At 66.7% G+C, this 57,671-nt stretch carries 48 protein-coding genes and 1 pseudogene (1 of these 49 running past the window's edge); 29 read left to right on the top strand and 20 right to left on the bottom strand.

Going from position 1 to position 57,671, the window contains the following annotated elements; all coding sequences use genetic code 11:
- Together FEI13_RS12875 and asd are read right to left on the bottom strand one after the other, a co-directional pair.
- Positions 1-1,684, bottom strand: the 5' portion of a protein-coding gene (locus tag FEI13_RS12875) for a FimV/HubP family polar landmark protein (protein ID WP_138181924.1). Its footprint begins 950 nt before the window's first position; the window shows 1,684 of its 2,634 coding nt (coding positions 1-1,684); it begins with the start codon at positions 1,682-1,684; its stop codon lies beyond the left edge, outside the window.
- A 268-nt stretch (positions 1,685-1,952) separates the two neighbouring features.
- The gene (gene asd / locus FEI13_RS12870) at positions 1,953-3,065 is read right to left on the bottom strand and encodes an aspartate-semialdehyde dehydrogenase (RefSeq protein ID WP_138181923.1); all 1,113 of its coding nucleotides are present in this window, start codon (positions 3,063-3,065) and stop codon (positions 1,953-1,955) included.
- A gap of 290 nt (positions 3,066-3,355) precedes the next feature.
- On the opposite strand from asd, the gene FEI13_RS12865 reads away from it, so the two are divergent.
- Positions 3,356-4,381, top strand: a complete 1,026-nt coding sequence (locus FEI13_RS12865) for a hypothetical protein (RefSeq protein ID WP_138181922.1) — start codon at positions 3,356-3,358, stop codon at positions 4,379-4,381.
- Position 4,382: 1 nt separating this feature from the next.
- On the opposite strand, the gene leuB is transcribed toward FEI13_RS12865, so the two are convergent.
- From leuB to leuC, 3 genes are all read right to left on the bottom strand, one after another.
- Positions 4,383-5,462: a 3-isopropylmalate dehydrogenase gene (gene leuB / locus FEI13_RS12860; RefSeq protein ID WP_138181921.1), complete on the bottom strand. Its 1,080-nt coding sequence runs from the start codon at positions 5,460-5,462 to the stop codon at positions 4,383-4,385.
- A gap of 191 nt (positions 5,463-5,653) precedes the next feature.
- Positions 5,654-6,295, bottom strand: a complete 642-nt coding sequence (gene leuD / locus FEI13_RS12855) for a 3-isopropylmalate dehydratase small subunit (protein ID WP_138181920.1) — start codon at positions 6,293-6,295, stop codon at positions 5,654-5,656.
- Between the two features lie 3 nt (positions 6,296-6,298).
- Positions 6,299-7,762: a 3-isopropylmalate dehydratase large subunit gene (gene leuC / locus FEI13_RS12850; RefSeq protein WP_138181919.1), complete on the bottom strand. Its 1,464-nt coding sequence runs from the start codon at positions 7,760-7,762 to the stop codon at positions 6,299-6,301.
- A 289-nt stretch (positions 7,763-8,051) separates the two neighbouring features.
- Here leuC and FEI13_RS12845 point away from each other — a divergent pair, with 289 nt between their 5' ends.
- From FEI13_RS12845 to FEI13_RS12800, 10 genes are all read left to right on the top strand, one after another.
- Positions 8,052-8,951, top strand: coding sequence for a LysR family transcriptional regulator (locus FEI13_RS12845; protein ID WP_138181918.1), 900 nt, complete (start codon positions 8,052-8,054; stop codon positions 8,949-8,951).
- A 194-nt stretch (positions 8,952-9,145) separates the two neighbouring features.
- Positions 9,146-10,303 (top strand): aromatic ring-hydroxylating oxygenase subunit alpha, encoded by a 1,158-nt coding sequence (locus FEI13_RS12840; protein WP_138181917.1) that lies wholly within the window; start codon positions 9,146-9,148, stop codon positions 10,301-10,303.
- Positions 10,300-11,067: an SDR family NAD(P)-dependent oxidoreductase gene (locus FEI13_RS12835; protein ID WP_138181916.1), complete on the top strand. Its 768-nt coding sequence runs from the start codon at positions 10,300-10,302 to the stop codon at positions 11,065-11,067. Before FEI13_RS12840 ends, FEI13_RS12835 begins: the two co-directional genes overlap by 4 nt.
- Positions 11,068-11,103: 36 nt before the next feature.
- Positions 11,104-12,045: an ABC transporter substrate-binding protein gene (locus FEI13_RS12830; RefSeq protein WP_138181915.1), complete on the top strand. Its 942-nt coding sequence runs from the start codon at positions 11,104-11,106 to the stop codon at positions 12,043-12,045.
- 191 nt (positions 12,046-12,236) lie between these two features.
- Complete coding sequence (locus tag FEI13_RS12825) at positions 12,237-13,901, top strand: choline dehydrogenase (protein WP_138181914.1); 1,665 nt, start codon at positions 12,237-12,239, stop codon at positions 13,899-13,901.
- A gap of 10 nt (positions 13,902-13,911) precedes the next feature.
- Positions 13,912-14,862 carry a PDR/VanB family oxidoreductase gene (locus FEI13_RS12820; protein ID WP_089850478.1) on the top strand — a complete coding sequence of 317 codons (951 nt, stop codon included), beginning with the start codon at positions 13,912-13,914 and terminating at the stop codon, positions 14,860-14,862.
- 30 nt (positions 14,863-14,892) lie between these two features.
- Positions 14,893-16,377, top strand: coding sequence for an aldehyde dehydrogenase family protein (locus FEI13_RS12815; RefSeq protein WP_138181913.1), 1,485 nt, complete (start codon positions 14,893-14,895; stop codon positions 16,375-16,377).
- 14 nt (positions 16,378-16,391) lie between these two features.
- Positions 16,392-17,126, top strand: a complete 735-nt coding sequence (locus FEI13_RS12810) for a class II aldolase/adducin family protein (protein ID WP_138181912.1) — start codon at positions 16,392-16,394, stop codon at positions 17,124-17,126.
- Positions 17,127-17,135: 9 nt separating this feature from the next.
- On the top strand, positions 17,136-18,146 hold the full coding sequence (locus FEI13_RS12805) for a GlxA family transcriptional regulator (protein WP_138181911.1): 1,011 nt from the start codon (positions 17,136-17,138) through the stop codon (positions 18,144-18,146).
- A gap of 162 nt (positions 18,147-18,308) precedes the next feature.
- A complete protein-coding gene (locus FEI13_RS12800; RefSeq protein ID WP_138181910.1) occupies positions 18,309-19,652 on the top strand; it encodes a hypothetical protein in 1,344 nt (447 codons plus the stop codon).
- Between the two features lie 121 nt (positions 19,653-19,773).
- Here the strand turns inward: FEI13_RS12800 and FEI13_RS12795 are convergent, their stop codons facing one another.
- The gene (locus FEI13_RS12795; protein WP_138181909.1) at positions 19,774-20,292 is read right to left on the bottom strand and encodes a zinc ribbon-containing protein; all 519 of its coding nucleotides are present in this window, start codon (positions 20,290-20,292) and stop codon (positions 19,774-19,776) included.
- A gap of 236 nt (positions 20,293-20,528) precedes the next feature.
- Here FEI13_RS12795 and leuS point away from each other — a divergent pair, with 236 nt between their 5' ends.
- From leuS to FEI13_RS12765, 6 genes are all read left to right on the top strand, one after another.
- Positions 20,529-23,123 carry a leucine--tRNA ligase gene (gene leuS, locus FEI13_RS12790; RefSeq protein WP_138181908.1) on the top strand — a complete coding sequence of 865 codons (2,595 nt, stop codon included), beginning with the start codon at positions 20,529-20,531 and terminating at the stop codon, positions 23,121-23,123.
- A 41-nt stretch (positions 23,124-23,164) separates the two neighbouring features.
- Positions 23,165-23,656: an LPS-assembly lipoprotein LptE gene (locus tag FEI13_RS12785; protein ID WP_138181907.1), complete on the top strand. Its 492-nt coding sequence runs from the start codon at positions 23,165-23,167 to the stop codon at positions 23,654-23,656.
- Positions 23,657-23,709: 53 nt separating this feature from the next.
- Positions 23,710-24,768 carry a DNA polymerase III subunit delta gene (gene holA / locus FEI13_RS12780; protein WP_138181906.1) on the top strand — a complete coding sequence of 353 codons (1,059 nt, stop codon included), beginning with the start codon at positions 23,710-23,712 and terminating at the stop codon, positions 24,766-24,768.
- A 303-nt stretch (positions 24,769-25,071) separates the two neighbouring features.
- Positions 25,072-25,467, top strand: coding sequence for a PA2779 family protein (locus FEI13_RS12775; protein WP_138181958.1), 396 nt, complete (start codon positions 25,072-25,074; stop codon positions 25,465-25,467).
- Between the two features lie 13 nt (positions 25,468-25,480).
- On the top strand, positions 25,481-26,461 hold the full coding sequence (locus tag FEI13_RS12770; RefSeq protein WP_240036516.1) for a PA2778 family cysteine peptidase: 981 nt from the start codon (positions 25,481-25,483) through the stop codon (positions 26,459-26,461).
- A gap of 41 nt (positions 26,462-26,502) precedes the next feature.
- Positions 26,503-26,937 carry a DUF488 domain-containing protein gene (locus tag FEI13_RS12765; protein WP_138181905.1) on the top strand — a complete coding sequence of 145 codons (435 nt, stop codon included), beginning with the start codon at positions 26,503-26,505 and terminating at the stop codon, positions 26,935-26,937.
- Here FEI13_RS12765 and FEI13_RS12760 read toward each other — a convergent pair.
- The 4 genes from FEI13_RS12760 to FEI13_RS12745 all read right to left on the bottom strand — a co-directional run bounded on the left by FEI13_RS12760 (position 26,928) and on the right by FEI13_RS12745 (position 29,745).
- The gene (locus FEI13_RS12760; RefSeq protein ID WP_138181904.1) at positions 26,928-27,113 is read right to left on the bottom strand and encodes a hypothetical protein; all 186 of its coding nucleotides are present in this window, start codon (positions 27,111-27,113) and stop codon (positions 26,928-26,930) included. The genes FEI13_RS12765 and FEI13_RS12760 overlap by 10 nt on opposite strands.
- Before the next feature lie 73 nt (positions 27,114-27,186).
- Entirely contained in the window at positions 27,187-28,452 is a 1,266-nt protein-coding gene (locus FEI13_RS12755; protein ID WP_138181903.1) for a type III PLP-dependent enzyme domain-containing protein, read from the bottom strand.
- Positions 28,453-28,617: 165 nt separating this feature from the next.
- Entirely contained in the window at positions 28,618-29,007 is a 390-nt protein-coding gene (locus tag FEI13_RS12750) for a GNAT family N-acetyltransferase (RefSeq protein ID WP_138181902.1), read from the bottom strand.
- A gap of 390 nt (positions 29,008-29,397) precedes the next feature.
- Positions 29,398-29,745, bottom strand: a complete 348-nt coding sequence (locus FEI13_RS12745) for a hypothetical protein (protein WP_138181901.1) — start codon at positions 29,743-29,745, stop codon at positions 29,398-29,400.
- A gap of 195 nt (positions 29,746-29,940) precedes the next feature.
- On the opposite strand from FEI13_RS12745, the gene FEI13_RS12740 reads away from it, so the two are divergent.
- From FEI13_RS12740 to FEI13_RS12725, 4 genes are read left to right on the top strand one after another with little or no spacing between them, the layout of a single operon-like run.
- Positions 29,941-30,591 (top strand): hypothetical protein, encoded by a 651-nt coding sequence (locus FEI13_RS12740; protein WP_138181900.1) that lies wholly within the window; start codon positions 29,941-29,943, stop codon positions 30,589-30,591.
- The gene (locus tag FEI13_RS12735) at positions 30,591-31,247 is read left to right on the top strand and encodes a YjbF family lipoprotein (RefSeq protein ID WP_138181899.1); all 657 of its coding nucleotides are present in this window, start codon (positions 30,591-30,593) and stop codon (positions 31,245-31,247) included. The genes FEI13_RS12740 and FEI13_RS12735 overlap by 1 nt, the downstream gene beginning before the upstream one ends.
- Positions 31,248-31,293: 46 nt before the next feature.
- Positions 31,294-32,085: a capsule biosynthesis GfcC family protein gene (locus FEI13_RS12730; protein WP_138181898.1), complete on the top strand. Its 792-nt coding sequence runs from the start codon at positions 31,294-31,296 to the stop codon at positions 32,083-32,085.
- A complete protein-coding gene (locus tag FEI13_RS12725) occupies positions 32,085-34,232 on the top strand; it encodes a YjbH domain-containing protein (RefSeq protein WP_138181956.1) in 2,148 nt (715 codons plus the stop codon). The genes FEI13_RS12730 and FEI13_RS12725 overlap by 1 nt, the downstream gene beginning before the upstream one ends.
- A 72-nt stretch (positions 34,233-34,304) precedes the next feature.
- On the opposite strand, the gene FEI13_RS12720 is transcribed toward FEI13_RS12725, so the two are convergent.
- The 5 genes from FEI13_RS12720 to FEI13_RS12700 all read right to left on the bottom strand — a co-directional run bounded on the left by FEI13_RS12720 (position 34,305) and on the right by FEI13_RS12700 (position 42,606).
- Positions 34,305-35,654: a UDP-glucose dehydrogenase family protein gene (locus FEI13_RS12720; RefSeq protein ID WP_138181897.1), complete on the bottom strand. Its 1,350-nt coding sequence runs from the start codon at positions 35,652-35,654 to the stop codon at positions 34,305-34,307.
- A 49-nt stretch (positions 35,655-35,703) separates the two neighbouring features.
- On the bottom strand, positions 35,704-37,062 hold the full coding sequence (locus FEI13_RS12715) for an O-antigen ligase family protein (RefSeq protein ID WP_158294545.1): 1,359 nt from the start codon (positions 37,060-37,062) through the stop codon (positions 35,704-35,706).
- A 25-nt stretch (positions 37,063-37,087) separates the two neighbouring features.
- Entirely contained in the window at positions 37,088-37,969 is an 882-nt protein-coding gene (locus FEI13_RS12710; RefSeq protein WP_138181895.1) for an ATP-grasp fold amidoligase family protein, read from the bottom strand.
- A gap of 58 nt (positions 37,970-38,027) precedes the next feature.
- Positions 38,028-39,614: a phosphohexomutase domain-containing protein gene (locus FEI13_RS12705; RefSeq protein WP_138181894.1), complete on the bottom strand. Its 1,587-nt coding sequence runs from the start codon at positions 39,612-39,614 to the stop codon at positions 38,028-38,030.
- Positions 39,615-39,981: 367 nt separating this feature from the next.
- On the bottom strand, positions 39,982-42,606 hold the full coding sequence (locus FEI13_RS12700) for an EAL domain-containing protein (RefSeq protein ID WP_240036515.1): 2,625 nt from the start codon (positions 42,604-42,606) through the stop codon (positions 39,982-39,984).
- Between the two features lie 297 nt (positions 42,607-42,903).
- Between FEI13_RS12700 and FEI13_RS12695 the strand changes: the two genes are divergently transcribed.
- Positions 42,904-44,901, top strand: a complete 1,998-nt coding sequence (locus tag FEI13_RS12695; RefSeq protein WP_138181893.1) for a sensor domain-containing diguanylate cyclase — start codon at positions 42,904-42,906, stop codon at positions 44,899-44,901.
- A 239-nt stretch (positions 44,902-45,140) separates the two neighbouring features.
- On the opposite strand, the gene FEI13_RS12690 is transcribed toward FEI13_RS12695, so the two are convergent.
- Positions 45,141-46,868, bottom strand: a complete 1,728-nt coding sequence (locus FEI13_RS12690; RefSeq protein WP_138181892.1) for an SLC13 family permease — start codon at positions 46,866-46,868, stop codon at positions 45,141-45,143.
- Between the two features lie 162 nt (positions 46,869-47,030).
- Between FEI13_RS12690 and FEI13_RS12685 the strand changes: the two genes are divergently transcribed.
- The 5 genes from FEI13_RS12685 to cysQ all read left to right on the top strand — a co-directional run bounded on the left by FEI13_RS12685 (position 47,031) and on the right by cysQ (position 52,403).
- A complete protein-coding gene (locus FEI13_RS12685) occupies positions 47,031-47,783 on the top strand; it encodes a helix-turn-helix domain-containing protein (RefSeq protein WP_138181891.1) in 753 nt (250 codons plus the stop codon).
- Between the two features lie 241 nt (positions 47,784-48,024).
- Positions 48,025-48,927 carry a sulfate adenylyltransferase subunit CysD gene (cysD, locus tag FEI13_RS12680; protein ID WP_138181890.1) on the top strand — a complete coding sequence of 301 codons (903 nt, stop codon included), beginning with the start codon at positions 48,025-48,027 and terminating at the stop codon, positions 48,925-48,927.
- Positions 48,928-49,100: 173 nt separating this feature from the next.
- Positions 49,101-49,445 (top strand): four helix bundle protein, encoded by a 345-nt coding sequence (locus FEI13_RS12675; RefSeq protein WP_138181889.1) that lies wholly within the window; start codon positions 49,101-49,103, stop codon positions 49,443-49,445.
- A gap of 72 nt (positions 49,446-49,517) precedes the next feature.
- Positions 49,518-51,422: a sulfate adenylyltransferase subunit CysN gene (gene cysN, locus FEI13_RS12670; RefSeq protein WP_138181888.1), complete on the top strand. Its 1,905-nt coding sequence runs from the start codon at positions 49,518-49,520 to the stop codon at positions 51,420-51,422.
- Positions 51,423-51,629: 207 nt separating this feature from the next.
- On the top strand, positions 51,630-52,403 hold the full coding sequence (gene cysQ, locus FEI13_RS12665; RefSeq protein ID WP_138181887.1) for a 3'(2'),5'-bisphosphate nucleotidase CysQ: 774 nt from the start codon (positions 51,630-51,632) through the stop codon (positions 52,401-52,403).
- A gap of 256 nt (positions 52,404-52,659) precedes the next feature.
- On the opposite strand, the gene FEI13_RS12660 is transcribed toward cysQ, so the two are convergent.
- The 4 genes and pseudogenes from FEI13_RS12660 to FEI13_RS12645 all read right to left on the bottom strand — a co-directional run bounded on the left by FEI13_RS12660 (position 52,660) and on the right by FEI13_RS12645 (position 56,724).
- Positions 52,660-53,424: an ElyC/SanA/YdcF family protein gene (locus FEI13_RS12660; RefSeq protein WP_138181886.1), complete on the bottom strand. Its 765-nt coding sequence runs from the start codon at positions 53,422-53,424 to the stop codon at positions 52,660-52,662.
- A 15-nt stretch (positions 53,425-53,439) separates the two neighbouring features.
- Positions 53,440-54,696 carry an AMP-binding protein gene (locus FEI13_RS19500; protein ID WP_138181885.1) on the bottom strand — a complete coding sequence of 419 codons (1,257 nt, stop codon included), beginning with the start codon at positions 54,694-54,696 and terminating at the stop codon, positions 53,440-53,442.
- 119 nt (positions 54,697-54,815) lie between these two features.
- Positions 54,816-55,425: pseudogene (locus tag FEI13_RS12650) on the bottom strand (NAD-dependent epimerase/dehydratase family protein); the annotation flags it as partial.
- Positions 55,426-55,503: 78 nt separating this feature from the next.
- Positions 55,504-56,724 (bottom strand): RNA-guided endonuclease InsQ/TnpB family protein, encoded by a 1,221-nt coding sequence (locus FEI13_RS12645; RefSeq protein WP_138181884.1) that lies wholly within the window; start codon positions 56,722-56,724, stop codon positions 55,504-55,506.
- A gap of 241 nt (positions 56,725-56,965) precedes the next feature.
- Here FEI13_RS12645 and FEI13_RS12640 point away from each other — a divergent pair, with 241 nt between their 5' ends.
- Positions 56,966-57,220 (top strand): AbrB/MazE/SpoVT family DNA-binding domain-containing protein, encoded by a 255-nt coding sequence (locus FEI13_RS12640; protein WP_138181883.1) that lies wholly within the window; start codon positions 56,966-56,968, stop codon positions 57,218-57,220.
- Entirely contained in the window at positions 57,220-57,552 is a 333-nt protein-coding gene (locus FEI13_RS12635) for a type II toxin-antitoxin system PemK/MazF family toxin (RefSeq protein WP_138181882.1), read from the top strand. The genes FEI13_RS12640 and FEI13_RS12635 overlap by 1 nt, the downstream gene beginning before the upstream one ends.
- Positions 57,553-57,671: the final 119 nt, after the last annotated feature.

Here is a 57,671-nt window from a genome sequence, read left to right as displayed (position 1 = left end):
CCTCGGCCTCGGGCATGGACGCACGTACCGGCGTCCTCGGCGTCTCGTCACGCCCCGGGGCTCGCGCCTCCTCGGCGGCCCTGTCGCCGGCGCCAGGCATCACCACGCCGCTGGCCGCGGGGTCCACCGGACGAGCCTCGTTGAAGACCGAGGCCGGCGCCTCCTGCTCACGACGCCGCCGGCGCACCAGCGCCCAGAGCGCCAGCAGGGCCGCCAGGCCGGCGCCGCCCAGCATCAAGGGGCGCTCCATGGCGCCCTGATAGAGGGCGCCCCACCAGGGCACCGGTTGGGTCGGCGACGACGCGCTTCCCGGGACCACCACGCCGCCCGCGCCGGCAGCATCGACGCCGCTTCCGCCGGCGGCGAGGCTCGCCAGCTGCTCGCGCATGGCCTCCACCTCCTCACGCAGATCGCCGAGCGCCGCCTGCAGCGCATCCCGCTCGCTGCGCACCGCCTCCAGGGACTCCTGGCTCTCTTGCCAGCGCGCCTCGAGACGCAGCAGGCGCTGGTCCTCGGTGAGCTCACCATCGCCCTGGATCATCGCCAGCACCCCGGGGTCTATGACACTCCCCTCCCCCGGAGCCGCCGGCGACAGCGCCAGAGAGGGTGTCGCGCCCGCCTCCTGCGCCGATGCGGCAGCGCTTGCCGCGTCGCCCACCTCGCCTTCGACGAGGCCCTCTGTCGTGAGCCCGCCCTCGGCGGCCATCTCGGCGTCGCTCAGCAGCGTCAGCCGCTGACCGCCCTCGCCGGCAGGCTCGTTGCCGTCGTCCGCAACGGCCGCTGTCGTATCGGCAACGGCGTCCTCCGGGCTTGCCGCCGCGGGGTCCTGAGTCGAGGCGCTGGCCACGGCCGACGCCGGCTCGGCGCCGCCGAGCGGCACCCGGGCCGGGGCACCGCTGCCGCGGTTGGCCCAGGCCTGGTTCATGGCCTGGACGAGCTCGCCGGCCTGAGCGGCGGAGCGGGCCGCGATGGCCTCGCGGGGCGGCACCACCAGGGTGAAGCCGGCACGCATGGCGTTGATGTTGCCGGAGGGAAAGACCTCGGGGTTGGCCTCGACCAGGGCGACCATCATCTGGCTCATGCTGATGCCACTGTCCGGGCGCAGCCGGCCCGCCACCGCCCACAGGGTATCGCCGGGGCGCACCCAGGCGGGGTTGCCCGCGCCGTCCGCGGCCGAGGTGCGGGCCACGGGTCGCGGCGCGGCGTCCGACGCGCTCGTCGGCGGGCGTGAAGGCGACGCGTCCTCCCGTGGCCGCGTCGAGGGGGCGGCGACCAGGGCCGGCAGCCGATCATAGTCCGGCGGGTCGAGCAGCAGGGTCACCTCACGCAGCTGCTGACCGCCGGGCCAGTCGAAGCGCAGCAACAGGTCGATCCAGGGTTCGCGTACGGCGCGCTCGGTGGTCAGGTCGACCATCAGGCGGCCCTGGCGCCGGGTCACCGCCATCTTCACGCTGGCCGCCAGCGGCGTGCGCGCAAGCCCCGCCGCCGAGAAGGCCCCCTCGTCGGCCACGGAGACGTTGAGCAGCCCGGGCTGCAGGCCGGCACTGTCGGTCAAGGGAATGCTGGCGCGCAGTGGTGCACTGAGCGTCGAATTGACCTCGGCCTCCCCCAGGCCGAGAGCCAGCGCCAGGGGGCTGGCGGCGGAGAGCGAAAGCAGCATGGCGAGTGTCAGCTTGCGTTTCATCGGGGTCCCTTGCGTCGTTGCTGCCGACGCCTCGAACCGGGCGACGGACTGGTCATATATTCTTAGTCGTCTTGATGTCTATGTAACACATTCCACTCAAGGGCGCGCCATCACGGGATATCAGCGGATCCCATACTCTTCAACATACGCCATGGGTCATGGACGCCGCGAACCTCCCCTACCAACGAAACGCGGGACGCCTCCCTCAGGAGGCGCCCCGCGCATCGACGGCGTGTCGGTCCAACGCCCGTCGCTTACCGCCCGTGCCTTACTGCTCGCGCAGGATCTTCAGCATGCGCTTGAGGGGTTCGGCGGCGCCCCACAGCAGCTGGTCGCCGACGCTGAAGGCGGAGAGGTACTCACCGCCCATGGCCAGCTTGCGCAGACGCCCGACGGGCACGGTCAAGGAGCCCGTCGCGGCCGCCGGGGTGAGGCCGTCGATGGTGGCGTCCTTGTCGTTGGCGATGACCTTGACCCACTCATTGTGACGCGCCAGGCGGTCCTCGATCTCATCGATCGGGACATCCTTCTTGAGCTTGATGGTGAAGGCCTGGCTGTGGGAGCGCATGGCGCCGATGCGCACGCAGAGCCCGTCGATGGGGATGGGGTTGTCCTGGAGGCCGAGGATCTTGTTGGTCTCCACGGAGCCCTTCCACTCCTCCTTGCTCTGGCCGTTGTCGCGCTTGACGTCGATCCAGGGCAACAGGCTGCCGGCCAGGGGGGCACCGAAGTTGTCGGTGGGGAAATCGCCGCTGCGCATGGCCGCCGTGACCTTGCGATCGATATCCAGGATGGCGCTGGCCGGATCGGCCAGCTCGGCGGCCGCACTGTCGCGCAGGCTGCCCATCTGGTTGAGCAGTTCGCGCATGTGCTTGGCGCCGGAGCCGGAGGCGGCCTGATAGGTCATGGAGGTCATCCACTCGATCAGGTCCGCCTCGAAGAGGCCGCCGAGGCCCATCAGCATCAGGCTGACGGTGCAGTTGCCGCCGACGAAGGTCTTGGCGCCCTTGGCCAACTGGGCGTCGATGACGCCGCGATTGACCGGGTCGAGGACGATGGTCGCCTCGTCGACCATGCGCAGGGTGCTGGCGGCGTCGATCCAGTAGCCCTTCCAGCCACCCTGGCGCAGGTCGGCGTAGACCTTCTCGGTGTACTCGCCGCCCTGGCAGGTCACGACCACGTCCAGCGCCTTGAGGGCCTCGAGGTCGAAGGCATCCTTGAGCGGAGGCACGTCGACGCCGACATCGGGGCCGGCCTGGCCGACCTGGGAGGTGGTGAAGAAGATCGGCTCGATGCCCTTGAAGTCGCCGTCATCGAGCATCCGTTGCATCAGCACGGAACCGACCATGCCACGCCAACCGACAAAACCGACTTTCAACATGTAAAGCCCTCCAGAAATCGAATGTGGGACACATTATACACGAGCCCCTCCCCCCTGGCAGGCGTCGATCGGCGCCGGCGAGTGCCGGTCAGGTGTAGCCGACACTCGACGCTGGCGACACCTGCCAGGGCGCGCGCAATGTAACAATTCTTGACAATATGGCGCCATTAAGTAAGCTTATGTAACCTGCATCGAATGTCCACGGCAAGAAGGTCCGCGGGTCCGACTCGGTATTCAGCACATCCAGTGGACCCATAAGGACACGGTCATGCCGAAGGGGGGCTCTAGACATGCGCCATGATATCGCCGTCCCTGCCACCTGGAACGCCCCGGGCACTGAGGAGAAACGCGGGTGCTCGAGAGCCGCCGTCCCGTGTTACCACTACAGAACCTATGGCCTCGTGCTCAGCTCGCAGTTCGAGCTCCCCGAACTTCGCGGGACCAAGCCCACGCCCAGTCCCGACATCGAAATACTGGCCGACTCAGTCCCTGAAGACCCGACGAATACTGGCGTTGGCGAAGTCGCCCTTCAGGGTTCCGCCGACAGCTCCCAGCTCATCTTCGAAGGGGTCGCCCGTTATCGAATCGAACAGGGAAAGCGTATCCTGATCGACCGGCGCATGTTGAAGACCCGCGGAACCGGCACGCCCGAAAGGGATCTGCGAGGCCATCTGCTGGGCAGCGCAATGGGTACCCTGCTACACCAGAAGCACTGGCTTCCCCTCCGCCTGAGTGCCCTGGAGACGCCGGACGGCGCCTGGGGATTCACCGGCGTTCCCGGCGCAGGCATATCGACGCTGGCCGCCTGGCTGCATTATCACCACGACTGGCCACTATTGACAGACGAGGTCGGCGTCATCAAGCCGGATGAGGCACTCCCTTACCTGCACCCGGGGCCACCCAGGCTCAAGCTCCGGAAGGAGGCCCTGGCGAGCCTGGAGTTCGATCATCACAGCCTCAGCAGGGATCTGACACGAGCCGGCAAGTATCACCTCAACCTACACCGAGAATTCCACACCTACGCCCAGCCGCTCAAGGCCCTCGTCTTGCTGGAGCGTGCCGAAAAGGGCACCGCTGCCAGCCTGGAACCTCTCGAAGGCCGGGAGGCCCTCGAGGTCGTCATGGCGGCCCTCTATCTACCGGAGTGGGGGCAGGCATTCAACGGCCCGGCGCGGCTGATGACCTACGCCTCCGAGCTGGCTCAGCGCATCCACGTCTATCGCTATCGCCGCCCCTGGTCGCTGGAAGACATGGGGCTGAACCTGGCGCCTCTGGTGCAGCGGATTCACGAGCGCGCAAGCCATATCACGGCTTGATTCACACCCGCTCGAAGGCGGCCAGCACGGCGTCGCCCATCTCGGCGGTCGAGACGGTGCGGGTGCCCTCGGCGGCGATGTCGGCGGTGCGCAGCCCTTCGTCCAGCACCTTGCCCACGGCCGTCTCGATGCGCTCGGCCAGCAGCGGCGCGTCGAGGGAGTAGCGCAGCATCATGGCCACCGAGAGGATGGTCGCCAGCGGGTTGGCGATGCCCTGGCCGGCGATGTCCGGCGCGCTGCCGTGGCAGGGCTCGTACATGCCTTGGCCGCCCTCATTGAGCGAGGCGGAGGGCAGCATGCCGATGGAGCCAGTGAGCATGGCGGCGGCGTCGGAGAGGATATCGCCGAACATGTTGCCGGTGACCACGACGTCGAACTGCTTGGGCGCCCGCACCAGCTGCATGGCGGCGTTGTCGACGTACATGTGGGAGAGCTCGACGTCCGGATACTCCGGCGCCAGGCGCTCCATCACCTCGCGCCATAGGATGGTGACCTCCAGCACATTGGCCTTGTCGACGGAGCAAAGCTTCTTGCCGCGCTTCTGGGCCATCTCGAAGGCCACCCGGCCGATGCGCTCGATCTCGCTCTCGCTGTAGACGTAGGTATTGAAGCCCACGCGCTCGCCGTTGCGCTCCTCGATGCCGCGGGGCTGACCGAAGTAGATGCCTCCGGTGAGCTCGCGCACGATCATGATATCGAGGCCGGCGACCAGCTCGGGCTTGAGGCTGGAGGCGGCGGCCAGCTGGGGATAGGTGATGGCCGGGCGCAGGTTGCCGAACAGCCCGAGCTGCTTGCGCACGCCGAGCAGGCCCTTCTCGGGGCGCTTGGCGAGGTCCTCGAGCTTGTCCCACTTGGGGCCGCCCACGGCGCCGAGCAGGATGGCGCGCGCCGCCTTCGCCTTCTCCAGGGTCTCGGCGGGCAGCGGCTCGCCGTGGGCGTCATAGGCGGCGCCGCCCAAGAGCCCCTCCTCCACCTCGACGTCGAGGCCGCAGGCCTGGCAGGCGGCCAGGATGCGGCTGGCCTGGGCGGTGATCTCGGGGCCGATGCCATCACCCGGGAGAATCAGAATCTTCTGCGTCATCTTTTCATCAATCCTTGTTGTAAGCCGTAAGCCGGAAGCTGGAAGCTGGAAGCTGGAAGCCGGAAGCTGGAAGCTGGAAGCTGGAAGCTGGAAGGCAACGTGAATCCACCAACTCTGGAATCCAGGGTTTTCTTCCAGCTTCTAGCTTCCAGGAGCGAAGCGACGCTCTTCCGGCTCCGGGCGCAGCCCGGTTAGGCGCGAAACAGCCAGGGCCGCGCGGCGCGATGCTTCTCCTCGAAGGTACGGATGGCGTCCTCGTCCTTCAGGGTGATGCCGATATCGTCCAGGCCTTCCAGCAGGCAGTGCTTGCGGAACGCGTCCACCTCGAACTCGATGATCTCGCCGGCGGGGGTGATCACCCGCTGGTTCTCGAGGTCAACGTCGAGCCGGTAGCCCTCGTTGGCCTCGACCTCGGCGAACAGGCGATCGACGATCTCCTCGGGCAGGGGCACCAGCAGCAGGCCGTTCTTGAAGGCGTTGTTGTAGAAGATGTCGGCGAAGCTCGGGGCGATGATCACCCGAAAGCCGAAGTCCTCCAGGGCCCAGGGCGCATGCTCGCGGGAGCTACCACAGCCGAAGTTGCGCCGCGTCAGCAGCACGCTGGCGCCCTGGTAGCGCGGCTGGTTGAGCACGAAATCCGGATTGATCGGGCGGTTGGCGACGTCCTGGCCCGGCTGGCCCTCGTCGAGATAGCGCAGCTCGTCGAAGAGGTTGACGCCGAAGCCGGTGCGCTTGATCGACTTCAGGAACTGCTTGGGGATGATCAGGTCGGTGTCGACGTTGGCCCGGTCGAGCGGTGCGACGAGGCCCTCGGTGCGTTCAAACTTGTTCATGGGTCAGGCCTCCTGTACCTGGTCATCGTCATTGGCGGCGTCGTCGCTGCCAAGCCCTCTCACATCCACGAAGTGGCCGGCGATGGCCGCCGCCGCCGCCATGGCCGGGCTGACGAGATGGGTGCGTCCGCCGAACCCCTGGCGACCCTCGAAGTTGCGGTTGGAGGTGGAGGCGCAGTGCTCACCGGCCCCCAGCTTGTCGGCGTTCATGGCCAGGCACATGGAGCAGCCGGGTTCGCGCCACTCGAAGCCCGCCTCGATGAAGATCTTGTCGAGGCCCTCCGCTTCTGCCTGGCGCTTCACCAGGCCGGAGCCCGGCACCACCATGGCCAGCATGATGGAGTCGGCCACCTTCTTGCCACGCGCGACCTTGGCGGCCTCGCGCAGATCCTCGATGCGTGAGTTGGTGCAGGAACCGATGAACACCTTGTCGAGGCGGATGTCGGTGATCTTCTGACGAGGCGCCAGCCCCATGTACTCCAGCGCCCGGGTGTAGCCGCGCTGCATGGTCTCGTCGGCGGCCTCGGCGGGATCGGGCACCTCGCCGGAGATGCCGGTCACCATCTCGGGGCTGGTGCCCCAGGAGACCTGTGGCTCGATCTCGGCGGCGTCCAGGGTCACCACCGTGTCGAAGCGGGCATCGGCGTCGGAGACAAGACCCCGCCAGTCGGCCACGGCGGCGTCCCACTGCTCGCCCGTCGGGGCGTAGTGGCGGTCACGCAGGTAGTCGATGGCGGTGTCGTCCACGGCGATCAGGCCGACCCGCGCGCCCGCCTCGATGGCCATGTTGCACACCGTCATGCGGCCTTCCATGGAAAGCTCGCGGATGGCGCTGCCGGCAAACTCGATGGCATAACCGGTACCGCCGGCGGTGCCGATCTTGCCGATGATGGCCAGCACGATGTCCTTGGCGGTGACGCCGGTACCCAGTTCACCCTCGACGCGCACCTGCATGTTCTTCATCTTCTGCGCCAGCAGGCACTGGGTGGCGAGCACGTGCTCCACCTCGGAGGTGCCGATGCCGTGAGCCAGGGCGGCGAAGGCGCCGTGGGTGGCGGTATGGGAATCACCGCAGACCACGGTCATGCCCGGCAGGGTCGCGCCCTGCTCCGGGCCCACCACGTGGACGATGCCCTGGCGCGGATCGTTGATCTTGAACTCCTCGATACCGAACTCGACGCAGTTGTCGTCGAGGGTCTGCACCTGGATCAGCGACACCGGATCCTTGATGCCGGCATTGCCTTCGGCCCGCTCCTTGAGGGTGGTGGGCACGTTGTGATCCGGGGTGGCCAGGTTGGCGTCGAGGCGCCACGGCCGGCGGCCCGCCAGGCGCAGCCCCTCGAAGGCCTGGGGCGAGGTCACTTCGTGGAGCAGCTGGCGGTCGATGTAGATCAGCGCGGTGCCGTCACCGCGCTCCTTGACGAGGTGCTGCGACCACAGCTTGTCGTAGAGTGTCTGGCCTGCCATATCGTTTCTCCCGGGCCCTGGGCCCTATCGTGTCCGGTCTCGGAATGCACCACCACCGCGGCTTTACCGGGGGCAGACCTCCAAGGAGGCGCTGTGAATACTTCCCTGTACGCTACCGATGCCATCCCTGGCATAGGACCTCCTTTCCGGTCTGTCCCCGGCGCCGCTTTTATGCTCGGCGGTCGACGCTATGAGAACAGTTTCCCGTCCCTCGCCCATAAAATCAATTCATGTTATTTATGGATTGGATTCCTTGAAGGAATCCGAAAACCTCGCCACGGAGCCGCCCATGGATACGCAGAGCCTGCAGGCCTTTCTCGCCGTGGCCGACAGCGGGAGTTTTTCCCGCGCCGCCGAGCAGCTGTACCTGACCCAGCCGGCGGTCAGTAAGCGTATCGCGGTGCTGGAGGGGCAGATCGACGCCCGGCTATTCGACCGCATCGGCCGCCGCGTGAGCCTCACCGAGGCCGGCCGGGTGCTGCTGCCTCGGGCCCGCCAGATCCTGGTGATGGTGGATGACAGCCGCCGGGCGCTGGGCAACCTGGACGACAGCGTAGCCGGCCGCCTGACGCTTGCCACCAGCCACCATATCGGCCTGCATCGGCTGCCGCCGCTGCTCAAGGCCTATACCCGGGCGCACACCGAGGTGCGCCTCGACCTGCACTTCCTCGATTCCGAGCAGGCCTACCAGGGGGTACTGGACGGCGAGCTGGAACTCGCCGTAGTGACCCTCGCCCCGCACCCGGATCCGCAGCTCGAGGTGGTGCCGGTGTGGATCGACCGGCTGTGCTTCGTCTGCGCCCCGGACCACCCCCTGGCCGGGCGTGGCCGGCTGGCACTGCACGAGCTCTGCGCCTTCGATGCGGTGCTGCCGGGGCCGCTGACCTTCACCCGCGGGCTGATCGAGTCGCGCTTCGCCTCGGCCGGGCTCGAGCTTCCGGTGGCGCTCTCCACCAACTACCTAGAGACCCTGAAGATGATGACCGCCATCGGCCTGGGCTGGAGCCTGCTGCCCGAACGCCTGGTGGCCGGCGAGCTGCACGAGCTCGAGGTGGATCACCCGCCGATCCATCGCCCGCTGGGCTACCTGGTTCACCGCAGCCGTACCCGCTCCAACGCCGCCCACGCCATGATTGCGCAGCTCGATGACGCCCGGGACGCCATGGCCTGCAACTGGACCGGCCAATGACGTAATTCATCAAGTCTGAATCGCCGCCCCTTCCCCAAAAAATCGCGCTTATACGATATAAAACGGCAAATATATGCCGCTTTATATCAAATACCGCCTCGTCACGGCGTCGCATAAGATCATGTGGCGTTGCGCCGCACCCCCTAGCCTGCTGCGGACCGCATAACGAAACCGTGACACAACGAGGTGACGCCATGAGCCAGTCCCCCCAGGCCTGGGCCGCCCAGCAGCCCGAAAACGCCCTGACCCTGCCGTCCCGCTACTTTTACGATCCAGCGCTGTTCGAGGCCGAGCGCGAGCGCGTCTTCATGGGCGCCTGGCATTTCGGCTGCCACGTCAACGAACTCGACCAGCCCGGCGCTTTCGTGGTGCGCGACATCTTCGATCAGAGCGTGATCCTGATGCGCGACCGGGATGGTGAGCTGCATGCCTTCCACAACGTCTGTCAGCACCGCGGCAACCGCCTGCTGAGCGAGACCCGCGGCGTGCAGAAGGGCGTGATCCGCTGCGCCTACCACTCCTGGTGCTATGGTGCCGACGGCCGCCTCAAGGCCGCCCCGCGCAGCGACCGCATCGAGGCCTTCAACGTCGACGACTACCGGATCCCACCGGTCCGCCTGCAGGTCTTCGCCGGCAGCGTCTACTTCAACCTCGATCCCGACGCCGCGGACATGCACGACCTCTTCCCCGGCGCCGAGGCGGCGATCCGCGACGCCATCCCCCATCTCGACGAGATGCGCCTGATCCAGGAGGACGACGTCATCGTCCCGGCCAATTGGAAGGTGATCATGGACAACTCCATCGAGGGCTATCACTTCCAGCTCTCGGGCCCCTGTCACGTGGATCTGGCGTCGCTGATCGACTTCTCCGGCTACAAGCTGCGCCACCACGACAACTGGTGGACCTACGGCGCCCCGCCCAACCGCGAGGCCACCGAGGCCTACGGCGAGCCCATCGGTCGCCCGGTGGAGGACGGCGACGGCTTCTTCAACATCGGCCTGTGGCCCCACAACACCTTCTACCAGTTCCCGTTCTCCCAGTGCATGGGCACCTTCATGATCATCCCGCTGGACGCCGAGCGCAGCATCCTGCGCTTCGGCTACTACAGCGCCCAGGACCCTGACGCCCTGCCCGAGGTGACCCGGGCCAGCATCCGCTGGATGAACGAGGACCTGGGACCGGAGGACATCGAGCTCAACGTCACCACCCAGAAGGGCCTGCGCTCCCTGGGCTACGACCAGGGCCGCTACATGATCGACGCCGAGCGCAGCAACGAGAGCGAGCACCTGGTGCTGAACTTCCACCGCCTGGTGCATCGGGCCCTGCACGGCGAGGACGGAGCCGGGTCATGAGCCCCCAGGGTGCCTTCACCGGCAAGCGGGTGCTGGTCACCGGCGGCGCCCGCGGGATCGGCGCCGCCACCGTGCGCCGCTTCCTCGAGGAGGGCGCGACGGTGGCCATCGGCGCCCGCCGCGTGGCCTCCGTCGACGCCCTGTGCCACGAGCTGGGCGACGGGGCCCGGGTGGTCGCCGCCCCGGGACCGCTGGAGGACCGCGCCTCCTGCGCCGCCGTGGTCGAGGCCGCGGTGGCCGGGCTCGGCGGGCTGGACGTGCTGGTCAACGCCGCCGGCGTCTTCGAGGAGCTGCCCTTCGAGGCCGTCACCCAGGCCCACTGGGACACCACCTTCGGCGTCAACGCGGCCGGCACCTTCTTCACCCTCCAGGCCGCCCTGCCCCATCTGGAGGCCGGCGGCGGCAACGCCGTGAACCTGGGCTCGGACGCCGGGCTGATCGGCTTCCCGCCGAGCAGCGTCTACTCCGGGGCCAAGGCCGCGGTGGTCAACCTGACCCGGGCGCTGGCGCTGGAGCTCGCCGGCCGCATCCGCGTCAACTGCGTCTGCCCGGGCAACGTCGCCACCGACATGATCGACGCCGCCGCCGAGGCCAGCGGTGATCGCGAGGCCTACCTGGCCGCCGCCCGTGCCCGCGCCCCGATGGGGCGCATGGCCCGGCCCGAGGAGGTCGCCGACGCCATCCTCCACCTGGCCTCGCCCCGGGCCGGCTTCACCCACGGCGCCATCCTCTCGGTGGATGGCGGCGGGGTCTGCGGCTTCTGAGCCGCCGCCAGACAACAACACACGAGGAGATTCCCCATGACGAAGCATCACGACACCCTGCGCACCGGCCTGCTGGCCGCCGCCCTCGGCGCCATCGCCCTGCCCGGCCTCGCCCAGGCCGAGGAGGTGCGCTTCGCCACCCCGCCCTGGCCCGGCGCCACCGTCAAGACCGAGGTCGCCAGCCAGCTGCTGGAGCGTCTCGGCTACGCGACCAGCGTCAAGGAGGCCAGCACCGCCATCATCCTGGAGGGCCTGGTCGGTGGCGACATCGACGTCGACATGGCCCTGTGGCGCCCCTCCCAGGGCGGCATGCTCGATCCGCGCCTGGAAAGCGGCGAGCTAGTCGAGGTCGTCCACAACATCCAGGGCGCGCGCTTCAAGCTCGCCGTGCCCGGCCACGTCTGGGACGCCGGCGTGCGCTCCATGGCCGACCTGGCCGAGCACGCCGACCGCTTCGACCACAGTCTCTACGGCATCGAGCCCGGCAACGTCGGCAACGAGATCATGCAGGACGCCATCGACGACGATGCCTACGGCCTGAGTGACTGGCGGGTGGTGGCCTCCAGCGTCACCGGCATGCTCTCCCAGCTCGAGGCCAACAACGACGGCGAGCGCTGGACCGCCTTCCTGGGCTGGGAGCCGCACTGGATGAACGTCGTCTATGACGTGCACTACCTGGAGGACCCCGAGGGCCTGTGGGGCGATGCCAGCAGCGTCTCCACCGTGGCCAGCGCCGCCTTCGTCGAGCGTGCGCCCAACGTCGCCGCCTTCCTCGAGCAGATGGTGGTGCCCATCGAGGTACAGAACGCCTGGGTCCACGCCTTCAGCCGCGAGGAGCGCCCCCTGGAAGCGGTGGCCGGCGACTGGCTCGACGCCAACCCCGAGCGGGTCGGCGAATGGCTGGAGGGCGTGAGTGCCGCCGACGGCGCCACGCCGGCCCTCGAGGCCTATATGGACGCCTACCTAGCCGACCGCTAAGCACGCATACCATCCCTCTGCCTACGAGATGGGCTGATCCGGCGACAAGCCCCGGTGAGCCGGACCTTCGCGAGGGCGCTGTAGTCCCTTCCCTGGGCGCTACATATGCCCTCCCTGGCAAATGCTCCGCCTTGCCACCGGCGCCCATCGTCCTGGGAGTTCGACACGAGCCCCCAGGCCCTGGAGTCATCATGAATCCGACCCCTGACTACGACTACATCATCGTCGGCGCCGGCTCGGCGGGCTGCGTGCTCGCCGACCGTCTGTCCGCCGACAGCCGCTACCGGGTGCTGCTGCTCGAGGCCGGCCCCAAGGACCACTCCTGGACCATCCATATGCCGGCGGCCATGGGCGCGGCCATCGACGGCCCGCGCTTCAACTGGCACTACTGGTCCGGCCCCGAGCCCCACCTGGACGACCGCTACGTCGCCACCCCCCGGGGCAAGACCCTGGGCGGCTCGTCCTCGATCAACGGCATGGTCTATATCCGCGGCCATGCCCGGGACTACGACGCCTGGGCCGAGGCCGGCTGCCAGGGCTGGGACTATGCCCAGGTGCTGCCCTACTTCAAGCGCGCCGAGGGCCATGCCCTGGGCGGCGACGACTACCACGGCGCCGACGGGCCGCTGCGGGTCAGCCCGGGCCGGCCCACCGACCCGCTGTCCCGAGCCTTCCTGGAGGCCGGCGAGCAGGCCGGCTATGGCGCCAGCGCCGACGTCAACGGCTACCGCCAGGAAGGCTTCGGCCGCATCGACCGCACCACCTGGAAGGGGCGGCGCTGGAGCACCGCCCGGGGCTACCTGGCCCGGGCCCGCACGCGTCCCAACCTCACGGTGATCACCGGCGCCCTGGCCGAGAAGGTGCTGATCGAGGACGGTCGCGCCCAGGGCGTGGCCTACCGTCGAGGCGACCGACGCGTCGAGGTGTCCGCCAGACGAGAAGTGTTGCTGGCCGGCGGCGCCATCAACAGCCCCCAGCTGCTGATGCTCTCCGGGATCGGCCCGCGGGACGAGCTGGAGCGCTGGGGCATCGACGCCACCCACTCCCTGGAAGGGGTCGGCCGTCGACTCAGCGATCACCCGGATACCGTGGTCGCCTACCGCTGCCCCCGGCCGGTCTCCCACGCCCCCTGGACCCGGGCGCCGCGCAAGTGGTGGCTGGGCATGCGCTGGTTCGCCGATCGCGGTGGCCTGGCCGGCACCAACCTGTTCGACGCCGGCGCCTTCATCCGCTCGCGGGCCGGGGTCGAGCACCCGGACCTCCAGTTGACCTTCATGTCACTGGCCGTCGAGCCCGGCACCGTGGAGGCCCTCAAGGATCACTCCTTCCAGGTGCACATCGACCTGATGCGCCCCACCAGCCTGGGGCGGGTGCGCCTGGCGGACAGCGACCCGGCGAAGGCCCCGGCGATCCTCTTCAATTACCTGGCCACCGAGCGCGACCGCGCCGACATGCGCGCCGCGGTGCGCCTGGTCCGCGAGCTGATCGAGCAACCGGCCTTCGACGGCCTGCGCGGCGAGGAGATCACTCCGGGGCCGGACTGCCAGAGCGACGAGGCCCTGGACGCCTGGGCCCGGGCCACCACCGAAACCGGCTATCACGCCGCCGGCACCTGCAAGATGGGCCCGGCGAGCGATCCCGAGGCGGTGGTCGACCCCGAGCTGCGCGTCCACGGCCTGGACGGGCTGCGCGTGGTGGACGCCTCCATCATGCCGACCATCGTCAGCGGCAACACCAACGCCCCGACCGTGATGATCGCCGAGAAGGCCAGCGACCTGATCCTCGGTCGCCCCGCATTGGCACCCAGCAAGGCGCCAGCGTGGATCCACCCCGACTGGCAGCACCAGCAACGCTGAGGAGGTTCCCATGTCCGATCGCCTGTCGCTGATCCTGACCCGTCACCGCCGCCTGACCCCGTCCGTCGTCGAGCTGACCCTCGAGGCCGCCGACGGCAAAGAACTACCGCCGGCCCCGGCCGGGGCGCACCTAGAGCTCGAGCTGCCGGGCGGGCTCGCCCGACACTACTCGCTGCTCGACGACGGTGCCGACGGCCGCTATCGCCTGGGCGTGCTGCGCGAGCCCGACTCCCGGGGCGGCTCGACCTTCCTGGCCGACGAGGCCCGGGAAGGGCTCGCGCTCGCCGCCTCGACGCCCCGGGACCGCTTCCCGCTGGACGAGACCGGCGGCCGCCAGCTGCTGGTCGGCGGCGGCATCGGCATCACCCCGCTGGTGGCCATGGCCCGGCGACTGTGCGCCCGAGGCGTGACGCCGGAGGTTCACTATCTGGTGCGCCGGGAGGCGGACGCCGCCTTCGCCGACGAACTCGCCGCCCTGCTGCCCGAGGGCGCGCTGCGCCTGCACGTCTCCGCCCGGGACGGCCGCGCCGAGGTGGCCGAGCTGGTCGGCGAGGTGGACGCCGACACCCGGATCCATGCCTGCGGCCCGGAGGGCCTGCTCGCCGCCCTGGAGGCGGAGGCCGACGCCTGGCCGGCGGGCTGCCTGCGCCTGGAGCGCTTCCGCGGCGCGGCGCCGGACACCACGCCCCGGGACGGCCAGTGCGAGGTCGTGCTGGCGCGTAGCGAGCGGACCCTCACCCTGGCCCCCGACGAACCGCTGATCGAGGGCCTCGCCCGCGCCGGCGTCGCCCCGCCCACCCTGTGCGGGGAAGGCGCCTGCGGCACCTGCGCCTGCGGCGTGATCGAGGGCGCCGTGGACCACCGCGACGTCCTCCAGGACGACACCGAGAAGGCCGCCAACGACACCCTCTATGCCTGCGTCTCCCGCCCCGCGGGAGCACGTCTCGTGCTCGACCTCTGAACCCCCGACCCAAGACAACGAGGAAACCCCATGCCCTTGACCCATAATGACTGGAAGCGCCGAGCCGCGGCCCTCGAGGTCGACGGCCACGCCTGGATCGACGGACGCCGCTGCCCCGCCGCAGGGGCCGCCACCCTGGACTCCATCAACCCCATGACCGGCACCCCGGCTGCCGTTATCGCCGCCTGCGACGCGGCCGACGTGGACCGCGCCGTGGCCGCCGCCCGGACGGCCTTTGTCGCCGGCGACTGGGCCCGGGCCGAGCCCGCCGAGCGGCGCCGGGTGATGCTGGCCATCGCCACCGAGATTCGCATCCACCGCGAGGAGCTGGCCCTGCTCGACAGCCTGGAGGCCGGCAAGTGCATCAGCGAAGCCCTGGATGACGCCGAGGAGGCCGCGGTGCTCTTCGACTGGTACGGCGAGCTGCAGGACAAAGTCTATGACCGGGTCGCGCCCTCGCCGGCCGGCGTCCAGGCCACCGTCACCCACGAGCCGCTCGGCGTGGTGGGTGCCGTGGTGCCCTGGAACTATCCGCTGCACAACGCCGCCGTCAAGCTCGCCCCGGCGCTGGCCGCGGGCAATAGCCTGGTGCTCAAGCCCGCCGAGGAATCCTCGCTCTCTGCTCTGCGCCTGGCCGAGCTGTGCGATATGGCCGGGCTTCCCACGGGAGTACTCAACGTGGTGCCGGGCCATGGCCACCTGGCCGGTGAGGCCTTGGGCCGCCACGGCGACGTGGATGCCCTGGGTTTCACCGGCTCCACCGAGATCGGCAAGCGCTTCCTGGTCTATGCCGGGGAGTCGAACATGAAGCCGGTGTGGCTGGAGTGCGGTGGCAAGAGTCCACTTGTGATCTTCGGGGACTGCCCCGACCTGGAAGCGGCGGTGGACGCCGCGGTGGCGGGGATCTTCACCCATGCCGGCCAGGTGTGCTCGGCCCACTCTCGCCTGCTGCTCCAGGACGGCATCCACGACGCCTTCCTCGCAGCCCTGGACGCGCGCCTGGTGGACCTGGTCCCCGGCGATCCCCTGGACCCGGCCACCCGGCTAGGCCCGCTGGTCAGCCGCGCCCAGTTCGACCGGGTCTGCGATTACCTGGCCATCGGCCGGCAAGAGGCTACCCTGCGCCATGGCGGCGAATCGCTGAAGACGGCCGGCGGCGAGCTCTTTATCGCCCCCACGGTGTTCACTGGGGTCATCCCCGAACACCGGCTATTCCGCGAGGAGATCTTCGGCCCGGTGCTGGCGGTGAGCCGCTTCAGTGACGAGGCCGAAGGCGTGGCACTCGCCAACGATAGCCGATACGGCCTGGCCGCCTCGCTATGGACCACCGACCTGAGCCGAGCCCATCGGCTCTGCGATGACTTGCAGGCGGGCACCGTGACGGTCAACGGCGTAGACGCCGTGAGCCCTCAGACGCCCTTCGGCGGCATGAAGCAGTCCGGCATCGGCCGCGACTACGAGCTGGCCGGCATGCACAAGTACATGGCCCTGAAGACCCGCTGGATCCACTACTGAGCAAGGAGCCCATCATGAGCGAAATCCCCGAGATCCCGGGCACGCCCCGGGAGCAGCTAGCCTGCGCCTTCCGCTGGTTAGCCCGCCTGGACCTACACGAGGCCACCGCCAACCATTGCAGCCTGGCCACCGCCGAGGGCGGCGAGCGCTTCTTGATCAACCCGGCGGGTCGCCACTTCGCCGAGCTGCGCGCCAGCGACCTGCTGGAGGTCGAGGCCCGGGGCGGCGAACGTCCCGCGGGGCTCGACCCCACCGCCTGGGCCATCCACGGCGCCATGCACCGCCAAGGCCGCGAGGTGGGCTGCATCCTGCACACCCACTCGCTGTACGCCACCGCCCTGGCGTGCCTGGAGGCTCCCGAGCTGCCGCCGGTGGAGCAGAATGCCATGCGCTTCTTCGAGCGCATGGTGGTCGACCACGGCTTCGACGGCATGGGCCTGGGTGACGAGGCGGAACGCCTCGGCCGTCTGGCCGGCGAGGCGCCGATCCTGCTGCTGGGCAACCACGGCGTGCTGGCCACCGGCGCCGATGTCGCCGAAGCCTTCGATAACCTCTATTATTTCGAGCGCGCCTGCCGCTCCTACCTGGTGGCCCGAGCCAGCGGCCTGCCGCTGGCGCCGGTGGCCCCCGAGGTCGCCCGCAAGACCGCCGCCCAGTGGGACGACTATGCTTGGGCGGGCGCCCCCCAGGCCCACTTCGCGGCGCTGATGCGCCTGCTCGACAAGGAGGGCGACGACTACCGGAACTGAGATCGCGCCATGCCCGACACCCCTGCCGCCTCGCCCCCCTATCGGCTCGGCATCCTGCTGCTGCCGCAGTTCTCCTTCGCCGGCCTGGGGGCGCTGCTGGATCCGCTGTTCATCGTCAACTGGCTGGCCCAGGAACCGCGCTTCGAGTGGCGGCTGCTGGGCGGCGAGCCGACGGTGCCCGCCTCCAACGGCGTGCCCCTGGGGGTGGCGGTCGACTGGCCGGCGCCCACCGAACTGGACGGGGTGCTGGTGTTGGCCAGCTTCGAGACCAAGGCGCTCACCGACGACCGCCCCCTGGCCATGTGGCTGCGCCACTGCGCCGCCGCCGGCGTCCAGCTGGGCGGTATCGAGATGGGCAGTGAGGTGCTGGCCGCGGCGGGGCTGCTCGATGGCGAGCGCGCCGCGGTGCACTGGGACAACCTGGAGGGCTTCCGCGAGCTCTATCCCCGGGTGGAGGCCGTGGGCGAACTCTACACCCTGGGCGGCGCCCGCCTGACCTGCGCCGGGGGCACGGCGGTGCTCGACATGATGCTGGCCTGGCTAGCCGACCGGGTGGAGGCGCCGCTGATGGAGGAGCTGCGCAACCACCTGCTGGAGCGTCGACAGCGCCCGGGGGGCACCGCCCAGCTGGCAGCCGCCCCGGAGCACCAGCCCCAGACCTCTGCCCAGATGCGCCGGATCATCCGGCTCATGCGCCGGGCGATCGAGGCGCCACTGTCCAGCGCCGAGCTGGCCGCCGAGGTGGGACTCTCGGTGCGCCAACTCGAGCGACGCTTCAAAGCCGAGCTGGGCGTCACGCCAAAGCGCTATTACCTCTGGCTGCGCATCAACCGCGCCCACCGCCTGCTGCAGCAGACCGATCTCAGCGTAGCCGAGGTAGCCGCCAGCGCCGGCTTCGGCTCCCTGGAGCACTTCTCCCGCGCCTATCGGCGTTTCTTCGGCTGCGCGCCAAGCCAAGACCGCCTCCAGTCCCGGGATGCGCCGGTGCTGCCGGTGCGCCACCTACCCCACCGCATCTAGGGAAACGCTGGTTGTTGCCAGGCTCGACGATCCAAAGGGAGGCAGGACGTGCATGGGTGCGTCAGCAACGAGCCTAGCTATTTCTGGGCCCTTCCCGCCTTCGTCTTGAGGTGGGTGGACATCTTGCTTAGCATGCAAGCCTTTTCGCCACTCGGTAAAACCATGTCGCCGCCCACCGCCTCTGAGTCGGCTTCCGGCGAGATCAGCCTCCGTCATGCCCTGGCCGGCGGCCTGATCCTCACCGGACTGTTGACGCAGATCCTGACGTTCACCGGACTCGTTACCTTGAATCATCTGGTGAGCTACTGCCTGTGGCTGGCGACGGCGCTGCTGTGGCGGGATATTCCACGCCGCACGAGGCGACAGGCGGGCCTGCTGGCCGTGATCGGCCTGACGCTGCTGGCACTGGCAGAGCTCTGGCAGGGCGCCGAGGTCGACTGGCCGGGCATCCTCGATGGCAATACCTTCGTGGTCGCGATGCTGGTGGGGGTCAGTTTCATCGGCCTGATCGGCAACCTGCGCGGCCGCTCGCGCCCGCCCGGCAAGGCCCTGACCGGCGCCCGAGGCGTGCTCGGCACCTGGCTGGGCGTGCACCTGCTCGGTTCGATCCTCAACCTCTCCACGGTCTTCATGGTCGGCGATCGCCTGGAGCGACGCGGCCCGCTGACCACGCCGCAGCTGCTCGGCCTCAATCGCGGCCTCTCCAGCGCCGCCCTCTGGTCGCCCTTCTTCGCCTCCATGGGGGTGGTGATGACCCTGGCCCCCGAGATGCACTACGCCACGATCCTGGCCTTCGGGCTGCCGCTGGCCATGGCCGCGGGGATACTGACGGTCGGCGAGCTCTCGCACCGCTTCGAGCTGGCCGACACCGCCGGCTTCTCGCTGTCACCGCGCAGCCTGCTGATGCCGGTGAGCATGGCGGCCATGGTGATGGTGTTCCACTATGGCCTGACGCCAGAGCTCTCCATCGTCAGCATCATCACCTTCCTGATGCCCGGGATGGCGCTGCTCGCCAACCTGCCCCGGGGCCTGCATTGGACACGCCAGCGCGTTCACCGGCACGCCATCACCCGACTGCCGGCGATGCGCGGCGAGATCTCGCTGTTCCTCTGTGCGGGGCTCTTGACCGTGGGGCTCTCGACCTTCATCGACGCCGCCACCGACAGCGACTGGACGCTGTTCACCGACTTCGGCCCGGCGCAGGCCATGGCCAGCTTCCTGGCCATCGTGGCGAGCGCCGTGGCCGGCCTGCACCCGATCATCGGCGTCTCGGTGCTGGCCTCGATGCTCGACCTCGATGCCCAGGACCAGACTCTGTTCGCCTTCGTGGCCCTCGCCTCCTGGGCCGTGGGCACCAGCGTCGGGCCACTGTCGGGCATCAACCTCTCCCTGCAGGGACGCTACGGGGTCAGCGCCACCGGGATGATGCGCCAGAACCTCGGCTACGCCGCGACCATGACCGGGCTGGTCCTGGTCGCGATCCTGCTCATGGAGCGCCTGCTGTAGGGCGATTGTAGGGCGATGGTGGTGGGGTTGTCCCGGGCGCCTGGCGGCGCCATCGCGATCTGAAGTCGGAGCGCCGAACCGTCGCTCCCACAAAATGTGCCCCCTGTGGGAGGCAACCTCCTCACGCCATCGGCGCGCGCACGAAGTAGCGGTGGCCACACTGGTGGCAGGGCTCGATCCGGGTGACGCCCTCGAGCTCGACGATGGCATCGCAGTGCACGCAGGCCATGCGCCCGGGGGCGGCCATTTCGCCGGCCACATAGTCGGCGCGTGATGCCTCCAGGTCGTCTTCGAGCTGCGCGCGCTCGGTCACGCTGCGATCGGCGATGGAGAACAGCGAGTCGACCACCTTGCGCGACAGCATGGAGAGGTCGATGCCCAGCCAGGTGGCCACACTCTCGCCGCCGGCATTGAGGTAGCGACGCATCTCCTTGAGGTCGCGCTCCACCCAGGCGCGCAGCAGCGAGAGCTCGTCCTTGGTGAACTCCTCGAGCTCGGCCTCGAACTCCACCGCCTCGTCCAGATCTTTCTGCAGGTTCTCCCAGGTCAGTTCATCGGCGCCCTCGCGCAGCCGCTCGAGCATGCGCTCGTAGCCCTCGCGAAGGCGGTGTTCCTGATGCGGCTCCTTGTGCTCACTCATGTTGCTCTCCTCGTTTCGCGACAGGGCTTGCGGGCCCGGCGGTGCTGCCCCATAGCCGCCGGACGCCGTGCTGGGGTATCCTAGCGCACAGCCAGTTATTCCATTTAGACGACATCCCGCCGGAAATTCAATGGTTTCGCGCCGCCACGGCGCCAGACCTTGATGCCGGACAAGGGCCGCTGACATGCGCAGCACCAGGCCGCTGCGCTCGACTTTCAAGGTACCCGAAGAGAGCGATGGACGCACAGTACAAGCCCCACGAGACCGAACGCGACGCCCAGCAGTTCTGGGACAAGAACCAGTGCTTCAAGGCGGTGGAAGACGCCAGCCGCGAGAAGTTCTACTGCCTGTCGATGTTCCCCTACCCCAGCGGCAAGCTGCACATGGGGCATGTGCGCAACTACACCATCGGCGATGTGGTCTCCCGCTACCAGCGCATGCAGGGCAAGAACGTCATGCAGCCCATGGGCTGGGACGCCTTCGGCATGCCGGCGGAGAACGCCGCCATCCAGAACCGGGTACCGCCGGGCCAGTGGACCTACGACAACATCGACTACATGCGCCGCCAGCTGAAGGCACTCGGCTTCGCCTACGACTGGAGCCGCGAGTTCGCCACCTGCGACGTCGACTACTACCGCTGGGAGCAGTGGTTCTTCACCAAGCTGGTGGAGAAGGGGCTGGTCTACAAGAAGATGTCCACGGTCAACTGGGACCCGGTGGACAAGACGGTGCTCGCCAACGAACAGGTCATCGAGGGACGCGGCTGGCGCTCCGGTGCGCCGGTAGAGCGCAAGGAGATCCCGCTGTGGTTCCTCAAGATCACCGACTACGCCGAGGAGCTGCTGGCCGACCTGGACAAGATCGACTGGCCCGAGCAGGTCAAGACCATGCAGCGCAACTGGATCGGCAAGTCGCGCGGTGTGGAGCTGACGTTCGAAATCCAGTCCGCCGAGGGCGCCGCCGCCGAGCCACTGTCGGTCTATACCACTCGCCCCGACACCCTGCTGGGCGTGACCTACGTCGCCGTGGCCGCCGGCCACCCGTTGGCGAAGCAGGCCGCCGAGACCGACCCTGAGCTCGCCGCCTTCGTCGAGGAGTGCGCCCACGGCGGCACCTCCGAGGCCGAGCTCGCCACCATGGAGAAGAAGGGCATGCCGACCGGCCACCGGGCCGTGCATCCCCTCACCGGCCGCGAGGTACCGGTCTTTGTCGCCAACTTCGTGCTGATGGAGTACGGCACCGGGGCGGTGATGGCCGTGCCCGGCCACGACCAGCGCGACTGGGAATTCGCCACCAAGTACGGCCTGCCCATCGAGGCGGTGATCGCCGACGCCAGCGGCGAGGCCCCGGACCTCTCCGCGGGCGCCCACGACGACACCGGCACCCTGATCCACTCCGGCGAGTTCGACGGCCTGGACTTCGACGCCGCCTTCGAGGCCATCGCCGCCAAGCTCGCCGAGCTCGATCGCGGCGAGGTGAAGACCAACTTCCGCCTGCGCGACTGGGGCGTGGCCCGCCAGCGCTACTGGGGCGCGCCGATCCCGGTCAAGTACGGCCCCGAGGGCCAGACCGTGCCGCTCTCCGACGAGGAGCTGCCGGTCGCCCTGCCCATGGAGGTCACCGTCGACGCCACCGGCTCGCCGCTCAAGCGCATGCCGGAGTTCTCCGACCTGGGAGACGGCTGGACGCGTGAGACCGACACCTTCGACACCTTCATGGAGTCGTCCTGGTACTTCGCGCGCTTCTGCTGTGCCGATAACCAGGAGGCGATGCTCGATGAGCGGGCCAACTACTGGCTGCCGGTGGATCTCTACATCGGCGGCATCGAACACGCCATCCTGCACCTCCTCTATGCGCGCTTCTTCAACAAGCTGATGCGCGATTTCGGCATGGTGGAGACCGACGAGCCCTTCCAGCGCCTGCTCACCCAGGGCATGGTCATCGCCGAGACCTTCTATCGCCCCACCGAGAACGGCGGCAAGGCGTGGTTCAACCCGGCCGACGTCGAGGTCAAGCGCGACGACAAGGGCCGCCCGGTCAGCGCCGTGCTGGCCAGTGACGGGGAGCCGGTGGAGATGGGCGGCATCGAGAAGATGTCCAAGTCCAAGAACAACGGCGTCGACCCGCAATCCATGATCGACCGCTTCGGTGCCGATACCGTGCGCCTGTTCATGATGTTCGCCGCTCCCCCGGAGCAGTCCCTGGAGTGGTCCGACTCCGGCGTCGAGGGGGCCAGCCGCTTCCTCAAGCGCCTGTGGCGCCTGGTCAGCGAGCACCTCGCGGCCGGCACGCCCGCCACTCTCGACGCCCAGACGCTCCACGAGGGCCTGAGCGACGACCAGCGCGACCTGCGCCGCAAGACCCATGAGACCATCAAGAAGGCCGGCGACGATATCGGCCGCCGCACGACCTTCAACACCGCCATCGCCGCGGTGATGGAGCTGACCAACGCCCTCTCGAAGTTCGACGACACCTCCCCCCAGGGGCTCGCCGTGGCGCGCGAGGCGGTCGAGGCCTGCGTGCTGCTGCTCGCCCCGATCACGCCCCACGCCTGCCACGCCCTGTGGGCGGAGCTCGGCCACGACGAGCCGGCGATCGACGCCGCCTGGCCGCGGGTCGATGAGGCGGCCCTGGCGCGTGACAGCATCGAGCTGGTGGTGCAGGTGAACGGCAAGCTGCGCGCGCGCATCGACGTCGAGGCCGCCGCGGACAAGGCCGCCATCGAGGCCCAGGCCCTCGCCGCCGAGAACGTCCAGCGCCACCTCGAAGGCAAGAGCGTGCGCAAGGTGATCGTCGTGCCGGGCAAGCTCGTCAATATCGTGGTGGGCTGATCGCCACGCCCCCTTCATCGCGTCAGACGGGAGACTGACCCATGCAGCGCCGACACCTCCTGCGCCTCGGCCTCGCCGCCGGCGCCACCCTGGCGCTCGCCGGCTGCGGCTTTCGCCTGCGCGGCTACGACCAGCCGCTGGTGGGCCTCGATGCCCTGGCCCTAGCGGGGCCGGAGACCGCGCTTCGCCGCCTGGTCACTCGGCGGCTCGAGGGCGCCGGCACCCGGGTGCACGACGACGCCGCAAGGGTGCTCACCCTGGGCAACGAGGCCTTCAGCGAGCGGCGCCTGGGCGGGCTCGACAGCGGGCCACGCGAACTGGAACTGACGCTCGGGGTGCCGTTCTCGGTCCAGCGGCGCGCCGACGGCGCCTACCTCCTCGACCAGCAGCGCCTGGAAGTCAGCGAACGCCTGACGATCAACGACGACGAGCTGCTGGCCCAGGACGCCGAGCGTGAGACGGTCCGCGAGCGGCTGCGCGGCGAGGCGGCGCGGCAGCTGCTGGACCGCCTGCGCGCCTTGAGCGAGTCATGAGGGCACAGGCATTGAAGGTGCTGTCGTGAAGGGACTGTCTTGAAGGTACTAACGTGAAGATCTTTGCCGACAAGCTAGAGGATGCGCTGGCCAAGAAGCTGCCCCCGGTGGTGATCGTCGCCGGCGAGGAGCCGCTGCAGCACATGGAGGCCTGCGACGCCGTGCGCCGTGCGGCGCGCCAGGGAGGCGTCGAGGAGCGCGAGATCCTGCACGTCGAGGCCAACTTCGCCTGGGGCCGCCTGACCGAGGCGGCCGCCAGCCTGTCGCTGTTCGCCACGCGCCGCCTCATCGAGGTACGCCTGGGCAGCAGCAAGCCGGGCCAGGAGGGGGGCAAGGCGCTGCGCGAGTACGCCGAGACCCTGCAGAACGGCGAGGATGTCCTGCTGCTCTCCACCGGCAAGCTCGACTATCGCGAGCAGAAGAGCGCCTGGTTCAAGGCCCTCGACAAGGTCGGGCTGTTCGTGCCGGTCTGGCCGGTGGACGCCTCGCGCCTGGGCTACTGGCTGCGCGACCGGGCCGGTCGTCATGGCCTCTCGCTGGACCTCGACGCCGCCCGCCTGCTCGGCGAGCGCACCGAGGGCAACCTGCTGGCCGCCGACCAGGAACTGCAGAAGCTGGCCCTGATGCTGCCCGCGGGCGCCCGGGTCGGCCCTCACGAGGTCGCCGGCGGCGTGGAGGATAGCGCCCGCTACGACGTCTTCACGCTGATGGACGCCTGCCTCAAGGGCGAGCGCGCCCGCGTCGCCCGCATCATGGCCGGCCTGCGCGGCGAGGGGGTCGAGGCCCCCATCGTGCTATGGGCCCTGGCCCGGGAGCTGCGCATCCTGCTCTCCCTGCACCAGCACCTGGATCAGGGCCAGAGCCTCGAGCATGCCTGCAAGGCCCAGAAGCCGCCGATCTTCGAGAAGCGCCGCCCCGCCTACCAGCAGGCCATCGCCCGGCTGCCGCTGAAGCGGCTGCACAAACTGCTGCTCTTCGCCCAGCGTCTGGACCTGGCCATCAAGGGCGGCAGCAGAGTGCCCCTCTGGGACGGCCTGCACGACCTGGCGCTGACGCTGGCCGGAGGACGCGGTCTGCTCGCCGAACTGCCCTCCTCGTACCGGGTCGGATAACGCCCTCCTGTGGGAGCGATGCTTTCTGTGGGAGCGACGGATCGGCGCTCCGACTTCAGATCGCGATGGCGCCGCCAGGCGCCCAGAACAACCCCACCGCCGCTACGCGCCGGATCGCGACGCAAGCGATCGCTCCCACAAGGGCAACACGCCATCAGCAAGCCCCCATCACAAGGGCATGAAATTTCACATCATTTCATCCTATACTGAGCAGGCATCGCATCGTTTCGGCGGACTGCAAGGAAGCAGGTACGTCGAAGCCTGGAGCCGGAAGCCCAACCAAGAAGAAGGAACACCGACATGATGAAGAAGATCTGCCGTTACCTGAGCCCGCTGCTGATCGCCGCCCTGGTGCTGGGCAGCCTGCCGGTGGCCGCGGCCCCAGTGAGCCCGGGCAGCGACCTGATCACCACCCAGGATGTCCTGAAGGCCGAACGGTCCCAGGGCGATCGTGAGCGCATCCACGCCGTCCTCGCCCGTGACGATGTCCAGGAGCAGCTGGTGGCCCAGGGGGTCGATCCCGCCGAAGTGGAAGCTCGGGTCGCGGCCCTCTCCGATGCAGAAGCCGCCCAGATGGCCGATCAGCTCGAGCAGCTGCCCGCCGGGGCCAGCGTGGTCGGTGCCCTGTTCGCCGTCTTCGTGATCCTGCTGGTCACCGATATCCTCGGCCTGACCAACGTCTTCCCCTTCACGCGCTGAGGGACAACCCTGCATGATGGCATGCCTTGAAAGGCATCGTATCAGTGCCGCCCTCCAGAACGCCCGCCTCGCGGGCGTTCTCGCATTGGCACTGATGATGCTCGTGATGGCCGGCTGCGCCAGTACGCCTCGGCTGGCCGAGTCTACCCAGCGCCACCTGCCCCAGCAGACCCTCCTCGAGGATGTGCCCTTCCACGGGCAACGCGACTACCAGTGCGGCCCCGCCTCACTGGCCATGGTGCTCAACGCCTCCGGCGTGCCGGTGACGGTCGACACCCTGATTCCCCAGGTCTTCCTGCCCGGGCGAGACGGCAGCGTCCAGCCCGAGATGCTGGGCACCGTGCGCCGCCAGGGCCGCATCCCCTTCCGGATCGACGGCACACTGGATGCCCTGCTGACCGAGATCGATGCCGGCCACCCGGTGGTGGTGATGCAGAACCTCTCGCTGCCGGCCTGGCCGGTCTGGCATTACGCCGTGGCCATCGGCTTCGATCGTGACGAGAAGACACTGACCCTGCACAGCGGCATGGAGCCGGCGCGTCTCGAGTCCTTCAAGCGCTTCGATGCCACCTGGGCCCGCAGCGACCGCTGGGCCTTCATCGCCTTGCCGCCAGGCGAGCTGCCGGCCACCGGCGATGGTCAGGACGCCCTGGACACCATCGCCGACTTCGAGCGCGCCCAGGGCGCCCAGGCCTCCCTGCCCGCCTGGGAGGCGCTGGTGGAGCGCCATCCAAGGCTTGCCATGGGCCATTTCGCCCTGGGCAACGCCCGCCATGCGGTCGGCGACGCCGACGGCGCCCTGAACGCCTTCGCGGACGCCGTGCAGGCGGCCCCCGATCTCGCCGTTGCCTGGCTCAATCTGGGGCTCTTGCACCGTGAACGTGGAGACACCGGCGAGGCCCGAGTGGCCTTCGAGCGGGCCGCTGCCCTGCCCGGCCCCTGGCAGGACCGGGCGCAAGAGGCCCTCGCGGACCTGATAAGACAGATCGGTTGACACAGATGGAATAACGCGGACCTGATCAAGAGAGGCTTGCCATGACCTACGACATCACGCTCAAGCGCATCTATCAGCCGATCGACGACGAGGACGGCACCCGGGTGCTGGTCGACCGCCTCTGGCCGCGCGGCAAGGCCCGCGAAAACCTGGCGCTCACCGACTGGTACCGGGATGCCAGCCCTTCGCCGGCCCTGCGCCGTCAGTATCATCTCGGCGAAATCAGCGAAGCGGTATTTGCCGCCCGCTACCGCGGAGAGCTGCGAGACGCGCCGGAGAGCCTCGCGCCGCTGATGCGCCACGCCCGCCAGGGGCGGCTGACCCTGCTCTCGGCGGCGCGGAACCTGGAGGGCTCCCACCTGCCGCTCCTGCGCGAGGCGATCCTGCAGGCCCTACACGACGAAGATGTGGCAGACCTGGAGCCTGCCTCACCGCCCTGCTTCGCCCACCAACTGCACGATCAGAATCAGTGGTGAGCCATGAGGGGCGCCTCGTCCATCAGTGCCGGTATGGCGCGACTGCCGCAGTAACGATCCACGATACGCTGTATCAGTATCCCGTCGCCTGGAAAGCCGCCCTGGTGAAGCCCGAAACGACCGAGCTTTTTCATCAACAGCCGCCAGACCAATTCCAGCGTTTCGTTATCATCCACTCTCTCGCCCCCAATGAGGCCGCTCCCCAACTAGCTTGACAGCGGGGGCTCCCTGAAGTAAGCAACAAGATAGTTACGTCTTCCCGCACAAGTGAAGAGAATGTTCATGGTGACGCTCCTGGTATGAATCCGGGTGTGATGTGCAGTAACTCGCCAGAACATGCTCTGTATCATCCGCCCACTTCAGCACCTTGCCCTGGCGATCAACCACCGCGGGAGCGGGCACAATGAACGGGGGGGTATAGTTCAAGGAGTAGGCCCCGCGATTCTCCACGACGATAAAGTCGCCCTCCTCGAGGTCGGCGATGAGCGATTCACCGATGACGTCATGCTCCATACAAGTATGCCCCACCAGTCGGAACAGTCGACGATTCAATTCCCGTTCAGGCCGACCCAGGACGGCATGGAAGAGCGGCTGAATGCTCGAACCGGTGGGGTTCACGCTGTTGATGCTGGTATCCAATAACGCCTGCCACCCCCCGCGCCGCTGCCGGACCTCCATGACCCTGGCGACCAGGCACATGGTATTACCCACCATCGAAACCCCGGGTTCCACCACCAGCCGGGTGATGGGCGACGGACGGTAGCGCAGAAAGGCGTCGCCGATCGCATCGGCATACTCATACAGCGACGGAACCGGGAAAGGGAACTGGGACCTGAGGAAGGCAGGCATCTCGCCCAAGAGTCCTCCCCCAATATTGATCGTATCGATCGGATGATGCGGCAGTAGGCTACGTGCCAGCTCGCATAACTGGCGCACACGGTTGACATGGTCCTCGACACCCAGCGACCTGCAGGTGGCATGGCAATGCAGCGACACCAATTCCACTCCCTCGATGGTGCCGAGCTGCTCCAACGCGCGTTCCAACTCCTCCGCCTCTACCTCGAAACCAAAGCGGCTGGAGAGTTGGGCAGAGGGAAAACAGAGCCTCAGGCCCACGGGTAACCGACTATATTCACAAGACAAGGTGCGAAGAATATCGATTTCCTTGAAAGAGTCCAGATGGATCAAGCTGCCAGCATCGAGTGCCAGCCGCATATCAGACTCGCGTTTCAAGGGGCCATTGAAGATGATCCGCTCTCCCGGCAAGAACAGGCTCGCAACCTCGTATTCGAATCGTGACACCGCCTCTACCCGACCCTGCATGCAAGCCATGGCACTGATGATCGCCGGCATATAGTTGGCTTTCATCGCGTAGGCAACATCGGTCCCGGGCCAATAGGACCTGAGGCGATCGCGGAATGCCAGATAATTCTGACGAAACACCGCCTCATCGAATATATAGAAGGCTCCTCCTACATCACGGGAAACACTCTCCAGGAAGCCATGTTCGAGCATAATGTCAGCCTTGGTTAGCGTGATAAAGTCGCTCGTTCGCCGGTCGATACCATTCGTCCAAGCTGACTGGAACCCGTGAATTGTTGCCCAGCACCTGGCGTGTCAGCGGTGAGAGTGTTTTTCCGTTCTCTTCGCCAAGCATGCGGGCATAATCCATGGCAGGCTTCAGGTAGGCGCTACTGCCTCGAGGATGCCCCGTGCCATACCGTTTCTCCTGACCTCGGGGGCCACCAGAAACAAGGCGATAAACGCCTCATCGAGCGTAGGATAATAGGTATAAAATGCACAGAACCCACAGCACTTCCCCTCGACCTCCAGCACTGCCAGCTCGGCCCTCCCCTCGAGCTTTTCGATATACTCATCGATATCGACACCCTCAAGAAGCTTCCCCCCCTGACGGGCCTGCTCGGCATGGGCCAGCTTTCTCAGGGCGGCAGCGTAATTTGGCACTTCCTGCTGAGCCAACACCCTGGCACGCCATTTTTTCACTGTTAAATGACGACTATTTTTCGTGATTTTGCCAGGCATTACCCCTGGGCTTAAAATCTCGTTCACTGACGCCCCCTGCCATCTAACAATCCATATCGTATTTGATACCAATTGTTACATTTTAGCCGAGAAATCACCGCCGGATATCCGTCCTACCTATCAATAAACCCTGCGCATTAAGCCTCGGCGGGGAAAAACTTTTATTTTAATATTTGGATAATGAAAAATCCCACCCCACCCCCCCTTGATGCTCCCGCCTCTGCGGTTGCCTGTCGCCTCTGCGGTGCCTGTCAAGGTAGTTGGAACACGCTGTCATATCGCGCCGGGCGCCGGGCAGGAAGCCGTTCACCGGCCTGATCAACGACCGACGTAAACGAGAGAGTGGTGAGGGGGGATGGTGAGAGGCCGCGCGCAGGCGTGCTCGCGGTTTTTTTTAGGGGGGGCAGCTAATCTCGCTTAGTGAAACCGATGACGGCGCGGCGCCATCACCTCGCGAATCGACAGCCCCTGCATCCAGGCCAGTCGCACCGCCTCGGCGTGACTCTCCTTGTCGGCCAGCTTGTGTATCACCAGGCGCCTCGGGAGGAAACACAGCTCCACGGCGGCCCAGGCGACCAGGAAGGCCGCCAGGGGCCACCACCAGCGCCAGTCGCCGACGGCCAGCATGTCACTCAGGTAGAGCGCGGGCGGGGTCAGGGCCAGGCCCCACCACGCCTGGTGAAGGCCCATGAAGCGATTGGCCCGCAACATCGTCTGACGAATATCACGAGGGGAGCGGGCCACCTGAGGTATGGTATTATTCATCTTATCCATCGCTACACCGCATCGCCTTTTTCAGTCTCAACAATGAGTTACATCAATAGCCGTATCTCATTTCTGTCATGGTCATGGACTGGCCTTCAGGATTTGATATCTGACCCGGTTGACGCATAATCTTCACAGGAAATAAGCATCGTGAGGCATTGGAATGCATAGCGGCATCCAAATACACGATGTAACATGATTACAGAATTTAACACCTCGGCCATTCCGTCAAGCTCGACTTGGATCTGGCCACTGCAGGCACCACCACGGAGGGATCTCGGCATGCGCAAGAAACCGCTCACAGTCTTCATCGCCACGGCCATGCTGGCTTCGCCCCTGGCCCTGGCTCAGCAACCGACCAACACCGAGGGTGAGGTCGGCGGCGCCCTGCTGGAAAATGGCGCTGGCGGCACAGGCGCTGCGGGAAGCGGCGGCACAGGCGCTGCAGGAAGCGGCGGCACAGGCGCTGCGGGAAGCGGCGGCACAGGCGCTGCGGGAAGCGGTGGCGCAGGTGCTGCGGCGAGCGGCGGCGCAGGCGCTGCGGGAAGCGGTGGCGCAGGCGCCGCGGCCGTCATCAGCGGGGGAGCTGCCGGCAGCGGCGCGGCCATTATGTCCACGGCTGGCATCGCGGGCACCGTGCTGGGTACGGCGGCGGGTATTGGCATTCTTGCCGGCGCAATGTCGAGCGACAGCAGTTCATCTGGCGTAACCATCGGCGACAGCTCCGATGACGATTCGGACGACGATTCCGATGATGATGACGGCGCGACCGGCACCACCGGAACGACCGGCACCACGGGCACCACCGGCACCACGGGGACGACTGGCACCACGGGTACCATCTGATGGGCGTCGGCGTACGGCACTGGCAGGGCCCACTGATGATGGCCCTGGTCGCTCTACCACTCGCCGGCTGCAGCCAGTTCGGCTCTACGCTCGCCGGCCGTACCCTGCAAGATGCCCTGGGGGATGGCGAGGCAACACATCGCGAACGCGCGCGTGAGCTCCCCTACGCCTCTCTGGTGGCGCAAATGGAGGGCAACCGTTCGTTGCTGGTGCTGGCCTACCACAACGGCGAGGCCGGTGGCGATACCACCCTGTGGCAGGCCCGGGATCGAGCCACCCTGGCCCTTGAGCAGGGGTGGCCCGCCAGCACCGCCGGCTTCACGTCCAACCTGCTGTCGCTGAATTACGCCAGCCCTCCCCAGGAAGGCAGCCGCTACCGCGTTCGCGCCCATTGGGAAGACGCCGAAGGGCTCGACCACCTGTCCATCGGCCAGGCCACCCTGGAGTGTCACGCGCCGGCCCCGCTGGAGCTGCCGCTGATCGAGCTGGAACTCGAGCGCTGCGAAGAGCGGGTGGAGTGGCAAGACGCCGGCACCAGCCATAACACCCTCTGGCGCCACCCCGTCAGCAAGCGCATCTGGGCGGGCGAACTCGAGCCCTGGCCCGATGCACAGACGATCGAATGGCAGGTGGCTCGCCCCTGGTGGGAAAGCTGATACATCACCCACCTGACCGGCCAACGGGACAAGGAGTCCGCCAAGGATGATTCCCCGCATCTCTTCCTTCACTGGCTTGCGGCCAGCTCGCCTGCTGCTGTTCGGCCTGGCCATGCTGCCCCTCTCGAGCCAGGCCGAGACCACGCTGCGCGAGGCCTGGCTCGAGCAGCCTGCCCTCCCCGCTGCCGGCTATGCCTTTCATCAACGCGCGGAGGACGTCGCCCGCCACCGCCAGCAGGGCCGTGAACTCCAAGCCGAGCTGGAACTGGCCGCTCGCCATGCCGCCGAGCGCGGCGAACTGCCCTGGGCCCATGCCTTGACGCGCTGGGAGCAGCAGATTGCCGCCTATCGCCAGGCCCCGGAGCACGCCCGCACCCCGGGGCGCATCGATATCACCGCCCTGGTCGCCGCTCCGCGTCACAACCCCCCGCTCTCCCGCCTGGCCCATTTCGGCGGCTGCGAGCCACCGAACTGGGTCGAGGTATGGCATATCGGCGGGGTGTCGCGCCTCACGCACCAGGCAGGCATGACGGTCGCCCAGGCCCTGGATACCGCCTCCGAAGGGCGAGCACAGCGTCAGGTCGATAGCGCCTGGCGCATCTCCCCGCTGGGCCGAGTCGGCGACGTCGGCATCGCCGCCTGGAACCACGACCCCGTCGAGGTCACCCCCGGCAGCCGCATCGTGCAGCGCCTGCCCGAGTCGCTGATGGCGGACGACACCCTGGGAAGTGCCGAGTGGATCGACACCAGCCTGCCCCGCTACCTTGCCACGCGCCTGCCGGGTGACCGCTGCACGCTGCACGCCATTTCCCACGCCACCGACGAATCATCACCGTGATGCCCTTTACAGCCCTGAATTCGCACTCCCTGATCGGGCGGCAAGCCCTGCTCGGTGCCTTGCTCGCTGCCGGCCACTTCGTCCTCCCCCTGGCCACCCCCGCCTGGGGGCTGGATGGCGCCCCGGGGCTCGGTACCTCGCAGAGCGACTTCGGCGGCGTGGGCCTGATGCAGACCCCCACCGCGCGCATGGCGCCAGCCGGCGAGCTCTCCTTCTCGCTCAGCCGCACCGAGCCCTTCCAACGCTACAACCTGAGCCTGCAGCCGCTGGACTGGTTCGAGTTCACCCTGCGCTACGTGGAGATCGAGGATCGCCTCTACGGCCGGGCCATCGCCGGCGACCGGGACTACCTCGACAAGGGCATGGATGCCAAGTTCCGGCTCAAGCAGGAGAGCCGCTACTGGCCCGAGGTGGCCATCGGCCTGCGCGATGCCGGCGGCACCTCGCTGTTCGGCGGCGAGTACCTGGTCGCCAGCAAGCGCTGGCACGATGTCGACGTCAGCCTCGGGCTCGGCTGGGGCTACCTGGGCGAGCGTGGCGACATCGCCTCGCCCCTCGGCTGGCTCGACGAGCGCTTCGATGACCGCCCCGGTCGCGCGGGGGGCGACCAGGGCGGTGAATTCGCGCTGAACCAGCTGTTTCGCGGCCCCGCGGCGCTGTTCGGCGGCGTGGAGTACCAGACCCCCTGGGAGCCCCTCACCCTGCAGCTGGAATACGAGGGCAACGACTACCAGAACGAGCCCGCCGGCTCCCCGATCACCAGCGACTCCCCCGTCAACCTCGGGGCGCGCTATCGGCTCACCGACAGCCTCACCCTGGGCCTGGGCTGGCAGCGCGGCAACACCGCCATGGCCAGCATCGGCTTCGCCACCAACCTCGCCGAGCTGCGCCAGGTCAAGCGCGACGCCCCGCCGGTGGAGCTCAACGAGCCCGGCACCCCGCCCGAAGGGGACTGGCCCGCGGCGCATCGCCAGCTACGCAACAACGCCGGCCTGCGTGCCCTACGCATCGTCGACCAGGACGATGAACTGGTCATCGAAGGGGAAGCGACCCGCTTCCGTTCACTGGCCAAGACGGCAGGACGCGCCAATCGCATCCTCCACAACCACGCCGACGCCGACGTCGAGGCCTTCCGCTACCGCTGGTACTCCCAGGGCCTCTACCTGCGCGACGACGTGCATCCGCGCGACGCCTTCGTGGATGCCGCGGCCTCCAGCGAGCAAGAGTCGCTATACCGCCACAGCCTCTACAGCCAGGCGGCTACCGGCCCCGCCCGGGGCGGCAACACCCTGGTGGAGACCGACCCCGAGCGCTGGGCGTATCGCTTCTCCCCCGGCCTGAACCAGAACCTCGGCGGGCCCGACGGCTACCTGTACCAGGTGCAGCTGCGCGCCAGCGGCGAATACTTCACCGATGCCAACGGCTGGTTCTCCGGCGAGCTGGGCTGGACCGTGCTCGATAACCTCGACGACTTCGACTATATCGCCGACTCCGACCTCCCACGGGTGCGCACCTTCATCGGCGAGTACCTCGAAGAAGGCGAACTGGGCCTGACCAACCTGCAGTACACCCGCACCGCGCGCCTGGACGACGACTGGTTCGCCATGGGCTATGGCGGGCTGCTGGAGATGATGTATGCCGGCGCGGGGGGCGAGCTGCTCTACCGCCCCTTCAACAGCCCCGTGGCGGTCGGCCTCGACCTCAACTACGTCAAGCAGCGCGAGTTCAACCAGCGCTTCGGCCTTCGCGACTACGAGACCTGGACGGGACACCTCAGCACCTACGTGCAGACCGGCATCGAGGACGTACTCGCCCAGGTCAGCGTCGGCCGCTACCTCGCCGGCGACTATGGCGGCACGCTCAACCTCTCGCGGGAGTTCGACTCCGGCGCCATCGTCGGCGCCTGGGCCACCTTCACCGACGCCGGCGACGACTACGGCGAAGGCAGCTTCGACAAGGGCATCTACGTCTCCCTGCCGCTGGACGCCTTCTTCACCACCTCCACCCGGGGTCACATGGGCATCGGCTTCTCACCGCTGACCCGCGACGGCGGCGCGCGCCTCGACCGACGCTACCGGCTCTACGACATCACCCAGGATCGCCAGCTGCACCGTCTGTGGGAGGAGACCGACCAGGCCTGGCGCTGATATAACGCACCGCGCCCGGCGCCGCCCCCCAAGGGAGGCCACGCCGGGCGCTATGGGGTTCTAGCTCGCGATTCAGTGGCTCGCCGGTACCTTCATGGAGTCACCGCGCCCCACCGCGAAGTAGAGCAGGCCAGCCCGCTTCACCGCCTGGGGGTCGTAGAGGTTGCGGCCATCCACGATCACCGGCGTGGCCAGATTGCCCTTCACCCAGTCGAAGTCCACGGTGCGAAACTCCTTCCACTCGGTGCAGATCACCAGCGCATCGGCGCCCTTCACCGCCTGGATGCGGTCGGCCACCAGGGTCAGGTCATCGCGCTCGCCATACAGGCGGCGACACTCCTTCATCGCCTCGGGATCGAAGGCCTGTATCCGCCCCCCGGCGTTCCATACCGCCTCCATCAGCACGCGACTGGGCGCATCCCGCATGTCGTCGGTATTGGGCTTGAAGGAGAGCCCCCACAGGGCGATGGTCTTGCCGGCCAGGTCGCCATCGAAGGCCTGGGACAGCTTGGTGAAGAGAGTCTGCTTCTGGCGCTGGTTCACCGCCTCCACGGCAGTCAGCAGCTCGGCGTGATAGTCCACGTCCGATGCGGAGCGCGCCAGCGCCTGCACGTCCTTGGGGAAGCAGGAGCCGCCGTAGCCACAGCCGGGGTAGATGAACTGGTAGCCGATACGCGGGTCGCTGCCGATCCCGTGGCGCACCTGCTCCACGTCCGCGCCTAGCCGCTCGGCCAGGTTGGCAACCTCGTTCATGAAGCTGATCTTGGTCGCCAGCATGGCATTGGCCGCGTACTTGGTCAGCTCGGCGGCGCGCACGTCCATGAACATCAGCTTTTCGTGCTGACGGTTATAGGGCGCATAGCACTCGCGCATCAGCTCCTTGACGCGCTCCGAATCGGTACCGATGACGATCCGCGCGCCGAAGGTGAAGTCCTCGATGGCCGCGCCCTCCTTGAGGAACTCCGGGTTGGAGCAGACATCGAACCCCAGCGTTTCCCCCCGGCGCGCGATCGCCTTGCCGACCGCCTCGTTCACCCGGTCGGCCGTGCCCACCGGTACCGTGGACTTGTCCACGATCACCTTGTACTCCTGCATGTGCTCGCCGATGGTATCGGCCACTGCCAGCACGTACTGCAGGTCGGCGCTGCCGTCCTCGTCCGGGGGCGTGCCCACGGCGATGAACTGCAGGGTACCGAACGCCACCGCCTCGGTGGCATCGGTGGTGAAGCGCAGCCGGCCCGACGCCACGTTGTCCCGAACCAAGCTCTCCAGCCCCGGCTCATAGATCGGGATCTCGCCATCGCGCAGCCGAGCGATCTTGTTGGCGTCCACATCCATGCACATCACGTCATGGCCCACATCGGCCAGGCAGGTCCCGGTCACCAGACCCACATAGCCTGTACCAAAAATCGTGATCTTCATTCCTTGCCTCCGGATTCATCCCGATCAAACATCAAACAACGGCCACGCCTCACGCGCTGGCCTCGACATTCGTTCTCGCGCCTCGGCCCTTGCCCCTCGGCCCTCGCCCCTCGCCCAATGTAACCAAATGTGTCTTCAACAGCACCCAGCATGCCACCGTCAATCCCAGGTAGCCGCTCAATCCTCTCACATCCCTCAACATGGATTGGGTCAGCCCGAAATAGACGAAGGCGAAGCAGATCATTAAGCCCGAGAGGGCCAGGGTCCTGGTCTGGGCATCGCGGCTCCCCCGCAGGTGCCGGGCGAATAGCCAGGCCGGCACACCGTAGAGCGCCAGCAGGGTCAGAACGCCCAGGATACCGCGGCGCGCCGCGGTATCCACCAGATCGCTGTGCAGCTGGTCATAATGGCTCACACTCGGATGAATCAACCCGCGCTCGACCATGCCATCCCGGGCGGCCTCCAGCCGCCCTTCCCCCCAGCCTAGCCAGGGTTTATCCAGAAACAGCCGACCACCCGCATACCACATGTCCAGCCGCAGGCCCACCGAGCTGCTGCTGTCGCCCTCCCAATACTGCTCGATATCGCTCACCGCACGCTCGAGGCGCTGGGTCACGCCATAATTGGTGATGGCGGTCATCGCCACCAGGCCGGTCAGCAGCAGCCACAGCCCCGCGGCGACCCATAGCATCCGCCGGCGCGGGAAGACCCCACGAAAGCCCCGAAAGCCCATCCAGGCCAGCAGCGGCAGGGCCACCCAGCCGCCCCGGGTTCCCGAGAGGAAAGAGGCCGCCAAGCCGCCCGCGGCGGCCAGGCCCAGCAGCGGCGTCAGCCATGGCAAGGGGCGGTGCGGCCGCGCCATCCGACCCAGCATGGCCACCAGCGCCAGCACCCCCAGCAACAGCGCGAGGTTGCCGAAGGGAATGGCGTTCATGTCGTTGTCGGCGCGATAGGCACCCAGTACGAAGCGCTCGTAGACGGCGATGCCCCCGGCCCCGAGCGCCCCCACCACCAGCCCTAGCCACCAGCCAATGCGCGAGGGCGGATGATAGCGCCACCACACCAGCAACCCCGCCGCCAGCAGCGGCCATAGCGGCACCAGCCAGCTCTTCCCGTGCTGGGCCACCGGCCACACGCCGGTACGCAGCACATCCAGGCACCACAGGCCGGCAAAGGCCAGCAGCACCAGCAGCCACAGGCGATCCTCGGCGTCCAGCACCGCCGGGATGGCGCCCACGGGCCTGCGGCGCAGCAGCAGGCCCGTCAGGGCCAACAGACCGGCGGCCAGGGGAATCGCCGCATACGCCCAGGGCAGCAGGATCAACAGGGCCACGAAGGCCCCGATCAGCAGGGTATTGGCCGTGCGCCAGGCATCGGCGGCCTGGCCCGGCATGGCATGCCCGGTCATCGCCAGGGTGTCCCCTCGTCGCGGCTCAGTATCGGGGATCCCCCTTCCAGAGGTTGCCCATCCAGAGATCATAGGCCCGGCTGGTGAAGACCCCAAACCCCGACTCATGGGCGAAGGTCATCTCGCCGAAGAAGATCCGGCCCTGGAGGTTGTAGAGATCCACTCGCACATAGGAGAAGGGCTCGGCCAGGGTCCTGGCGATCTCCAGCATGGTGGCGTAGTTCTCGGGCCGCTCGATGCGCTGATAGATCGAAGGATATTTCACCGAGAAGGGCAGCCACTCCAGCGCCTCGGTGAAGTAGGAGCGGCTATGATTGGTGAACCTGTCGAAGTCCACGTGCAGGATCACCACCGGTGCCTGCCCCTTCCCCTGCTGGAAGACATGGAACTTGTAGTCCAGCGCGGCCTCACCCGGCTTCACCGGCAACTTGCGCTCCACCAACAGGCGGGGCGCAATATCGCTGTACCAGGGCTCGCGCTTGGTCGTGCCGTAGTCCTTGCGCAACTGAGCGGTCACCGTGTCGCACGCCTCGCGAAGCTGCGCGTCGCTGGCGTCGCGCTCGAGGATGAACACCGCCCCGGAATTATGGTTCGGCTTGACCACCACGGCGCCCTGCTCCTCGATCAACGACCTGAGCTGCTCGGGCGCCAGCGACTCGCCCACGTAGAGCGTGTCGATGACGATCTCATCGCCCAGCTTCTCCGCCACGTACTCCTTCACCTTCACCTTGTCGGAACACAGCACAAAGAGTTCCGAGGCATAGTGGCGCTTGCGGAAGTTGATCTTCTCGTTATAGGTGCTGGGCTGCTTGAAATTGGGCAGATAGTGCAGCCGCGAGATGAACTTGATGTGGTCCTGAACCCCCGTCGGAAGGAGGTCGTAGAGCTTTCTGGGCACTGTCGTCATGCGGGCCTTCCCCTGGTCACGAAAATCCACGTTGATCGGTATCCCACGAGGCGTCGCCTCAATCGTTGCCGCTCAGCCATTCGGCCAGCAGCGCCTGGGCCTCCTCGATCAGTGCCTGAAGGTGCTCGGGGCCGCGGAAGCTCTCGGCGTAGACCTTGTAGAGCGGCTCGGTGCCGCTGGGCCGCGCGGCGAACCAGCCACTGGCGGTTTCCACCTTCACCCCGCCGATGGGCGCCTGGTTGCCCGGCGCAGTGACCATCACCCGCGCTACCGCATCGCCCGCCAAGCGCTCGATAGCCAGCCGCTCCGGCGTCAGCCCCTTGAAGGCCTGCTGCTGCTCGCGGCTGCAAGGCGTATCCACGCGCCGATAGTGGGGCTCGCCATGGCGCTCGGTCAGCTCGCGGTAATAGTCGCCGGGGCGCTTGCCGGTCACCGCCAGGATCTCCGCGGCCAGCAGGCAGAGCAGAATGCCGTCCTTGTCGGTGGACCAGGGGCGGCCATCGAGGGTCAAGACGCTGGCCCCGGCGCTTTCCTCGCCCCCGAAGGCCAGCCAGCCCTGGTGAAGGCCCGCCACGAACCACTTGAAGCCCACCGGCACCTCGTAGAGCTCGCGCCCCCTGGCCGCCACCACGCGATCGATGATCGAGGAGGAGACCAGCGTCTTGCCGACCTTGAGCGACCCCGCCCAGCCCGGGCGATGGGTCGCCAGGTAGTCGATGGCCACCGCCAGGTAATGGTTGGGGTTCATCAGCCCCGAGGCATCGACGATGCCATGGCGGTCGGCATCCGGATCGTTACCGAAGGCCAGGTCGAAGTCCTCCTTCATGGCCAGCAGGTTGGCCATGGCCGCCGAGCTGGAGCAGTCCATGCGGATCTTGCCGTCATGGTCCGGCGGCATGAAGGCAAAGCTCTCGTCGATCGCGGGGTTCACCACCTTAAGGCCCAGCCCGTAGCGCTCGGCAATGGCCTGCCATACTGGCAGGGCCGTGCCGCCCATGGGATCGGCCGCCAGGCGCAGACCGGCGGCGGCGATGGCCGCCATGTCCACCACCTCGCCCAGCGCCGTCACGTACTCACCCACGAAATCATGGCGATGCGCCCGGGCCAACGCGTCCTCCATCGGAAGGGTGGCGATGGCCGTCACCCCTTCGGCCAGATAGCGGTTGGCGCGCCGCTCGATCTCGCCGGTGATCTCGCCCTCGGCCGGCCCCCCATGGGGCGGGTTGTACTTGATGCCGCCATCCTCCGGCGGATTATGGGAAGGCGTGATGATCAGGCCATCGGCCGGGGCGGCTGCGCCATCCGCGTTGTGGTGCAGGATGGCGCGGCTGATCAATGGCGTGGCGGTCAGCGCCCCGTCGCGCTCGATATGCACCGCCACCCCGTTGGCCACCAGCACCCGCAGGGCGCACTCCCAGGCCGGGCGGGAGAGCGCATGGCTGTCGCGCCCCAGGAACAGCGGCCCGGCGATCCCGGCCTCACGGCGATAGTCCACCACCGCCAGGGTGATCGCCAGGATATGGGCGTGATTGAACGAGCCGTCCAGCGACCGGCCGCGATGGCCGGAGGTTCCGAAGCTCACGGCCTGGCTCGGCTGAGCAGGATCGGGGTGAACGTCATGAAATGCCTGCAATACCCTTTGCATGATCTGGCCTTTTGGCAATATCTCGCGGCAGGGCGCTAGCTTAACGCGGTGGAGGGATTCTCGCACTGGAGTTACCCCGATTCAGTGGACGGTACATAGCGCCGGGCGAGCACGGCGCCCACACCCCCATGACGCCGGTACCGGGCCCCTGTGGGAGCGAACGGTTCTACGCCTCGTCCGCTTCGCGATCCGCCGCGCAGCGGCGGTGGGGTTGTTCTGGTCACCACGCTGCGCCTGAAGCAGCCACTACCCCGACCAGGACCTCTTCCTCAAGCTGGTCAAGAAAAGTGAGCGATTCTCGCGCCATCCAGCATGAAGAGCTGGCCTGCTCGCTAAATAGGCCGAACTCGCGCCACTGGTGCAATATTCAGGTCTCGGGTTGTCCGCATACGAGAAGGGCGCTTATTGGTTGAGCGCGTGGGGCAACAGGCTCAGGTAGTAGGTCAAGCAACCCCATGACGGCCCCCCTCGGCATGGGCTTGGCGAAGTAGAACCCCTGCAGCAGGTCGCAGTGGCGGCGGATCAGATCCTGCTGCTGCTCCCTTTCCTCGATGCCCTCCGCGACCACCACCAGGTCCAGGTGGTGGGCCATGGTGATGATGCCCTGCACGATGGCGGCATTGCTACGGCTGGTGGCGATATCCTGGATGAAGGAACGATCCAGCTTCACCTTATGGATCGGCAGGTCACGCAGGTAGCTCAGACTGGAGAAACCCGTGCCGAAGTCATCCAGCGCAACCAGGATGCCCATCGCCTTGAGCTGGTTGATCAGCTCGATGGCCCGCTCGGCCCCGTCGAGCAACACACTCTCGGTGACCTCCAGTTGCAGCAGCTCGGGGGGCAGGCCGGCATCGTCCAGTGCCGCCTGGACATCCGCCAGGAAGCCATCGCGTCGGAACTGCAGTGACGAGATGTTGACGGCCACCGGCACCACGCGCCCGCCTTCGGCACGCATGGTCGCCACGTCCTGACAGGCGCGGCGCAGGATCCAGCGGCCCAGCGGAATGATCTGACCGGTCTGCTCGGCCAACGGGATGAACACCCCCGGCGAGATCATGCCCCGCTCGGGGTGGTGCCAGCGGATCAGCGCCTCCAGTCCACGAATGCGCCCGTTTACCGCCTCCACGATGGGCTGGTAATAGAGCTCGAACTGGTCATGTCGCAGTGCCGTGTGCAGGTCGTGTCGTAACAGCACCGCCTCTTCGGTGACCCGATGCCGGTCGCACTGATACCAGTTCCAGATGTTACGGCCTTCTTGCTTGGCGTCGGCCACCGCCACATCAGCGCGCTGCATTAGCTCACCGGCCTGTTCCACGCTCTCGCAGTTGCAGGCGATGCCGACACTGGCACTGATGTGCAGCGGTTTGTCCTCGACCACGAACGGCCTGGATAGGGTGTGCAACACCTGTTCGGCCATTTCGATGGCTGCTTGGCGGCTATCGAGATCGGGCAGGAGCAGGGCGAACTCATCGCCGGTCATGCGTGCCAAGGTATCGTCATCGCCCATTACCTGGCGTAGTCGATCACCCACTGCCACCAGCAGCTGGTTGCCGATGTGGTAGCCCAGCCCGTCGTTGATCGTCCTGAAGCCGTCCAGGTCGAGGTGCATGACCACCACTAGCCCCTGCTCCTCCTGAACCCGCTCGAAGGCCGTCTGCAGACACTCATCGAAGGCGGTGCGGTTGGGCAGGCCGGTCAGCAGGTCATGCGTCGCCTGGTGGGCGATCTGGGCTTCCTGCTCACGCTGTCGGGTGATGTCCTGCTGGATGCCGATGTAGTGGGTAAGGGTGCCCGCGTCGTCGAACACCGGGCTCAGCGAGAGGTGGTTCCAGAAGGGGGTACCGTCCTTGCGGTAGTTGAGCAGGGCCACATCGACAGCCTGCCGCTCGGTGATAGCCCAGTGAATGGCCGTGACCGCCTCGGGGTCACTGTTCGGTCCCTGCAGGAAGCGGCAGTTGCGACCCAGCACCTCGTCGGGTGCGTAGCCGGTGATCGCATAGAAGGCGTCGTTGGCATACACCAGCGGCATGTCGGGCTGCGTGGCATCCGCCATGACCACGCCGTTGGGCGTGGCCTGGATGCCGCGCTCCAGCAGGCGGCGGGACTCCTCCTCCTGCTTGCGGGCAGTGATGTCGCGACACACGCCATAGACCCCCACCACCTCGCCATCCACGGAGACAGGGAAGTTCAGTACCTCCAGGTAGTAGGGCTCGCCATTGCGGTGGATCCCTACCGTATCGTACTGGTATGACCCACCTCGTCTGGCGATATCGAACCCCGCCTGGGTTCGTTCCCGATACGCAGGCTCGATGAACTGGTTGAAGTGCCGACCGATCAGCGCTTCCTCGGGATACCCCGTGATACGGATAAGCGCCGCATTGCCCCGCTGAAAGTGACCTTCCAGGTCGAATTCGTAGACCCCATCGGGGTGATTCACGAACAGCGAGCGATGCCATTCGGCCAGCGCCCGATGGCTGGAGGCGTCGCGATCACGCACGATGGCAAGCGACACGAGCGCCGCCGCCTGCTTCAGGCGACGGCGACTCGTCTCGGTAGGGGGGCGCGGCTCGTGGAAATAGGTGCCGAAGGTGCCCAGCAGTTCGCCCTCGGCCGTCAGGACGGGACTCGACCAGCAGGCCCGCAGTCCCTCGCGTTCGGCCGCATCGTAAAACGCCGACCAGCGCGGGTCGGTGTGGATGTCTTCGGTAAACACCGGCTCGCGACAGAAGGCCGCGCTGCCGAAGGAGGCTGCATTGGGGCCAATAGGGACCGCCTGGAGACATTCCTGGTAGGCCGGGGAGAAGCGCTGGCTGGGGAAGAGACTCAGCGCCTGACGTTTGGAATCGAAGCGCATGAAGGCAACGACGGCGTCCGGCAGCAGCACCTCGATCCATCGGGCAATAGCGTCCAGTGTCTCCTCAAGCGGGACCTGCTGCGCGATTCGCTCGTGAACCTCCTGCTGCGCCTCCATCAGCAACAATTCGTTGAGCACTCCAATGCCTCCTTGCAACCAAGAGTAAGCAACGTCTTTAGTCGCCCAGCCATGTTGCTGACTAGTGAATGAGCCGTCGCGTCGTGGTGGGATAGTGGATCAGCCTGACCTAGTGAGCAAGGCATGCTCTGTCTACCGAAATTATCCGGCGCCAGGGATGACGCTGCTTCGCCTTTACATGATACTGCGCATGGTCAGTCAGCGTGGGGCCTTCGTCCTCCTCGTTTTCCTGCCACTGACAGCCCGAGCAACCTGCCGGGTGTTTGCCTGTGCCTGGCCTTGCTCGAGAGTCCGCCATTGAACCTCAAAGCACTCTGGGCCCGCCTGACGGTGGCGACCCTCCTCCCCGTGGCATTGGTCACCATGACGCTCTATCCGATCTTCGCCTCTTACCTCGAGGAGCGGGTCGACAACGCACGCCAGGCGACCGAGGCACTGCTCGCGTCCGAATACGACATGCTGCTCCGTGGCATGAACGAGAGCTTCAACCAGGTGCTGGCCACTGCGGAATACCCGCTGCTGAGCCGGGTCCTGGCCAGACAGACGGCGACCCAGACACCATCATGGGGCCTTGCGGCACAGAATGACTGGGAACAGCTGGAAACGCTGTTCGACACGTTGTTGACGCATTTCGGCCGCTACACGCGGCTGGCGGTGATCGACACCAACGGCCATGAGTGGGTTACAGCGACTGCTATGCCGCCGCTGCCGCGGCCGCCAGTGTTTGGTCTCGGCGCGACGCCCGCCTTCCAGGAGGCCATGACGCTGCAGTCGCGCGATCTCTACGTCTCACCCCCACGCCTGGGAGCCTCCGGAGAGGACGCAACGCTCGTGATGACCGTCATCGACATCGCGACGCCGATCTTCGATGAACGCGGGCAGCGCCTCGGCGTGCTGCTGTTCACCCTCGACTGGTCCCGCCTCACCGCCAACCTGCCGCATGCCCGGGAGGATGTCCGGGAGGATGGCCGGGGCGAGGCCCTGTTGGTGGATGCACAAGGCAGCTGGCTACTGCCCGGCAGTGACGGTCAGGGAGACCGCTTCGGGCAACCACTGATGAACCTGTGGCCCGCTGCCTGGGAGGCCGTGTCGGCACGCAACCAGGGCATGGCTACATTGGACGAGCATCTGCTCGGGTTTCGGAGTCATGACATCCGCACCCAGCACTACCGTAGCCAGGCCGGGATGATCGTCAGCCAGCCTGAAACCCTGCCCTGGCGTCTAGGCATCTTGATGCCCCGGCCCAGCCTGGCGGGACTGTTGAAGGAGAACCCCGTTCAGCTGCTGGCCATCGCCCTGGTCTATCTGCTGTCGGTGGCTTTCGGCGTGTTCTGGGTGCTGAGCAACCATCGCCTGCGCGGGCTGCGACAGCGGGCACTGCAGTTCTCCCGCGAAGCCCGCCAGTACGCCGGCGAGGTGCAGGACCTCTACGAGCACGCCCCCTGTGGCTACCACTCGCTCGACAGCAATGGTCGGGTGGTCAAGATCAACCGCACCGAGCTCGACTGGCTGGGCTATCGCGCCGCCGAGGTGATCGACAAGCGCCACTACCGTGACTTTGTCACCCCGGAGACCCGCGAGGCCTTCGATGCGGCTTTCCGACAGGTGCTGGGTCAAGGGCAGGAGGGATCCGCCGAGTGCGAGTTGCTGTGTCGAGATGGCACGCACTTACCGGTGGTCATTCAGGCCACCGCCCAGGTCACCGAGGAGGGCTTCCAGTACTCGCGTGCCATGGTCTTCGACCTGAGTGATCGCAAGCAGCTGGAAGAGCGACTGGCCAAGCAGGCGCTGACCGATCCGCTTACCGGCCTGGGCAACCGCCGCTACCTGGAGGGCCAGGCAGCCAGGGAGATCGCTCGAGCACAGCGCAGTGGAGCCCCGCTCAGCCTGATCGCCGTCGACCTCGATCACTTCAAGTGCATCAACGACAGTTACGGCCATGACGTAGGGGACCTGGTGCTGCAGGACTTCGCCAACACGGCACGCGATCTGCTGCGTGACGGTGATGTGCTGTGCCGTATGGGCGGTGAGGAGTTTGCCGTATTGCTACCCGACACGACCCACGAGCAGGCCATGCTGGTGGCGGAGCGCCTGCGTGAGGCAATAGCCACCACACCGGCCAGGGTCGGACACGCAGTGACAGCGGATGGAATGCTGGCCTATTCAACATCCCTGGGCGTGACGCTGGTCAGTGCCGGCGAGGCCTCGCTGAAACCGGCGATCAAACGCGCCGATCAGGGACTCTATGCCGCCAAGGAAGCGGGGCGTAACCGCGTGCATTGGGAGGAGGCGTGAAGCGGCGGCGGGATTGTCCCGGGCGCCTGGCGGCGCCATCGCGATCTGAAGATTGCTCCCACAGGGCTTCGATCCGGCGCGCAACGGCGGTGGGGTTGCCCTGGGCGCCTCCCGGCGCCATCGCGATCTGAAGTCGGAGCGCCTCACCATCGAGCCTCTCTCACGGCCTTCCGCCCACGGATGAACGCACGCTAACCTCACTCCTCACCCCTCACTCCTCACCCCTCCCCCCTCACCCCTCAAAAAGGAAACACCAGCGGCGTGAGCAGCAGCACGGCCGCCGAATAGGTCAGGCTGACCGGCAGACCGACCCGCAGGAAGTCGCTCATGCGGTAACGACCCGGGGAGTAGACCATCAGGTGGGTCTGGTAGCCGTAGGGGATCAGGAAGCAGGCGCTGGCGCCGTAGGCCACGGCCATGATGAAGGGCATGGGGTCGACGCCGAAGGCCTGGGCGGTGGTCCAGGCCACCGGGAAGGCCAGCGCCGCGGCGGCGTTGTTGGTCACCGTCTCGGTGAGCAATAGCGTCAGCAGGTAGCAACCGATGAAGGCGGCATAGACGCCGTGGCCGTTGAAGAGCCCCTGCATGCCCTGGGCGAGCAGAGCGGCGGCGCCGGAGCTCTCCAGCCCCTGGGCGATGGCCAGCGCCGAGCCGATGATGACCCACAGCTCGAAGGGAAAGCGGCGACGCAGTTCGACCGGGCTGAGCACCTTCCCCATCAGCAGCCCCGCCATCAGCAGCAGCAGGCCGTGGAACAGCGGCAGCAGCTCGGCGGCGGCCAGTCCGATCACGCCGGCGAAGCCGGCCAGGGTCAACCCGCTCGTCACGGGGCCGAGCTTGGGGCGCGTGAGGCTGCCGCTGAGCAGGTGGAAGTTGCGATCGAGGTTGCGGTGCTGGCGAAAGTCGCTGCCCACGGCCATCAGCAGGCAGTCACCGGTGCGCAGGGGAATCTGCCCCAGCTGGCCCTCCAGCCGCTTGCCGCCGCGACGGATACCCACCACGCCGGCGTTGAACATGCTGCGGAAGTCCACATCCTGCAGGGTGCGGCCGGCCAGCTCCGATTCGTGGGAGACCACGACCTCCACCAGATTGGTGGCCAGCAGGCTGTCGGCCTGGTGGCCGAACAGCTTGAGCCCCGGGAAGCGCTGCAGCGCCTGCACCTTGCTCACCTCGCCGGTGAACACCAGCGTATCGCCCTGGTGGAGGATCTCCTCCGGCCCCACCGGGCTGATCAGCCGCCCCTCCCGCTCGATCTCCAGCAGATAGAGCCCATCCAGGTTGCGCAGCTGATTCGCCTCGATGCTCTTGCCCACCATCTCGGAGCCAGGCTGCAGGTCGGCGGCCAGGAAATAGGAGAGCTTGTCGGCCGTTTCCTCGGGCCGATGGTGCGGCAGGGAGCGGGCTCGCCACAACAGCACGCCGAAGGTCAGCAGCGCCACCGGAACACCCACCAGACTGAACTGGAACATGCCCAGCTCGACCCCGGCGCTGCTCAGGGCAAAGGAGTTGACCACCAGGTTGGTGGAGGTGCCCACCAGGGTGGTCATGCCGCCGAGTATCGAGGCATAGGAGAGCGGAATCAGCAGCCGCGAGGGGGCGATGCGTTTCTGCCGCGAGATGGCGCCCAGGAAGGCGGCGACCACGGCGGTATTGTTGAGAAAGGCGGACAGCACGGCACTGACGCCCATCAGCCGGGCCGTGGCGCTCTCCGGCCGACCGCGCAATAGGCGCTGCGAGAGCCAATCCAGCAGCGGCGTGCGCTCCAGGGCCAGCGAGACCAGCAGCAGCAGCATGAGGGTGGCGAGCGCCGGATTGGAATACTGGCGCAGCAGTGTGGCGGTATCCACCAGGCCGAACAGCAGGTAGGCCCCGGCCAGGCTGACGAAGGCGATGGCCGGGCGCACCCAGCCGCTGATCAGCAGGATCAGCAAGCCAGCAATGGAGATCAGTACCGCCCAGGTCATCATGGTCGCTCTTCCTTGAGGGGGTCGAATCAGGCTTGTGGGATTCTACTGGGGCTTTTATGATGATGTCGAATCATGGGTTATCCTGTTTCGTGTTATCGATAGTTTTTTCTTTTTAGTCAGCTACTTGGTGCAAATTTGAGCACTAAACATTTATCGCCTGAAATGCTGAACGCACGCCGTCTGGAAGCCGTTCGCCTGCGTCTGGATGGCCATACCGTGGCTGCTGTGGCCACCCGGACCGGGCTTTCCGCGCCCACGGTATCGGCGGCCTGGAAGGCCTTCCGGCAAGGCGGCTGGGAGGCCGTGCCGGTGCGCCAGCGGGGGCGCCGGCCGGGCCAGGCGACCTCGCTGGGCGACCGCGAGCAAGGCGTGCTGTGGCGACGCCTGGCCGAGCAACCCGAACCTCCTCGGCCGTGCTGGAGCAGCCAGGACCTGGCGGATGCCCTGCGGGCCGAAACACAGCAAGAGGTCTCGCCGCGGGCCATCGAACACTGGCTGGAAGCGCAGGGGCTCAAGCCATCGCCGCTATCGCTGGAAGGCCTGGCGCGCAAGCGCTCCATCGCGGGCCGCTGGGTTCGCCAGCAGGTGCAACCGGTGCTCGAGCAGGTCAACAAGGCCGGCGGCGCAATCTGGCAGGGCGGCGTGCGCGTGGCGGGGCCGGCAACATCCGTGGCTAGCCTCCCCCGCCGCTATCAGCTCTACCTGCACGGCAAGCGCGGCGCACTCTATACCCGCTGCCTGCCGGCGCCGCCCAAGGCCGACGACTACCTGGCGCTGTTGACGCGCCTGGCCGAGCGCGGCCCGGTGGCGCTGATCTTTCATGGGGCTGACTTCCAGGCCAGCCCGGAGATCCAGCGGTGGCTTGCGAATCACCCCGACTTTCACCTGATCAATGTGCCGACCGATGCACTTTAGCTGGAAGCTGGAAGCTGGAAGCTGGAAGGCCCGGGCTTCGCCCGGAGCTGGAAGCTGGAAGGCCCGGGCTTCGCCCGGAGCTGGAAGCTGGAAGCTGGAAGCTGGAAGAAACCCCAACCCCAGCAAGCTTTAGGGTGCTATGCCGCGAAGCGGCATTCTTCCAGCTTCCAGGCGCGCAGCGCCGCTCTTCAAGCTTCTAGCTTTTCAAGCTTCTAGCTCTACAACCAAGGACCGAGAACACATGACCTCATTGACCCATCTGCAACGGCTCGAGGCCGAGAGCATCCAGATCATGCGCGAGGTGGTCGCCGAGACCGAGAACCCCGTGATGCTCTACTCCGTCGGCAAGGACAGCGCGGTGATGCTGCACCTGGCACGCAAGGCCTTCGCGCCGGCGCCGCCCCCCTTCCCGCTGCTGCACGTCGATACCCGCTGGAAATTCCGCGCCATGTACGAGTTCCGCGACCGCATGGCCGAGGAAACCGGCATGGACCTGATCGTCCATATCAACCCCGAGGGCATCGATAAGGACATCAACCCCTTCACCCACGGCTCGGCGATCCACACCGACGTGATGAAGACCGAAGGCCTCAAGCAGGCACTGGACCAATACGGCTTCGACGCCGCCTTCGGCGGGGCGCGTCGTGACGAGGAGAAGTCCCGCGCCAAGGAGCGCATCTTCTCCTTTCGCACCGCGCAGCACCGTTGGGATCCCAAGAACCAGCGCCCCGAGCTGTGGAAGCTCTACAACACCCGCAAGCACAAGGGCGAGTCGATCCGCGTCTTCCCGCTCTCCAACTGGACCGAGCTGGATATCTGGCAGTACATCTATCTGCAGAACATTCCCATCGTGCCCCTCTATTACTCCGCCGAGCGCCCGGTGGTCGAGCGCGACGGCACGCTGATCATGGTCGATGACGAGCGCATGCCGCTGGAGCCCGGCGAGGTACCGATGATGCGCAAGGTTCGCTTCCGCACCCTGGGCTGCTACCCGCTGACCGGCGCCATCGAATCCGACGCCGATACGCTGCCGTCGATCATCCAGGAGATGCTGCTGACCAACACCTCCGAGCGTCAGGGCCGGGTGATCGACCACGACAGCGCCGCGTCGATGGAGAAGAAGAAGGCGGAGGGCTATTTCTAACGCGCCGTAGGCGCGTTAGACAGCTGGAAGCTGGAAGAGCGGCGCTGCGCGCCTGGAAGCTGGAAGTCCCCGGCTTCGCCGGGAGCTAGAAGCCATAAGCTGGAAGCTAGAAGAAAACCCCAGTGGCTCTTGGCCTACGCTTGAGGAATGGTCAGGGAACGGAGGAACTGGGGATGGATTTCGAGAAGCTTCAGGTGTGGAAGCGGTCGGCCAGGCTGTCGGCAGAGCTCTATAAGGCCATGCGGGATCTTCGAGACTTCGGTTTCAAGGATCAAATCACGCGCTCCGGGCTTTCGGTACCCAGCAATATTGCCGAGGGCATGACTCGAGGAACTCCAAAAGACAAACGGCATTTCTTGCTGATTGCCAAGGGGTCATGCGCCGAGCTGAGAACTCAGATCTATATCGGTATCGACATCGGCTACGTCGACAAGGCCTGTGGGAACCGATGGATACAGGAAACACGGGAGATTGCCGCCATGCTCTCCGGGCTCATCGGCAAGCTCACCAACGAATGAATCGGCTGCGAGGCTACGGGGCTGGGGTTTCTTCCAGCTTCAAGCTTCCAGCTTCAAGCTATAGGGTTACTCATGGCACACGCCTCACCTCTGATCTCGGAAAACATCGAGACATACCTGAAAGAGCACGAGAGAAAAGGCCTGCTCCGCTTCATCACCTGTGGCAGCGTGGATGACGGCAAGAGCACGCTGATCGGCCGCCTGCTGTTCGAATCCAAGCTGCTGTTCGAGGATCAGCTCGCCGCCATCGAGGCGGATTCGAAGCGCTTCGGCACCCAGGGCACCGAGATGGACTTCGCGCTGCTGGTCGATGGCCTGGCCGCCGAGCGCGAGCAGGGCATCACCATCGATGTCGCCTACCGCTTCTTCTCCACCGACAAGCGCAAGTTCATCGTCGCCGATACACCGGGGCACGAGCAGTACACCCGCAACATGGTAACCGGCGCCTCCAATGCCGATGCCGCCATCCTGATGGTCGATGCCCGCCACGGCATCCTCACCCAGACCCGCCGCCACAGCTTCTTGATGTCGCTGATCGGCATGCGCAAGGTGGTGGTGGCGATCAACAAGATGGATCTGGTGGACTACTCCAAGGCACGCTTCGACGAGATCGTCGAGGCGTATCGGGCCTTCGCCAAGCAGTTGGGGCTCGAATCGATCACCTTCATCCCCATGTCGGCGCTCAAGGGCGACAACGTCATCGAGCACGGCCACCACATGCCCTGGTATCACGGCCCCACCCTGATGGCCTACCTGGAGACCGTGGAGGTCGACGACGAGCGTCTGCAGCGCGATCCCTTCCGCCTGCCGGTGCAGTGGGTCAACCGCCCCAACCTGGATTTCCGCGGCTTCACCGGCATGGTGACCAGCGGCACGGTCAAGCCCGGCGACGCCATTCGCGTTCAGCCCTCGGGCAAGACCAGCACGGTGTCGCGGATCTACACCTTCGACGGCGACCTCGACGAGGCCGTGGCCGGCCAGTCCATCACCCTGCTGCTGAACGACGAGATCGACATCTCGCGTGGCGACATCATCTCCGGGGTCGAGCAGCCGAGCCAGACCGCCGACCAGTTCGAGACCACCCTGGTGTGGATGCACGACCAGCCGCTACTCCCCGGGCGCCCCTACCTGATGAAGCTGGGCACCCAGTCCGTCTCGGCCACCGTCACCGACATCAAGTACCAGGTGAACGTCAACACCATGGAGCACGCGGCGGCCAAGCAGTTGGATCTCAACGCCATCGGCATCTGCACGCTGAGCCTCAACAAGCCCGTGGCCTTCGACCCGTACCAGGAGAGCCAGGACACCGGCGGCTTCATCCTCATCGACCGCATGACCCATAACACGGTCGGCGCCGGCATGCTGCACTTCGCCCTGCGGCGCAGCCAGAACATCCATATGCAGCACGTGGATATCGACAAGCAGGCGCGCGCCCTCTCCAAGGCTCAGCAGCCGGCGGTGCTGTGGTTCACCGGCCTCTCCGGTGCCGGCAAGTCAACCATCGCCAACCTGGTGGAGAAGAGGCTGCATGCCGCGGGCCAGCACACCTACCTGCTGGATGGCGACAACGTCCGCCACGGCCTCAACCGCGACCTGGGCTTCACCGATGCCGATCGCGTGGAGAACATTCGCCGGGTCGGCGAGACGGCCAAGCTGATGGTCGATGCCGGCCTGATCGTGTTGACCGCCTTCATTTCGCCGTTCCGCAGCGAGCGTGATCTGGCCCGGGACCTGGTGGAAGAGAACGAGTTCATCGAAGTCTTCGTCGACACCCCGCTGGACATCGCCGAGGAGCGCGACCCCAAGGGGCTCTATCGCAAGGCGCGCCGCGGCGAGCTGAAGAACTTCACCGGCATCGACTCCGCCTATGAAGCGCCGGAGAACCCGGATCTGCATCTCAAGACCCAGCAGATGAGCAGCGACGAAGCCGCCGACGCCATCGTCGAACTGCTGCGCGAACGGGAAATCATAGCCTGAAGCTGGAAGACCCGGGCTCCGCCCGGAGCTTGAAGCTGGAAGCTGGAAGCTGGAAGCTGGAAGCTGGAAGCTGGAAGCTGGAAGAAACCCCCATACCCCAAGGCGTGGGGGTTATGCCGCGAAGCGGCATTCTTCCAGCTTCCAGGCGCGCAGCGCCGCTCTTCCAGCTTCCAGCTTGCCCCCAATCTTCGTAGAGGAAGGTAATAGATGGACCTTGCAACACTCCTGGATAGAATCCACAACATTGCGTTAGACGCCGGCCAGGCCATCATGTCGGTCTACGCCCGGGACTTCTCCATCGAGGAAAAGGAGGACAAGAGCCCGCTGACCGAGGCCGACAAGGCCGCCCATGAGGTCATCGTGGCCGGGCTCAAAGCCCTGCCGGGCGAGATTCCGGTGCTCTCCGAGGAGCATACCGAGGGCTTCGCCGGGGCGGATGCGGAGAGCCGTTACTGGCTGGTGGACCCGCTGGATGGCACCAAGGAGTTCATCAAGCGCAACGGCGAGTTCACGGTGAACATCGCGCTGATCGAGCACGGCAAGCCGGTGCTCGGGGTGGTCGTCGCCCCGGCGCTGGAGGTCTCCTACCTCGCCGCCGAGGGCGTGGGTGCCTTCAAGGTGGAAGGCAATGGCGAGCGCCAGCCGATCCAGGTCGCCGGCCGGCCCGCCGAAGGCACCACCTGGCGCGTGGTGGGCAGCCGCTCCCACCCGAGCCCGGATCTCGCCGAGTGGCTGGAGCAGCTCGGCCCGCACGACATGGTGCCCATGGGCAGTTCGCTGAAGCTCTGCCTGGTGGCCGAGGGCGCGGCGGATGTCTACCCCCGCCTCGGCCCCACCTGCCTGTGGGACACCGGCGCCGCCCAGGCCGTGGTCGAGCAGGCGGGCGGCCGGGTGGAAACCCTGGCAGGCCAGCCCCTGCGCTATTCTCACCCCCAGGAACACCTCAACCCCTACTTCCTCGTCTGGGGCTCACCCGCCTGAGCCAGAAACAAGCAGCCCGGCACATGGCCGGGCTGCTGTCGCTGCATCTTGTTCGGGTTCTGGCGAGTTCCTCGAGTCTCGTACGGGTCACTTCAGGGCCATCGTCGAGACGTCGATCCGTGCGCTACGTACAAGACTCCCTTGAGGTCCATCGCGCTGCAAGCAGCGCTCCCACGAAGAGCCCCTCCCCAATTGCTCCTCTGTCCTTGCCCCTCGGCCCTTCCTCCTCGGCCCTCGCCCCTCGCTTCCTCACCCCTCACTGCTCGAAGCTGACCACCAGCTGCCCCAGCCGCTCATACACCGCGCGCTCGGTCTTGTGCAGCTGGGTCGCCGAGGGCACCCAGTAGGAGAAGCGGTCAGGGCGTGTGCGCCCGGCCAGGTAGTGGGTAGGCGCCGCCAGGGGTTCCAGCCCGGCGCGGCGGAAGTGCTGCATGGCCCGCGGCATATGCGAGGCAGAGGTGACCATCACCACCCGCGCCCCCTCGCCCAGGGCCTCGCGCACGGCCCGGGCCTCGCGCCCCGTATCGCTGGCCCGCTCCATGATGATCAGGCGCTCCTCCACGTCACCGAGCTCGAGCGCGGCCTGGGCATACACCTGCTCCTGCTCCGCCCCATCCGCATCGATACGGGAGCTCGGCACCACCAGCGGAAGCTCGGGCCGTTGCCGCCACAGGCGCACGCCCTCCATCAGGCGAATCGCGGAGCTGTCACCCAGCTTGCCGGTCGAGGTCCAGGGCACGTCCGAGACCCAGCCGCCACCCAGAACCACGATGCCGGCCAGCGGCGGGTCCTCCGGCAGCGCCTGCAGGGCGGGATAACGCGCCTCCAGCGGGGCCAGCAAGCGGTCGGCGACCGGCGCCCAGCTCGCCAGGAAGAGCAGCACCAGCCCCAGGGCCGCCGCGCCCAGGCCCAGGCGGCGCGCGCCACGCCAGGCCAGTAGCCATCCCAGCGCCAGCAGTATCAGGGTGACCGGCAGCGGCATCGCCAGCTGGGCCACCAGGGTCTTCAAGAGGTCATACATGGCAAGCCCCCGGCCTCACGCACCCATCTCCATCTCGTTCTTGTAGATCGGCCGCTTCCCGGAGGGCTGCGGAGGAATATCGTCGCAAAACACCACCCTGATGGCTGCCTGGTGCCCCAGCACCTGTGTCAGGCCATCGATGATCTCCTCGATCACGGGATCGGCGATGTCCGCTTTGCCGGCCTTGAGCCGCACCTCGTACTGCCCGGCGGCCGTCTGGGCGAACTGGTACTGGCCCCCCGGGCCCTGCCGTGAAAGGGGCTTATGGATATAGGGGCCCAGCATCAGCGGTGAAATCGGATGGCCGGCCACCGAGAAGATCTGCTCCGACACGCGCCCCACCACCTCCCTGAGGGTCAACAGCTGCCCGTCCCGGTAGCGAGCGGCCGTGGCCAGGTCGCCGGTGTCGTAGCGGATGATCGGTATCAGGTCGTTGCCGATATCGGTCACCACCACCCTGCCCTGCTCGCCTTCCGCGACCGGCCTCCAGGTGGTCGGGTCCACCACCTCGACATAGACCCCGAACTTGTTGACGTAATACTCGCCCCCGAACGCCGCTTGCTGGGCCATCAATCCCACTTCCTCATTGCTGTACCGGTCGACGAACGCACAGCCGAAGGCCTGGTGGATCACGTCTCGCTTGACGGGCTCGAGCGGTTCGGAAATGGAAATCAGCGAGCGGACCGACAGGCCCTCCTTCTCTGAGGGGTGCTGCTCCAGGTAGAGCGCCACTTCGTACATGACGCTCGGGTAGCCCATCAGCACCTTGATCTTCTTGTCCCTGAGCGCCTTGATGAACTCGCGGATCCTGGGCTCGGAAATATCTCCCGGAATAAAGATGTGCTCATTGCGCAGGTACTTCATGAGCGACGAGCGGCTCTTGGCCCGAATCAGGCAAAAGGGATCCCCCAGCTGATACCCCGCCGCCTCGTTGAAGTAGGTGAACGTCGCGGTGCGCATCAGGCCGCGCTGCCTGGAGTAGGGAACCCGCAGCGGCTCGCCGGAAGAGCCGCCGGTATAGGCCCAGCCATGGACATCGCCAAGCGAGACCTTCTCTGTCCAACGCCGAATAGCCGCCTTGTCCATCAGCGGGTTGTGTTCCAGCACGGCATCAAAGCCCCACCGCCTGGCATACGCCTCGAGCTCGGCACGCGCGAAGGGCAGGTGCTGGCCGTTGCTGTCACGGGCGGCCCGGTAAGACCGACCCAGCTCGCCCTTATTGACAAGATCGAAGCCGCGATACAGGAGACGGGGCAGCAATGCGTTGGCCATGGCGAACTCTTATTCTCGTGGCGTAACGTTGTATGTGTGACAACACGTAACACACTATCCTGCCATAGCGGCGCCACTGAGGCAGTCTGAGTTTTGTGGTGCCCGATATGCCCCGATTGTCGGGTCATCTCAACGAACTGCCGGGCACCCTCTTCGACCTTGACTCGCGGCCGGTAGCCGGTGGCGGTGAAGAGGGCCTCGGTATCGGCCCAGGTGCGTGGCACGTCGCCGGGCTGCATCGGCTGATAATCGCAGATCGCGTCCCTGCCGGTGGCGGCTTCCACGGCGCGAATGAAGTCCATCAGCCCCACCGGGCTGCCATGGCCGATGTTATAGAGCGCTATAGAGCGCATAGGGGGCGCTGCTGCTATCCGGCCCACCTTGGGAGGCCCGCCAGTCCGGATCGGCGGCCGGTATTACCTCGAGGATGCGCACCACTCCCTCGACGATATCGTCGATGTAGGTGAAATCCCGCGACATCTCGCCCTGGTTGAACACCTGCAGCGGTTCTCCCGCGAGGATCGCCCGGGTGAACTTGAACATCGCCATATCCGGTCGGCCCCAGGGGCCATAGACCGTGAAGAAGCGCAGTCCCGTGGCTGGAATGCCATAGAGATGCGAGTAGGTATGCGCCATCAGCTCGTTGGCCTTTTTGGTGGCGGCATACAGGCTGACGGGATGATCCACGCTGTCGGAGGTAGAGAACGGGCTCTTGTCGTTCATCCCGTAATACTTGACGTCCTCCCCTCCCTCAGCTTCTTAGGAAGCTGCCGCCTGCGGCGGAAAGGAAGGGGATTCCTACGGCGCTCAGGCGCGGCATTGAGCCGCTCCTGAGTCGCTTCGGTGGGTTCCTGCTGCTGGCGGCCTTACCGCACCACTCACTTCACAGGCTAACCGGGCGTGCCCCGCCCTTAACACATTGATGGCGCCGACGTGGTCGGCATTGGCCGCGAAGCCACATTCGACACAGGCAAACCGGGCCTGGCTACGCCGGTTCTCGGCCGCTATATGCCCGCACTCGGGGCAGGTGCGGCTGGTATTTTGCGGTGGCACGACGACCAGGTGCGCCCCGCGCCAGGCCAGCTTGTAGTCGAGCTGGCGCCGAAACTCGACCCAGCCCTGGTCGAGGATTGAACGGTTGAGACCAGATTTCTGACGGATGTGGCGGCCGGGCTGCTCGACACTGCCTCTGGCCGAGCGCGACATGTTGCCTACCTGCAGGTCTTCCAGCACCACGAGCGCGTGGTTTTGGCAGATCGTGGCGGAAGCCTTGTGAAGGAAGTCGCGCCGGGCATTGGCGATGCGTGCCTGAACCTTCTGGACGCGGGCCTTGGCTTTCTTCCAGTTGTTGCTGAACTGGGTCTTGCGGCTCATGGCCTGCTGCGCCTTGCGCAGCGCCACGTGATGCTTCTTGGTGCTATTGAGGGGAGCGAGATAGCTGCCATCGGAGAGCGTGGCGAACCGCGCCACGCCCAGGTCGATGCCCACGGCGGCGCCGGTGGGCGCCGGCACCGCGACCTCGCGCTCGGTCTGGATCGAGACGAACCACCGCCCGGCCGACTGGCTGACGGTGACGTTCTTGACCGTCCCCAGCACCTCGCGGCTCTTGCGGAAGCGCAGCCAGCCCAGCTTGGGCAGGTAGAGCCGACGATTGCCCTGGTCGAGCCTGATCTGCTTGGGATCGGGGTAGCGGAAGCTGTCGCGCTGGCCTTTCTTCTTGAAGCGCGGGAAGTCGGCCCGCTTGGCGAAGAAGTTGGCGTAGGCGCGCTCCAGATCCTTTAGCGACTGCTGGAGCGGGTGGATCGGGCCATCCTTCAGCCAAGGCGTCTCGACGCTGTTCCGCCAGCCGGTGAGCACTTTGCACAAGGCGGCATAGCTGAGCTTCTTTTCACCGGCTTCATGCCGTTCCTTTTGCAATGCCAGCCCTCGGTTGAACACGAACCTCGCCATGCCGGCAAACTGGCGCATCTTGCGCACCTGCTCGCCGTTGGGCATCAGTTCGAATTTGAAGGCTTGGAGGCGTTGCACAAAGCACCTTTAACTGTGAATATATCCAGTATTATAGGGCGCCTGCGGCGCCCGCGCTATCCTTCCCCGCACTAAAAGTACGGGGCATGCCGCGCATTTTGGTCACACACGTCACACTGTCCAGCGTCTCGCTGGAAGTCGGACAGGTCCTAGAGGCGCGCCGGGTGATCGATTGCGCTGTACGTGATGATGCGTTATATTTTTGTATAACTCAATGGCGCGACCCGCGCAGGAGGTCAACATGAGCACTACCAATCTTCGCCGCGTCGGCGGTTCTATCATGATGGCGGTGCCGCGGGCACTGCTCGATCAGCTGCATCTGCACGCTGGCTCTCAAGTCGAGATCGAGATCGATCACGGGCGCCTGGTCGTGGAACCGGCCAAGCCGCACTACTCCCTCGAGGAGCTGCTGGCCCAGTGCGACACCACGGCGGACATGTCCGCCGACGAGCGCGAGTGGCTGGATGCCGAGCCCGTCGGCCGTGAGCTGCTGTAATGCGGCGCGGTGACATCTATTTTGTCTCGCTCAACCCCACTCGGGGCCATGAACAGCAAGGCATGCGCCCGGTGCTGATCGTGTCACCGGACGCGTTCAATCTCGCCATGGGCACGCCCCTGGTCGCGCCGATCACCAACGGTGGCGGCTTCGCTCGCTCACGAGGCTTCACGGTGTCGCTGGCCGATGCGGGTACGACTACCACCGGCGTCGTATTGTGCAGCCAAGTGCGCACCCTGGACATCGAGGCCCGTCAGGGGCGATGGGTGGAGAGCGTTCCGCCAGAGGTCATGGATGACGTACTGGCCAAGCTGGCGACCCTGGTGAGTTGAACCATACTGTCTGGCTTCTGACCAGAATGCGCGGCATTCCCCGTACTTTTAGTGCGGGGAAGGATAGCGCGGGTCGCGAAGCGGCCCTCAATGTGGGCGGGCTTGCTGCTCAATATACT

This window comes from Halomonas urmiana, assembly GCF_005780185.1.
Classification (GTDB): Bacteria; Pseudomonadota; Gammaproteobacteria; order Pseudomonadales; family Halomonadaceae; genus Halomonas; species Halomonas urmiana.
Note: the sequence above shows the minus strand (reverse complement) of the source record. Positions and strands in the feature narration are given on the sequence as shown.

Coding starts and splice junctions, on each gene's coding strand:
- asd (WP_138181923.1), bottom strand. CDS start 3,065: ATGTTGAAAGTCGGTTTTGTCGGTTGGCGTGGCATGGTCGGTTCCGTG.
- FEI13_RS12865 (WP_138181922.1), top strand. CDS start 3,356: ATGCGCCATGATATCGCCGTCCCTGCCACCTGGAACGCCCCGGGCACT.
- leuB (WP_138181921.1), bottom strand. CDS start 5,462: ATGACGCAGAAGATTCTGATTCTCCCGGGTGATGGCATCGGCCCCGAG.
- leuD (WP_138181920.1), bottom strand. CDS start 6,295: ATGAACAAGTTTGAACGCACCGAGGGCCTCGTCGCACCGCTCGACCGG.
- leuC (WP_138181919.1), bottom strand. CDS start 7,762: ATGGCAGGCCAGACACTCTACGACAAGCTGTGGTCGCAGCACCTCGTC.
- FEI13_RS12845 (WP_138181918.1), top strand. CDS start 8,052: ATGGATACGCAGAGCCTGCAGGCCTTTCTCGCCGTGGCCGACAGCGGG.
- FEI13_RS12840 (WP_138181917.1), top strand. CDS start 9,146: ATGAGCCAGTCCCCCCAGGCCTGGGCCGCCCAGCAGCCCGAAAACGCC.
- FEI13_RS12835 (WP_138181916.1), top strand. CDS start 10,300: ATGAGCCCCCAGGGTGCCTTCACCGGCAAGCGGGTGCTGGTCACCGGC.
- FEI13_RS12830 (WP_138181915.1), top strand. CDS start 11,104: ATGACGAAGCATCACGACACCCTGCGCACCGGCCTGCTGGCCGCCGCC.
- FEI13_RS12825 (WP_138181914.1), top strand. CDS start 12,237: ATGAATCCGACCCCTGACTACGACTACATCATCGTCGGCGCCGGCTCG.
- FEI13_RS12820 (WP_089850478.1), top strand. CDS start 13,912: ATGTCCGATCGCCTGTCGCTGATCCTGACCCGTCACCGCCGCCTGACC.
- FEI13_RS12815 (WP_138181913.1), top strand. CDS start 14,893: ATGCCCTTGACCCATAATGACTGGAAGCGCCGAGCCGCGGCCCTCGAG.
- FEI13_RS12810 (WP_138181912.1), top strand. CDS start 16,392: ATGAGCGAAATCCCCGAGATCCCGGGCACGCCCCGGGAGCAGCTAGCC.
- FEI13_RS12805 (WP_138181911.1), top strand. CDS start 17,136: ATGCCCGACACCCCTGCCGCCTCGCCCCCCTATCGGCTCGGCATCCTG.
- FEI13_RS12800 (WP_138181910.1), top strand. CDS start 18,309: ATGTCGCCGCCCACCGCCTCTGAGTCGGCTTCCGGCGAGATCAGCCTC.
- FEI13_RS12795 (WP_138181909.1), bottom strand. CDS start 20,292: ATGAGTGAGCACAAGGAGCCGCATCAGGAACACCGCCTTCGCGAGGGC.
- leuS (WP_138181908.1), top strand. CDS start 20,529: ATGGACGCACAGTACAAGCCCCACGAGACCGAACGCGACGCCCAGCAG.
- FEI13_RS12785 (WP_138181907.1), top strand. CDS start 23,165: ATGCAGCGCCGACACCTCCTGCGCCTCGGCCTCGCCGCCGGCGCCACC.
- FEI13_RS12775 (WP_138181958.1), top strand. CDS start 25,072: ATGAAGAAGATCTGCCGTTACCTGAGCCCGCTGCTGATCGCCGCCCTG.
- FEI13_RS12770 (WP_240036516.1), top strand. CDS start 25,481: ATGATGGCATGCCTTGAAAGGCATCGTATCAGTGCCGCCCTCCAGAAC.
- FEI13_RS12765 (WP_138181905.1), top strand. CDS start 26,503: ATGACCTACGACATCACGCTCAAGCGCATCTATCAGCCGATCGACGAC.
- FEI13_RS12755 (WP_138181903.1), bottom strand. CDS start 28,452: ATGCTCGAACATGGCTTCCTGGAGAGTGTTTCCCGTGATGTAGGAGGA.
- FEI13_RS12745 (WP_138181901.1), bottom strand. CDS start 29,745: ATGAATAATACCATACCTCAGGTGGCCCGCTCCCCTCGTGATATTCGT.
- FEI13_RS12740 (WP_138181900.1), top strand. CDS start 29,941: ATGATTACAGAATTTAACACCTCGGCCATTCCGTCAAGCTCGACTTGG.
- FEI13_RS12735 (WP_138181899.1), top strand. CDS start 30,591: ATGGGCGTCGGCGTACGGCACTGGCAGGGCCCACTGATGATGGCCCTG.
- FEI13_RS12730 (WP_138181898.1), top strand. CDS start 31,294: ATGATTCCCCGCATCTCTTCCTTCACTGGCTTGCGGCCAGCTCGCCTG.
- FEI13_RS12725 (WP_138181956.1), top strand. CDS start 32,085: ATGCCCTTTACAGCCCTGAATTCGCACTCCCTGATCGGGCGGCAAGCC.
- FEI13_RS12720 (WP_138181897.1), bottom strand. CDS start 35,654: ATGAAGATCACGATTTTTGGTACAGGCTATGTGGGTCTGGTGACCGGG.
- FEI13_RS12715 (WP_158294545.1), bottom strand. CDS start 37,062: ATGACCGGGCATGCCATGCCGGGCCAGGCCGCCGATGCCTGGCGCACG.
- FEI13_RS12710 (WP_138181895.1), bottom strand. CDS start 37,969: ATGACGACAGTGCCCAGAAAGCTCTACGACCTCCTTCCGACGGGGGTT.
- FEI13_RS12705 (WP_138181894.1), bottom strand. CDS start 39,614: ATGCAAAGGGTATTGCAGGCATTTCATGACGTTCACCCCGATCCTGCT.
- FEI13_RS12690 (WP_138181892.1), bottom strand. CDS start 46,868: ATGATGACCTGGGCGGTACTGATCTCCATTGCTGGCTTGCTGATCCTG.
- FEI13_RS12685 (WP_138181891.1), top strand. CDS start 47,031: ATGCTGAACGCACGCCGTCTGGAAGCCGTTCGCCTGCGTCTGGATGGC.
- cysD (WP_138181890.1), top strand. CDS start 48,025: ATGACCTCATTGACCCATCTGCAACGGCTCGAGGCCGAGAGCATCCAG.
- FEI13_RS12675 (WP_138181889.1), top strand. CDS start 49,101: ATGGATTTCGAGAAGCTTCAGGTGTGGAAGCGGTCGGCCAGGCTGTCG.
- cysN (WP_138181888.1), top strand. CDS start 49,518: ATGGCACACGCCTCACCTCTGATCTCGGAAAACATCGAGACATACCTG.
- cysQ (WP_138181887.1), top strand. CDS start 51,630: ATGGACCTTGCAACACTCCTGGATAGAATCCACAACATTGCGTTAGAC.
- FEI13_RS12660 (WP_138181886.1), bottom strand. CDS start 53,424: ATGTATGACCTCTTGAAGACCCTGGTGGCCCAGCTGGCGATGCCGCTG.
- FEI13_RS19500 (WP_138181885.1), bottom strand. CDS start 54,696: ATGGCCAACGCATTGCTGCCCCGTCTCCTGTATCGCGGCTTCGATCTT.
- FEI13_RS12640 (WP_138181883.1), top strand. CDS start 56,966: ATGAGCACTACCAATCTTCGCCGCGTCGGCGGTTCTATCATGATGGCG.
- FEI13_RS12635 (WP_138181882.1), top strand. CDS start 57,220: ATGCGGCGCGGTGACATCTATTTTGTCTCGCTCAACCCCACTCGGGGC.